Origin of the sequence: Variovorax sp. CCNWLW186 (genome assembly GCF_037203865.1) — a bacterium.
In the GTDB taxonomy this organism is placed as follows: domain Bacteria; phylum Pseudomonadota; class Gammaproteobacteria; order Burkholderiales; family Burkholderiaceae_C; genus Variovorax.
On sequence record NZ_JBBCBO010000013.1, the window covers coordinates 115344 to 161212 of the forward strand.

The 45869-nt window shown below is 65.8% G+C and carries 40 protein-coding genes and 1 pseudogene (1 of these 41 only partly in view); 13 read left to right on the forward strand and 28 right to left on the reverse strand.

The genetic code is table 11. The annotated features are described in order from the left end of the window. From V9K97_RS17060 to V9K97_RS17145, 18 genes are all read right to left on the reverse strand, one after another. Nucleotides 1–121 carry the start of a YeaH/YhbH family protein gene (locus V9K97_RS17060; protein ID WP_258505161.1) on the reverse strand. Its footprint begins 1172 nt before the window's first position, so only the first 121 of its 1293 coding nucleotides appear in the window; the start codon lies at nt 119–121; its stop codon lies beyond the left edge, outside the window. 63 nt (nt 122–184) lie between these two features. Then, on the reverse strand, nt 185–2107 hold the full coding sequence (locus V9K97_RS17065; protein WP_337319491.1) for a PrkA family serine protein kinase: 1923 nt from the start codon (nt 2105–2107) through the stop codon (nt 185–187). A 629-nt stretch (nt 2108–2736) separates the two neighbouring features. After that, complete coding sequence (gene dnaJ, locus V9K97_RS17070) at nt 2737–3873, reverse strand: molecular chaperone DnaJ (protein ID WP_258505162.1); 1137 nt, start codon at nt 3871–3873, stop codon at nt 2737–2739. Nucleotides 3874–3970: 97 nt separating this feature from the next. Further along, nucleotides 3971–5908 (reverse strand): molecular chaperone DnaK, encoded by a 1938-nt coding sequence (gene dnaK / locus V9K97_RS17075; protein ID WP_281149941.1) that lies wholly within the window; start codon nt 5906–5908, stop codon nt 3971–3973. A 117-nt stretch (nt 5909–6025) separates the two neighbouring features. After that, nucleotides 6026–6601 (reverse strand): nucleotide exchange factor GrpE, encoded by a 576-nt coding sequence (gene grpE / locus V9K97_RS17080; protein ID WP_258505164.1) that lies wholly within the window; start codon nt 6599–6601, stop codon nt 6026–6028. A 152-nt stretch (nt 6602–6753) separates the two neighbouring features. After that, entirely contained in the window at nt 6754–7104 is a 351-nt protein-coding gene (locus tag V9K97_RS17085; protein ID WP_012746856.1) for an FKBP-type peptidyl-prolyl cis-trans isomerase, read from the reverse strand. A 93-nt stretch (nt 7105–7197) separates the two neighbouring features. Next, nucleotides 7198–7653 (reverse strand): winged helix-turn-helix transcriptional regulator, encoded by a 456-nt coding sequence (locus V9K97_RS17090; protein ID WP_337295292.1) that lies wholly within the window; start codon nt 7651–7653, stop codon nt 7198–7200. 176 nt (nt 7654–7829) lie between these two features. After that, nucleotides 7830–8681 (reverse strand): archaetidylserine decarboxylase, encoded by an 852-nt coding sequence (asd, locus tag V9K97_RS17095; RefSeq protein WP_258505166.1) that lies wholly within the window; start codon nt 8679–8681, stop codon nt 7830–7832. Between the two features lie 151 nt (nt 8682–8832). Then, nucleotides 8833–9825, reverse strand: a complete 993-nt coding sequence (locus V9K97_RS17100; protein WP_258505168.1) for a Bug family tripartite tricarboxylate transporter substrate binding protein — start codon at nt 9823–9825, stop codon at nt 8833–8835. A gap of 35 nt (nt 9826–9860) precedes the next feature. Continuing rightward, a complete protein-coding gene (locus tag V9K97_RS17105; protein ID WP_337319494.1) occupies nt 9861–10949 on the reverse strand; it encodes a lactonase family protein in 1089 nt (362 codons plus the stop codon). Continuing rightward, nucleotides 10946–11932, reverse strand: coding sequence for a Bug family tripartite tricarboxylate transporter substrate binding protein (locus V9K97_RS17110; protein WP_258505172.1), 987 nt, complete (start codon nt 11930–11932; stop codon nt 10946–10948). The genes V9K97_RS17105 and V9K97_RS17110 overlap by 4 nt, the downstream gene beginning before the upstream one ends. A gap of 67 nt (nt 11933–11999) precedes the next feature. Beyond that, nucleotides 12000–12761, reverse strand: coding sequence for an SDR family NAD(P)-dependent oxidoreductase (locus V9K97_RS17115; RefSeq protein ID WP_337315178.1), 762 nt, complete (start codon nt 12759–12761; stop codon nt 12000–12002). A 30-nt stretch (nt 12762–12791) separates the two neighbouring features. Then, on the reverse strand, nt 12792–14399 hold the full coding sequence (gene garD / locus V9K97_RS17120; protein WP_337295290.1) for a galactarate dehydratase: 1608 nt from the start codon (nt 14397–14399) through the stop codon (nt 12792–12794). Between the two features lie 34 nt (nt 14400–14433). Next, nucleotides 14434–15732 (reverse strand): TRAP transporter large permease, encoded by a 1299-nt coding sequence (locus V9K97_RS17125; protein ID WP_126747414.1) that lies wholly within the window; start codon nt 15730–15732, stop codon nt 14434–14436. Beyond that, nucleotides 15723–16169: a TRAP transporter small permease gene (locus V9K97_RS17130; RefSeq protein WP_260590673.1), complete on the reverse strand. Its 447-nt coding sequence runs from the start codon at nt 16167–16169 to the stop codon at nt 15723–15725. Before V9K97_RS17130 ends, V9K97_RS17125 begins: the two co-directional genes overlap by 10 nt. Before the next feature lie 200 nt (nt 16170–16369). Beyond that, nucleotides 16370–17338, reverse strand: a complete 969-nt coding sequence (locus tag V9K97_RS17135; protein WP_126747413.1) for a TRAP transporter substrate-binding protein — start codon at nt 17336–17338, stop codon at nt 16370–16372. A gap of 35 nt (nt 17339–17373) precedes the next feature. After that, nucleotides 17374–18273 carry an SMP-30/gluconolactonase/LRE family protein gene (locus V9K97_RS17140; protein WP_337319496.1) on the reverse strand — a complete coding sequence of 300 codons (900 nt, stop codon included), beginning with the start codon at nt 18271–18273 and terminating at the stop codon, nt 17374–17376. A gap of 8 nt (nt 18274–18281) precedes the next feature. Then, nucleotides 18282–19115 (reverse strand): NAD-dependent epimerase/dehydratase family protein, encoded by an 834-nt coding sequence (locus tag V9K97_RS17145; protein WP_337319497.1) that lies wholly within the window; start codon nt 19113–19115, stop codon nt 18282–18284. Nucleotides 19116–19303: 188 nt separating this feature from the next. Between V9K97_RS17145 and V9K97_RS17150 the strand changes: the two genes are divergently transcribed. The 6 genes from V9K97_RS17150 to V9K97_RS17175 all read left to right on the forward strand — a co-directional run bounded on the left by V9K97_RS17150 (nt 19304) and on the right by V9K97_RS17175 (nt 25561). After that, nucleotides 19304–20119, forward strand: coding sequence for a FadR/GntR family transcriptional regulator (locus tag V9K97_RS17150; protein ID WP_337295669.1), 816 nt, complete (start codon nt 19304–19306; stop codon nt 20117–20119). 81 nt (nt 20120–20200) lie between these two features. Beyond that, nucleotides 20201–21178 carry a Bug family tripartite tricarboxylate transporter substrate binding protein gene (locus tag V9K97_RS17155; protein WP_337295286.1) on the forward strand — a complete coding sequence of 326 codons (978 nt, stop codon included), beginning with the start codon at nt 20201–20203 and terminating at the stop codon, nt 21176–21178. A gap of 67 nt (nt 21179–21245) precedes the next feature. Beyond that, nucleotides 21246–22157 carry a 5-dehydro-4-deoxyglucarate dehydratase gene (gene kdgD / locus V9K97_RS17160; RefSeq protein ID WP_337295285.1) on the forward strand — a complete coding sequence of 304 codons (912 nt, stop codon included), beginning with the start codon at nt 21246–21248 and terminating at the stop codon, nt 22155–22157. Nucleotides 22158–22207: 50 nt separating this feature from the next. Further along, nucleotides 22208–22657 (forward strand): nuclear transport factor 2 family protein, encoded by a 450-nt coding sequence (locus V9K97_RS17165; protein WP_337319500.1) that lies wholly within the window; start codon nt 22208–22210, stop codon nt 22655–22657. Between the two features lie 28 nt (nt 22658–22685). Further along, on the forward strand, nt 22686–24041 hold the full coding sequence (gudD, locus tag V9K97_RS17170; RefSeq protein WP_337319502.1) for a glucarate dehydratase: 1356 nt from the start codon (nt 22686–22688) through the stop codon (nt 24039–24041). Nucleotides 24042–24124: 83 nt separating this feature from the next. Beyond that, nucleotides 24125–25561 (forward strand): aldehyde dehydrogenase family protein, encoded by a 1437-nt coding sequence (locus tag V9K97_RS17175; protein WP_337319504.1) that lies wholly within the window; start codon nt 24125–24127, stop codon nt 25559–25561. 21 nt (nt 25562–25582) lie between these two features. On the opposite strand, the gene V9K97_RS17180 is transcribed toward V9K97_RS17175, so the two are convergent. Further along, a complete protein-coding gene (locus tag V9K97_RS17180) occupies nt 25583–26824 on the reverse strand; it encodes an MFS transporter (protein ID WP_337319506.1) in 1242 nt (413 codons plus the stop codon). A gap of 100 nt (nt 26825–26924) precedes the next feature. Between V9K97_RS17180 and V9K97_RS17185 the strand changes: the two are divergent. Then, a pseudogene (locus tag V9K97_RS17185) lies at nt 26925–27737 on the forward strand (LysR family transcriptional regulator); the annotation flags it as partial. Between the two features lie 49 nt (nt 27738–27786). Here V9K97_RS17185 and V9K97_RS17190 read toward each other — a convergent pair. After that, complete coding sequence (locus V9K97_RS17190; RefSeq protein ID WP_443303560.1) at nt 27787–29340, reverse strand: ABC transporter permease/substrate-binding protein; 1554 nt, start codon at nt 29338–29340, stop codon at nt 27787–27789. A 113-nt stretch (nt 29341–29453) separates the two neighbouring features. Between V9K97_RS17190 and V9K97_RS17195 the strand changes: the two genes are divergently transcribed. Continuing rightward, a complete protein-coding gene (locus V9K97_RS17195; protein WP_337295280.1) occupies nt 29454–30506 on the forward strand; it encodes an ROK family protein in 1053 nt (350 codons plus the stop codon). Here V9K97_RS17195 and V9K97_RS17200 read toward each other — a convergent pair. The 5 genes from V9K97_RS17200 to V9K97_RS17220 form a co-directional block, all read right to left on the reverse strand. Beyond that, complete coding sequence (locus tag V9K97_RS17200) at nt 30503–32053, reverse strand: efflux transporter outer membrane subunit (protein WP_337319508.1); 1551 nt, start codon at nt 32051–32053, stop codon at nt 30503–30505. The two genes, V9K97_RS17195 and V9K97_RS17200, sit on opposite strands and share 4 nt — an antisense overlap. Before the next feature lie 15 nt (nt 32054–32068). After that, nucleotides 32069–33187 carry an ABC transporter permease gene (locus V9K97_RS17205; RefSeq protein ID WP_337319510.1) on the reverse strand — a complete coding sequence of 373 codons (1119 nt, stop codon included), beginning with the start codon at nt 33185–33187 and terminating at the stop codon, nt 32069–32071. 13 nt (nt 33188–33200) lie between these two features. Next, nucleotides 33201–34337, reverse strand: coding sequence for an ABC transporter permease (locus V9K97_RS17210; protein WP_258505196.1), 1137 nt, complete (start codon nt 34335–34337; stop codon nt 33201–33203). Continuing rightward, nucleotides 34334–36142 carry an ATP-binding cassette domain-containing protein gene (locus V9K97_RS17215; RefSeq protein ID WP_337319512.1) on the reverse strand — a complete coding sequence of 603 codons (1809 nt, stop codon included), beginning with the start codon at nt 36140–36142 and terminating at the stop codon, nt 34334–34336. The genes V9K97_RS17210 and V9K97_RS17215 overlap by 4 nt, the downstream gene beginning before the upstream one ends. A 165-nt stretch (nt 36143–36307) precedes the next feature. Next, nucleotides 36308–37318, reverse strand: coding sequence for an HlyD family efflux transporter periplasmic adaptor subunit (locus V9K97_RS17220; protein ID WP_337319514.1), 1011 nt, complete (start codon nt 37316–37318; stop codon nt 36308–36310). Nucleotides 37319–37415: 97 nt separating this feature from the next. Here V9K97_RS17220 and V9K97_RS17225 point away from each other — a divergent pair, with 97 nt between their 5' ends. Continuing rightward, nucleotides 37416–38138 carry a TetR/AcrR family transcriptional regulator gene (locus V9K97_RS17225; protein ID WP_337319516.1) on the forward strand — a complete coding sequence of 241 codons (723 nt, stop codon included), beginning with the start codon at nt 37416–37418 and terminating at the stop codon, nt 38136–38138. On the opposite strand, the gene V9K97_RS17230 is transcribed toward V9K97_RS17225, so the two are convergent. The 3 genes from V9K97_RS17230 to V9K97_RS17240 are packed head-to-tail and all read right to left on the reverse strand — an operon-like array spanning nt 38116 to nt 41388. Then, on the reverse strand, nt 38116–39495 hold the full coding sequence (locus V9K97_RS17230) for a phospholipase D-like domain-containing protein (RefSeq protein ID WP_337295274.1): 1380 nt from the start codon (nt 39493–39495) through the stop codon (nt 38116–38118). The two genes, V9K97_RS17225 and V9K97_RS17230, sit on opposite strands and share 23 nt — an antisense overlap. 40 nt (nt 39496–39535) lie before the next feature. Further along, a complete protein-coding gene (locus tag V9K97_RS17235; protein ID WP_337319518.1) occupies nt 39536–40210 on the reverse strand; it encodes a glutathione S-transferase family protein in 675 nt (224 codons plus the stop codon). A 56-nt stretch (nt 40211–40266) separates the two neighbouring features. Continuing rightward, entirely contained in the window at nt 40267–41388 is a 1122-nt protein-coding gene (locus V9K97_RS17240) for a 5-methyltetrahydropteroyltriglutamate--homocysteine S-methyltransferase (RefSeq protein ID WP_126747395.1), read from the reverse strand. A gap of 145 nt (nt 41389–41533) precedes the next feature. Between V9K97_RS17240 and V9K97_RS17245 the strand changes: the two genes are divergently transcribed. From V9K97_RS17245 to V9K97_RS17260, 4 genes are all read left to right on the forward strand, one after another. After that, entirely contained in the window at nt 41534–42640 is a 1107-nt protein-coding gene (locus V9K97_RS17245; RefSeq protein WP_337319520.1) for an aromatic ring-hydroxylating dioxygenase subunit alpha, read from the forward strand. Then, the gene (locus V9K97_RS17250) at nt 42637–43419 is read left to right on the forward strand and encodes a GntR family transcriptional regulator (protein ID WP_337319522.1); all 783 of its coding nucleotides are present in this window, start codon (nt 42637–42639) and stop codon (nt 43417–43419) included. Before V9K97_RS17245 ends, V9K97_RS17250 begins: the two co-directional genes overlap by 4 nt. Before the next feature lie 42 nt (nt 43420–43461). Beyond that, nucleotides 43462–44448, forward strand: coding sequence for a PDR/VanB family oxidoreductase (locus tag V9K97_RS17255; RefSeq protein ID WP_337319524.1), 987 nt, complete (start codon nt 43462–43464; stop codon nt 44446–44448). Nucleotides 44449–44602: 154 nt separating this feature from the next. Continuing rightward, nucleotides 44603–45778: an ABC transporter substrate-binding protein gene (locus V9K97_RS17260; protein WP_337319526.1), complete on the forward strand. Its 1176-nt coding sequence runs from the start codon at nt 44603–44605 to the stop codon at nt 45776–45778. Nucleotides 45779–45869: the final 91 nt, after the last annotated feature.

Genomic DNA, 45869 nt, shown 5'->3' on the forward strand with positions numbered 1-45869 from the left:
CCGCGCGCCGCACGGCTTCCTGGATCTGGCCTTTATAGCGCCGGAGGAAGCGCTCCCGGTTGCCGATGGATTTGTTCTTGCCCGAGAGCCGGCGGTCGATGATCTGCTGCAGGATGGCCACGATGATGTCAAAGCTCCTTGCAAAAAGGGGGCGAGGCCCCGGCCTCGCCGCTATGGACTACCGCTATGAACTCTTGCGTACCCGCAGGTACCACTCGCAGAGCAGGCGAACCTGCTTGGCCGTATAGCCCTTTTCGACCATGCGGGTCACGAAGTCTTCGTGCTTCTTCTGTTCGTCGGCACTGCTCTTCGTGTTGAAGCTGATCACCGGCAGGAGTTCCTCGGTGTTGGAGAACATCTTCTTCTCGATGACGGCGCGCAGCTTTTCGTAACTCGTCCATGCGGGGTTGCGCCCGGCGTTGCCGGCCCGCGCACGCAGCACGAAGTTGACGATCTCGTTGCGGAAGTCCTTCGGATTGCCGATGCCCGCGGGCCGCTCGATCTTCTCGAGTTCGGCGTTGAGCGCGGCCCGGTCGAACACCTCGCCGGTGTCCACGTCGCGGAACTCCTGGTCCTGGATCCAGTAGTCGGCATAGGTGACGTAGCGGTCGAAGATGTTCTGGCCGTATTCGCTGTAGCTCTCCAGGTAGGCCGTCTGGATTTCCTTGCCGATGAACTCGGCATAGCGCGGCGCCAGCAGCTCCTTGATGTAGCTGATGTACTTCTGTTCTGTTTCCGGCGGAAACTGCTCACGTTCGATCTGCTGCTCGAGCACATACATCAGGTGCACCGGGTTGGCCGCCACCTCTGAACTGTCGAAGTTGAACACCTTGGAGATGATCTTGAACGCAAAGCGGGTCGATACGCCGCTCATGCCTTCATCAACCCCGGCGTAGTCGCGGTATTCCTGGATCGACTTGGCCTTGGGATCGGTGTCCTTCAGGTTCTCGCCGTCGTACACCTGCATCTTGCTGAAGATGCTGGAGTTCTCGGGCTCCTTCAGCCGCGTGAGCACCGAGAGCTGGGCCATCATGCGCAGCGTGCCGGGAGCGCAGGGCGCCTTTGCCAAGGATGAGTTGCGCACCAGCTTCTCGTAGATCTTGATTTCTTCCGACGCGCGCAGGCAGTAGGGAATCTTGACGATGTAGATCCGGTCGAGAAAAGCCTCGTTGTTCTTGTTGTTGCGAAAGGCCTTCCATTCGCTCTCGTTGCTGTGCGCCAGCACGATGCCGTCGAACGGAATGGCGCCGAAGCCTTCGGTGCCCTTGAAGTTGCCTTCCTGCGTGGCGGTGAGCAGCGGGTGCAGCACCTTGATGGGCGCCTTGAACATTTCCACGAATTCGAGCAGGCCCTGGTTGGCCAGGCACAGGCCGCCGGAATAGGCGTAGGCGTCGGGGTCGTCCTGGGCGTAGGTTTCGAGCTTGCGGATGTCGATCTTGCCGACCAGCGAGGAGATGTCCTGGTTGTTCTCGTCGCCCGGCTCGGTCTTGGCAACGGCAATCTGGCGCAGCACGGAAGGGTAGCGCTTGACCACCTTGAACTGGCGGATGTCGCCGCCGTACTCTTCAAGGCGCTTGACGGCCCACGGCGAGAGGATGCGGTTCAGGTAGCGGCGCGGGATGCCGTATTCCTTTTCAAGGATCTCGCCGTCTTCCACCGCGTCGAAAAGGCCGAGCGGCGTTTCGTTGACCGGCGAACCCTGGATGGCATAGAAGGGCACGTGTTCCATGAGCTGCTTCAGGCGCTCGGCGATCGAGCTCTTGCCGCCGCCGACGGGGCCCAGCAGGTAGAGGATCTGCTTCTTTTCCTCGAGGCCCTGGGCGGCATGCCTGAAGTACGACACCACCTGCTCGATGGCGTCCTCCATGCCGTAGAACTCCTTGAACGCGGGGTAGATCTTGATGACCTTGTTCGCGAAGATCCGCGAAAGCCTGGGATCGTTGCGCGTGTCGACCAGCTCGGGTTCGCCGATTGCCTTGAGCATCCGCTCGGACGCAGTGGCATACGCTGTGGGATCGCGTTTGCAAATATCCAGGTAGTCCTGCAGCGAGAGGACTTCCTCGCGGGTGCGCTCGTAGCGGGCGGCAAAGTTGCTGATCACATCCATGGTCACGCCTCCATCAAGTCTGCGGGTTTTATTAACCCGAAGCCTGCAGCCGCAATGCGTCGCAACTTTTTAAAGGTGTGCCCGCCCCATGGCTGCAAGCCGTGGAAAACTCCCTTAATCACATCTGCACAAACAGCATAAAGCAAAGAGTGCACCCGGAATATTGTTTGTTAAATCAGAACCACAGTGCCGAGTAAAGTTCCCAAGAAAAACCCGCACCATTTCTCAATTCCAGCTAAATTCCAAGGTTCGGCAAACGGACTCGGTGCTATCCCGATGCCCAGTGAAAATACCTATGGCAATCGGTCTATGCACTCATTGCTTCTTTTCCGGGGAAAGCACCTCCTATTGAGCCCCCCACGGCCCAAAAACGGTTACACCACAATAACGCGCCATGTGCTGTTTGGGTTTATTGCTCAAACCAAAAATATATAAAAGCAATCTGCGCGCCATCTTTTGATGGGCAAGTCGCGCATGTCCGCGTGGGAACGCGCGCCAATCGCCGGTCGGCGTGGTTCTGGCGGGAGCCTTCATGGTGCGCGGCACCGAACAAGGTCGGCAGGCACCGTTCGCGTGCATGAACGAAGACAGGGGCCGCATGGCCCCCTGTGTTTGCTACTTCAGCTTCTTCAGCTGAAGAATTCCTTGGCCTTGTCGAGCCAGCCCTTGTCGGTGGGGCTGTGCTTGTCGCCGCCCTTCTTGAGCGACTCATCAAGCTCCTTCAACAGCTTGCGCTGGTGCTCGGTGAGCTTGACCGGCGTTTCGACGCGCACGTGGCAATACAGGTCGCCCGGGTAGCTCGACCGCACGCCCTTGATGCCCTTGCCACGCAGGCGGAACTGCTTGCCGCTTTGCGTGCCGTCGGGAATGTCGATGGCGGCCGGGCCCTTGAGCGTGGGCACGCTGATCTCACCGCCCAGCGCGGCCGTCGTCATGCTGACGGGCACCACGCAGTGCAGGTCGTCGCCGTCGCGTTCGAAGAGCTCGTGCTTCTTGAGGCGGATCTCGATGTACAGGTCGCCTGGCGGCCCGCCATTGGTGCCCGGCTCGCCGTTGCCGGTGCTGCGGATGCGCATGCCGTCGTCGATGCCCGCGGGGATCTTGACCTCGAGCGTCTTGTTGTTCTTGATCTTGCCCTGGCCGTGGCACACCGTGCAGGGCTCGGGAATGATCTTGCCGCTGCCATGGCAGGTGGGGCAGGTCTGCTGCACGCTGAAGAAGCCCTGGCGCATTTGCACGGCGCCGGCGCCGTGGCAGGTGGTGCAGGTGATGGGCTTGGTGCCGGGCTTGGCGCCCGAGCCGTGGCAGGTGCCGCAGTCATCCCAGCTCGGAATGCGGATCTGGGCTTCCTTGCCCTCGGCGGCTTCTTCGAGCGTGACCTCCATGGCGTAGCTGAGGTCGCTGCCGCGGAACACCTGGCGCCCGCCGCTGGTGCGGCCGCGGCCGCCGCCGAACACGTCGCCGAAGATGTCGCCGAACGCTTCCGCGAACCCGCCGAAGCCCTCTGCACCGGGGCCGCCGCGCATGTTGGGGTCGACGCCGGCGTGGCCGTACTGGTCGTAGGCCGCGCGCTTCTGGCTGTCCGACAGCATTTCGTAGGCTTCCTTCACCTCCTTGAACTTCGCCTCGGCGTCCTTGCTGGTGTCGCCGTGGTTGCGGTCAGGGTGGTGCTTCATCGCGAGCTTGCGATAAGCCTTCTTGATTTCTTCCTCGCTCGCATTCTTGGGAACGCCGAGGGTTTCGTAATAGTCGCGTTTTGTGGCCATGGCTGGTTCGGTCGGGGCGGGCGTGAAGCCGTAACTTGAAGCGAGAAAGGCTGGAACACCCGCTCAGGTATTCCAGCCTTGTTCGAAAGACTGAGGATCAGTCCTTCTTGACTTCCTTGACTTCGGCGTCGACCACGTTGTCATCGGCCGGTGCGCTCGCAGCTTCCGGGCCAGCGGCAGCACCCGGGCCGCCGGCGGCGCCTGCCGCGGCCTGCGCCTCGGCATACATCTTTTCGCCGAGCTTCTGGCTTGCGGTCATCAGCGTGTTGGTCTTTTCCTCGATCGAGGCCTTGTCCTCGCCCTTCAGGGCTTCTTCGAGGTCCTTGATCGCGGCTTCGATCTTTTCCTTCTCGCCGGCGTCCAGGCTCGCGCCGTGTTCGCCGAGCGACTTCTTCACACTGTGCACCATGGCCTCGCCCTGGTTGCGCGCCTGCACGATCTCGAGCTTCTTCTTGTCGTCGGCCGCGTTCAGCTCGGCGTCCTTCACCATCTTCTGGATCTCGTCTTCAGAGAGGCCCGAGTTCGCCTTGATGGTGATCTTGTTTTCCTTGCCGGTGCCCTTGTCCTTGGCGCCCACGTGCAGGATGCCGTTGGCGTCGATGTCGAAGCTCACTTCGATCTGCGGCGTGCCGCGCGCTGCCGGCGGAATGCCCTCGAGGTTGAACTCGCCGAGCAGCTTGTTGCCCGCGGCAATGTCGCGCTCGCCCTGGAACACCTTGATGGTCACGGCCGGCTGGTTGTCTTCGGCCGTGGAGAAGGTCTGCGCGAACTTCGTCGGGATCGTGGTGTTCTTCGTGATCATCTTGGTCATCACGCCGCCCATGGTCTCGATGCCCAGCGACAGCGGGGTCACGTCGAGCAGCAGCACGTCCTTGCGGTCACCCGAGAGCACCTGGCCCTGGATGGCGGCGCCGACGGCCACGGCTTCATCGGGGTTCACGTCCTTGCGCGGCTCCTTGCCGAAGAAGGCCTTCACCTTTTCTTGCACCTTGGGCATGCGGGTCATGCCTCCGACCAGGATCACGTCGTTGATGTCCGACACGCTGATGCCGGCGTCCTTGATGGCCAGGCGGCAGGGCGCGATGGTGCGCTCGACCAGCTCGTCGACCAGGCTCTCGAGCTTGGCGCGCGTGAGCTTGATGTTCAGGTGTTTCGGGCCCGAGGCGTCGGCCGTGATGTAGGGCAGGTTGATGTCGGTCTGCGCGCTGTTCGACAGCTCGATCTTGGCCTTTTCGGCCGCTTCCTTCAGGCGCTGCAGGGCCAGCACGTCCTTGCTCAGGTCGACGCCTTGCTCTTTCTTGAACTCGGCAATGATGTAGTCGATGATGCGCTGGTCGAAGTCTTCGCCGCCCAGGAAGGTGTCGCCGTTGGTCGACAGCACTTCGAACTGCTTTTCGCCGTCCACGTCGGCAATTTCGATGATCGACACGTCGAAGGTACCGCCGCCGAGGTCATACACGGCAATCTTGCGGTCGCCCTTGTCCTGCTTGTCCAGGCCGAAGGCCAGGGCCGCGGCGGTGGGCTCGTTGATGATGCGCTTGACGTCCAGGCCCGCGATGCGGCCGGCGTCCTTGGTGGCCTGGCGCTGTGCGTCGTTGAAGTAGGCCGGCACCGTGATCACGGCTTCCGTCACCGCCTCGCCGAGGTAGTCTTCGGCGGTCTTCTTCATCTTGCGAAGGATGTCGGCGCTGACTTGCTGGGGCGCCATCTTCTTGCCGCGCACTTCCACCCATGCGTCGCCGTTGTCGGCCTTGGCAATGGTGTAGGGCATCAGGTCGATGTCCTTCTGGACTTCTTTTTCTTCGAACTTGCGGCCGATCAGGCGCTTGATTGCGTAGAGCGTGTTCTTGGGGTTCGTCACCGCCTGGCGCTTGGCCGAGGCACCGACCAGCACTTCGCCGTCTTCCTGGTAAGCCACGATCGACGGTGTGGTGCGCGCACCTTCCGAGTTCTCGATCACACGCGTGGTGTTGCCTTCCATGATCGACACGCACGAGTTGGTGGTGCCGAGGTCGATGCCGATGATCTTTGCCATGTTCTTTACTCCTGAAAGCCTGAAAAATATGTTGTTATGAACTTGTGGATAACCCGGCGCGATTCAAGGTATGAAGCGGGGATTTCCTGTGGGAATCGTGTGTATCGGTAGAGCGGATTACTTGGGCGCGCTGACCGTGACCAGCGCCGGGCGCAGCACGCGCTCGTTGATGGTGTAGCCCTTCTGCAGCACGCTCACCACGGTGTTGGGCTCCTGCTCGGGCGCGGGCACCACCGAGATGGCCTGGTGCTGGTGCGGGTCGAACTTGGTGCCGGGGGCCGGAGCCACCTCGATCACCTTGTTGCGCTCGAGCGCGCTCTTCAGTTGGCGCAGCGTGGCTTCGGCACCTTCGCGGATCTGTTCGGGCGTGGCGTCCTTGATGGCCAGGCCAGCTTCGAGGCTGTCCGTCACGGGGAGCAGGCTCTCCGCAAAGGCTTCGACCGCAAACTTGCGCGCCTTGGTGATCTCGTCGTCGGCACGGCGGCGGGCGTTCTGCACGTCGGCCTGCGCGCGCAGGTACTGATCGGCCAGTTCGGCATTCTTGGCCTGCAGTGCGGCGAGCTCGCCCTGGGCCGCGACGAGGGCGTCTTGCGCCTCGGCTTCGTTGGCAGCCTGTGCGGCCTCCAGTTCTTCGGGGCTTGGCTCGCCTTGCAGCATTTGAGAATTCTGTGCGGATTGTTGCGGGTCAGACATTTTTCAAAGAACCGGCGTGTGCCGGGAAACAAACGATAGCCAGCCACTTGGGGCTGGTCAGGGGCATTTCAAGCGAAAAAATGCGGCCTAAGTGGCCGCGGAGGCATGAAAAAGGCCCGGAACCGGGCCTTCGTGCCAAGGGCAGGCTGCGATCAATGGGCGTCGAGCAGCTCGACGTCGAACTTCAGCGTGGCGTTCGGGGGAATCACGCCGCCGGCGCCGCGTGCGCCATAGCCCAGCGATGCGGGAATGATCAGCGTGCGCTTGCCGCCGATCTTCATGCCGGCAACGCCTTCGTCCCAGCCCTTGATGACCTGGCCGGCACCCAGCGAAAACGCGAAGGGGTCGTTTCGGTCGCGGCTCGAATCGAACTTGGCGCCTTGCACGCCGTCGTTGTAGAGCCAGCCGGTGTAGTGCACGTGCACGTGTTGGCCGGCCTTGGCTTCGGCGCCGTCGCCCACGGTGGTGTCTTCGTATTGCAGGCCGGAGGGAGTGGTAGGCATGTGAACGCTCCTTGCGTCAATTTGGATGATGAATGGATAGACCAGCGAAGGCCAGAAGTTTACCGATGCCCCGCGGCGGCCCTGCCGAGCTGCTCAATTGGCAGGGTCGGCGGGCGGGGTAGATGATGAGGAGGGCGGGGCGGACGGTGCCGGCGCCGAAGACTCCGCGGAGCCGGAAGCAGCGGGTGCCGCAGGCACGGCAGGAGCCGGCGATGAAGCAGGCGCGGCAGGCGCCGGTGCCGCGGCCTTCTTGACCTGCCCCAGCTGCCACTTGCCCGCAAAGGCCTGCAGGTCGGACAGCCGCTTGAGCAGGTCTTGTCCGCTCACCGTGAGGCTGTAGCCGTCGCCGCCATGGCTGACGAGACCGGCCTCGCGCAATTCCTTGATGCGCGTATTGAGCGTGTTGGGAGTGATGCCGCCGACGCTGTCCTGCAGCAGCCTGAAGGTTTGCGCATGCCCGTCGCGCAACGCCCAGAGCACGCGCAGTGCATAGCGTGCTTCGAGCAGTGCGAGCAGCTGGCTGATGGCTGCGTTTTCCTTGGTACTCATCGACATCATCTCCTCGGGGCTGGGCGGGCCATCGGTCCTGGCGGCAGGGCCGGTGCCTCGCGTTCTTGTTGGCTTGCTATGGCCGCTCGTTGGTCGGCGACTATAGCGCAAGGATCACGATGCTACTAGTTTTATAGCTACGGGTGCATGCTGCATGCGGGCCCTGAGACAAAGCCTCACAAATTGACAAAATCGGCCATGGCTTCACCCAGGCGAACGGCACGGGTCGGCGACCAATCGGGGTTGAACACCAGCGCAGGCGCCGGGAACAGCATGACCACGGTGGAGCCGAGCAAGAAGCGGCCCATCTCGTCACCTTTCTTGAGCACGATCTCCTGGTCGGCGTAGTTCCATTCGCGCAGCTCGCCGCCGCGCGGCGGATTGACCACGCCGTGCCACACGGTGGCCATGCTGCCGACGATGGTGGCACCCACCAGCACCAGCACGAAGGGGCCGCGCCCGGTTTCGAAAACGCACACCACGCGCTCATTACGCGCAAACAGGCCGGGCACGCCGCGCGCCGTGGCGGGGTTGACCGAGAACAGGTCGCCGGGCACGTAGATCATGCGCAGCAGCCGGCCGTCGCATGGCATGTGAATGCGGTGGTAGTCCCTGGGGCTCAGGTAAAGCGTGGCAAAGCTGCCGTGCGCGAAGCGGGCGGCCAGCGTCGAGTCGCCGCCGACCAGCGCGGTGGTTGTGTAGTTGTGGCCCTTGGCCTGGAAGATCTGGTCGCCCTCGATGGCGCCGAACTGGCTGATTGCGCCGTCCACCGGGCACACCAGATCGGCATCGGCCAGCGGCCGCACGCCCGGCTTGAGCGCGCGCGTGAAAAACTGGTTGAAGCTCTTGTAGTGGTTGATGTCCGACTCGAGCGCTTCGCCCATGTCGACACCGTACTTGGCAACGAAGCGCCGGATGATCCACGTGGTGACGGCGCCGCGTTCCTTGCCTGCGACCCAGCCGGCAAAATTTGTCAGTGCCTGCTTGGGAAACAGGTATTGGTGCAGTACGGCTGAGCGGTCGGACACGTGTGAATGGCCGGGCAGGCCTGGAATGCAAATCGGAGGGGCATTCTATAAAGGCCCCCGGCGTCCGGACGTAGGAAGCTTCCCTTGTATCGCGCACCCGGGCAACCGGGCGCGCAAGCGGGCAGGGGGCTCGCCGGCCCCCCGGGCGAAATCAATCCGCCTTGATGCCCGCCGCCTTGATCACTTGGGCCCACTTCTCGACTTCGGATTTCTGGAAGGCCGCGATCTTTGCCGTGCTCAGGTCCGCGGGCTCCATGCCGAAGCCCTTGAGCTTCTCCTGCATTTCGGGCGTTGCAAGAATCTTGCGGATCTCGGTGTGCAGTCGGTCGACGATGGGCGCCGGCGTGCCCGCGGGCACGAAGATCGCCTGCCACGACAGCACCTCGAAATCCTGCAGGCCCGCAATGCCGGATTCCGCAACCGTCGGCACGTCGGGCATCGAAGCCAGGCGCTTGGCCGAGGTCACGGCAATGGCACGCAGCTTGCCGCTCTGCACATGCGGGCCCGCCACCACGCTGGTGTCGAACATCATGTCGACCTGGCCGCCGATCACGTCCTGGATGGCCGGACCGCTGCCCTTGTACGGAATGTGCGTGAACTTGACGCCGGACTTGAACGCCAGCAGCTCGAGCGACAGGTGCTGCGACGTGCCCGTGCCGGCCGATGCCGACGAAAGCCCGCCCGACTTGGTCTTGCTGGCTTCCAGCACGTCCTTCAACGTCTTGTAGGGGCTCGCCTGGTTCACCACCAGCACCAGCGGGTTGGTGCCGATGAGCGTGACGGGCGCAAACGACTTCTGCGGGTCGTAGCCGAGCTTCGGATACAGGCTGATGTTGATGGCATGCGAGCTGATCGTGCCGCCCACCATCGTGAAGCCGTCGGGTGCCGCGCGCGCGCCGATTTCGGAGCCCACGCTGCCGCCGGCGCCGCCCTTGTTGTCGATGATCACGCTCGTGCCCAGCACCGTGCCCAGCTTCTGCCCGATCAGGCGAGCCAGCACGTCGGTGGTGCCGCCCGCGGGAAACGGCACGAGATAGGTGATGGCCTTGCCCGTGGGCCAATTGCCGGTGCCCTGCGCAAAGGCGGGCAGGCCCACGGCAATCGAAGAGGCGAGGGCGGTGCGGATGAGTGTGCGGCGTTGCATGGCGAGGTCTCCTTTGATGATGTTGCAGGTCGTCGTCACGGCGTGTCGACGATTTCGATCCAGTTCGGGTTCTTGCCCACGCTGATGCGCGAGGGCTTGCCCAGCGCGCCCGTGGCCGGGTCGATGGCGTACAGCGCAACGCTGTGTGACTCCTGCCCGGCGGCAATCAGGTAGCGGCCGCTCGAATCGATGGCAAAGCCGCGCGGCGTTTTCTCGGTCGGTGTCTGGCCGAGCGGTTTCAGCTGTCCGGTGGACGGGTCCACCCTGAAGGCCGAGAGCGTGCTCGACGTGCGTTCCGATGCATACAGATAGCGCCCGTCGGGTGTCAGGTGCAGATCGGCCGCCCAGGGCTTGCCGGTGAATCCGGCCGGCAGCGTGGTCGTGCTCTGCTCGAGCTTGAGCGTGCCGCGCGCGGCGTCCCAGGCGTACACGTGCAAGCTCGCGTCGAGTTCGTTCAGCAGGTAGACGCGGCGCTGTGCCTTGTCCCAGACGAAGTGGCGCGGGCCCGACTTCGCGGTGGACATGGTCAACGGCGGATCGTTGGCCGAGAGCAGGCCCTTGTCCGCATCGAAGCGCCAGGTCGACACGTTGTCGCCGCCCAGGCTGGTGGCAAGCACGAAGCGGTTGCTCGCGTCCGCGTGGATCGCGTGCGCGTTCGGCCCCGTTTGCACCAGCTGCTGGATTGCGCCCGCGGCGCCGTCCTTGCCGATGGCGTTGACCGAGATCTTGCCGCCCTGGTAAGAGGCCGCGAAGAGCCATTTGCCGCTTGCATCGAGATCGATGTTGGCCATGCTGTCGGCCAGGGGCGCTTCGCCGATTTTCTGCAGCTTGCCGGTGGCCGGGTCGATCGACATGCTGACCACGCGGAACGGCTGCGAGCGCAGCGCTGCATGCAGCACGCGCTTGTCGGGGCTCACCGCCATCGGCATCACGGTGCCGCCGACATTCAGCGCCTGCACCGGCTTGAGCACGCCGAGCGAGCGGTCCAGCTCGAGCACCGAAACCTCCTGGCTGTCGGCATTGGACACATAGACCCAGGTGCCCGCCGAGGCGTGCCCCGCGGCAGCCAGCGACAGCAGTGCAACCGCGCCGCGAAGCGCGCGAAAGATGGGCGTGCGGTTCATGGCTTGATATTGAGTTTGGCGATCAGCGCCTTGAAGTACGCGTTGTCCTTGGCCAGCGTTTCCTTGAACACCGCGCCGTCGGTGTAGACGTAGCCGAGGTTCTGCTTGTCCATCACTTCATGCATGAGCGGCTCGGCCGCCGTCTTGGCCGTGATCTCGCGCAGCTTTGCCATCACTTCGGGCGGCGTGTTCTTGGGCGCGCCCAGGCCGCGCCACGTGCCGATCGACAGGTCGATCCCGCGCTCCTTGGCGGTGGGCACCTTGTCGAAGCCCTTCACGCGCTTGTCGGCCATGACCATCAGCACCTTGAGCTTGCCGGACTGCACATGCGTAGTGACCTCGGCCGGGCTCACCGCCACTGCCTCGATGTGTCCGCCCAAGAGGGCCAGCACCGCGGGCGCCGCGCCCTGGAACGGAATGTGGCCGAACTTGGTGCCGGTCTTGTCTTCGAGCGCCGCCGCGGCCAGGTGCCAGATCGAGCCGTTGCCCGAGTTGCCGACGCGAACGCTTTCGGGCGACTTCTTCGCCGCGGCCAGGAATTCCTCGATGGTGTTCCAAGGTGCGTCGGCCTTGACGGTGATCGCGGCCGGGTCGGCGTTGAGCTGCGCAATCGGCTGGAAGTCGTCGTAGTTGAACTTGGCCAGGCCCAGGTGCGGCAGCGTGAGCAGCTCCACCGTCAGCACCGCGAGCTTGTAGCCGTCGGGCCGGGAGTTGATCACCTCGGTCCAGCCGATGGCGCCGCCGGCGCCGGGGCGGTTGACGATCACGATGCTCTGCGAGGTGTGCTTGCGGCTCGCTTCGGAGAACGCGCGCGCCAGGCCGTCCGTGCCGCCGCCCGGCTGGTAGGGCACCAGCAGCTCGATGGCGTGGTTCGGAAAGTTGCTGCTGTTGCTCTGGGCCGTGGCCAGTGCCGCGTAGCCGAGCGAGAGGCTTGCCGTCGCCGAAAGGGCGGCCAGGCCGCGCAGGAATCTGCTTCTTCTCATTGGTTGTTGTCTCCGTTATTGATCTTGATTCCGCAAGCCTCAGAAAAGGCTGAAATTCGTCTGGCCGTCAGGGCATGTATTGCCCGCCGTTCACCTCGATCACCTGGCCCGTCACATAGCCCGAAAGCTGCTCGGAGGCCAGGTAGAGGAAAGCACCCACGCATTCGTCAGGCGTGCCGATGCGTCCCATCGGAATGCCGGCGCGGAACGACTCGAGCATGGCGGGCGTGGAGAAGCGGTCCTGGAACGGTGTCTGGATGACGCCGGGCGCCACCGCGTTCACGCGGATCTTGTCGCCGACGAGCTCCCGTGCGAGACCGTGCGTGGCCGTGCTCACAAAGCCCTTCGAGCCCGCATACAGGTAGGCGCCGGGGCCGCCGCCGGTGCGTGCCGCCACCGAAGTCACGTTGATGATGTTGCCGCCACCGTGGGTGCGCATGAGCGGCACCACCTCGCGCGCAAACGCAAGCACCGAGCGTGCGTTGATGTGCATCACTTCGTCGAACAGCGCATCGTCGAACTCCGCAATGGGCACGCGCTTCACAAGGCTGCCCGCGTTGTTCACCAGCACGTCGATGCGGCCGAAGCGCGTGGCCGTCTGCTTCACGCATTCGCGGATGGCGGCGGTGTCGAGCACGTCGCCCTGCAGCGCGAAGGCGTCGCCGCCGGCCTTGCGGATGGTCTCGACGACCTGGTTGGCGGCATCGGCCGAGCTGTTGTAGTGCACCGCCACGCGCATGCCGCGCGCCGCGAATGCAACGGCCACGGCCGCGCCGATGCCGGTGCTGGCACCGGTGATGAGCGCTGTCTTGCCTTTGAGGTCTTCCATGGTGTTTCCTTTCGAGGTCGTCGAATGAAGTCAGGTCACGGGAGCGGGGTTGAACAGCACCAGCGCGTTGTGCAGCTTCCACTGTTCGGCCCAGGTTTTCTTCCTGCCGCTGGCCACGTCGAGCATCAGGCGGAACATTTCCCAGCCGACGTCTTCGATGGTGGCGTCGCCGTCGGCAATGCGGCCTGCGTTCACGTCCATCAGGTCGTGCCAGCGGCGCGCAAGATCGCTGCGCGTGGCCACCTTGATCACCGGCACTTCGGCCAGGCCGTACGGCGTGCCGCGGCCCGTGGTGAACACGTGCAGGTTCATGCCGGCGGCCAGCTGCAGCGTGCCGCAGATGAAGTCGCTGGCGGGTGTTGCGGCGTAGAGCAGGCCCTTCTGCCTGGCTTTCTCGCCCGGCGACACAACGCCGGAGATCGGCGCGCTGCCGCTCTTCACGATCGAGCCCATGGCCTTTTCGACGATGTTCGAGAGCCCGCCCTTCTTGTTGCCGGGCGTGGTGTTGGCGCTGCGGTCGACGCGGCCGCGGTCCAGGTAGGCGTCGTACCACGCCATCTCACGGATCATGGCTTCGGCCACTTCGGGCGTGGTTGCGCGCGAGGTGAGCTGGTCGATGCCGTCGCGCACCTCCGTCACTTCCGAGAACATCACGGTGGCGCCGGCGCGCACCAGCAGGTCGGTGCAAAAGCCCACGGCCGGGTTGGCCGTGACGCCCGAGAAGGCATCGCTGCCGCCGCACTGCACGCCCACCACCAGCTCGCTGGCCGGCACGGTTTCGCGCCTGCGGGCGTTCAGCCGCTCCAGGTGTTCCTCGGCCTGCCGCATGATCGAATCGATCATCGACATGAATCCCACGTGGGCGTCGTCCTGCAGGCACACCACGTCGAGCTTGGCATTGGCCGTCTCACCGATGTCGGCCACGTTGCGCTCATCCACCAGCGCAATGCTGCCGGGCGGCAGCAGGCGCTCGGGCTGCAGCTTTTCGCAGCCCAGGCTGATGACCATCACCTCGCCGCCGAAGTTCGGGTTGAGGCTGATGTTGCGCAGCGTGCGAATCGGAATGACCGCGTCGGGCGCATCGATGGCCACGCCGCAGCCGTAGCTGTGCGAAAGGCCCACCACGTCGTCGACGTTGGGGTACTTCGGCAGCAGCTCGGCCTTGATGCGCTGCACCGCGAAGTCGACCACGCCCGCCACGCATTGCACGGTCTGCGTAATGGCGAGGATGTTGCGCGTGCCCACCGAACCGTCCAGGTTGCGGTAGCCCTCGAAGGTGTAGCCCTCGAGCGGCGGTGGCGCAGGCGGCTTGACGGTGGCGATCGGCAGGCCCTCGAGCTCGCGCGCGGCGGGCATCCTGAGCAGCCGCTCGTGCACCCAGCTGCCGCGCGGAATGGCCTTGAGCGCGTAGCCGATCGGCACGTTGTAGCGCACGACGGCGTCGCCTTCGGCCAGGTCGGTCAGCGAGACCTTGTGGCCCTGCGGCACGTTGTCGACCAGCACCAGCCCGTCGGCGAACGTGGCGCCGGCCTTCAGCCCGCCGTCGTTGGCAACAATGGCGACGTTGTCCGCCGCGTGCATGTGGATGCGGTGCGGCGGGCGCGCCGCCGCGGAAGAGGGGAGGGGTGAGTCGGCCATCGGGAAACGAGCGTTGCGTTGCGGGTCTTTGCTGTTACTTCACCGCGTTGACGAGGTCGGGGAGCCACATCGAGAACGCCGGCACGTAGGTCACGAGCATCAGGCAGATCAAGAGGGCACCATAGAACGGCCAGATCGACCGCATCACCTGCCCAACCGATACCCCTCCGATCGCACAGCCTATGAACTGCGTGGTGCCCACCGGCGGCGTATTGAGGCCCAACGCGCAGTTGATCAGCATGACGATGCCGAACTGCACCGGGCTCATGCCGAACTGCATGGCAATGGGCAGGAAGATGGGCGTGCAGATCAGGATCGTGGCCGCCATGTCGAGGAAGGTGCCCAGCACGAACAGCAGCACGTTGATCATCAGGAAGATGACCCACGGATCGCTCGAGACGCTGGTCATGAGCTCGCCGGTCTTCTGCGGCACTTCGTACAGCGCCATGAAGTAGCCGAACGCGGAAGAAATGCCGATCAGCAGCAGCACCACGCCGGTCGTCTTGCATGCCTTGGCGCAAGCCTTGAGAAAGTCCTTGCGGCTGAGCGAGCGGTAGACGAGCACCGTGACGCCGAGCGCCCACAGCACGGCCGTTGCGGCCGATTCGGTGGCGGTGAACACGCCCGACAGAATGCCCACCAGGATGATCACCACGATCATCAAACCGGGCAGCGCGCCGATGAACGCCGCCAGCACCTCGCCCCAGCCGGGGAAGGCGCCGCGAATCGGATAGCCGCGGCGGATCGCCACGTAGTAGGCGGCGGCCAGGTTGCACACCGTGAGCAGCAGCGCCGGAATGAGGCCCGCCAGAATCAGGCTCAGCACGCTGACCGACGCAATGCCGGTGGTCGCGAGCGTGAAGATGATCAGGTTGTGCGACGTGGGCATCAGCGCACCCACCAGGGCCGCGTGCGTCGTCACGTTGACGGCGTAGTCGGCGTCGTAGCCTTCCTTCTTCATGAGCGGAATCATCACCGAGCCCATGGCCGAGACGTCGGCCACCGGCGAGCCGGCAACGCCGCCGAACAGCGTGCAGCCGATCACGTTGCTCATGCCCAGGCCGCCGCGCACGTGGCCCACCAGGCTGTTCGCAAAGCGCACGATGCGCTGCGCGATGCCGCCGTAAAGCATGAGTTCACCGGCAAACACAAAGAACGGAATCGCCAGGAAAGAGAAGATCTGCATGCCGCCGACCATCTTCTGGAACACCACGGCAACGGGCAGGCCCGCATAGAGCACCGTTGCAACGGAGGCCAGGCCGATCGAGAACGCGACCGGTACGCCCAGCACCAGCAGCACCAGGAAAACGAGAGAGAGGACAGTCAGTTCCACGCGGGCACCACTTCTTCATCGCGCAGCAGGGCGACGATATGTTCAATCGAAAAAAGCACGATCAGGAGGCCCGCGATCACGAGCGCCAGATAGTCCAGACCCACCGGAATGCCCATCATGGGCTTGATGTCGGTCCACTTGAGCGAGGTCCAGATCCAGCCGCTCCACGCCATGATTCCGCCGAAGAGCGCAACCAGCGCATGAATCAGCACTTCGATCTTTAGGCGCAGCGATTCGGGCAGCAGCACCACCAGCGAGTCGAGCCCGATGTGGCCGGCATCGCGCACGCCCACGGCAACGCCGAGAGCGGTGACATACAGCACGAGTTGAAGTGCGAGGCCTTCGGCCCAGGTGGGCGTGTCGTTGAAAACATAGCGGCCGACCACCTGGTACTGAACGCACACGATGATGGTGATGAGCATCGCCACGGCGAGCATCAGGCTGGCCTTGGAGAGAAACGCGCAGAAGCGGGAATAGGCGTGGTTGGACGGCGGGCGTCCGTTCGGATTGACCAGGTCTTCGAGCTCGACGGGCACTCCGGTCGCCATCGTGTCTACCGCGGGAACGGTAAGTGTCATGGGAATTTCCCTGAATATGGGTGGGGCCCTCCCCGCAGAACGGGAAGGGCCGGGGCGCGCTACTTGTTGTCTTGCACGGCCTTGACCAGGCGCTGCAGGTCAGGCGTCGAGATGAACTTCGTGTAGACCGGCGTCATGGCCGAGCGGAACGAGGCCTTGTCCACGTCGGCAACGATCTGGGCGCCGCCCTTGGTCACGACTTCGAGCGACTTGGCTTCCTGCTCGTCCCACTTCTTGCGCTGGAACGCCACCGATTCCTTGGCCGTGGCGCGGAACAGGTCCTGGTCGGCCTTGGGCAGCTTGTCGTAGATGGCCTTGGACATCACGAGCATTTCAGGTGCCATGGAGTGTTCGGTGCGCGAATAGAACTTCACTGCTTCGTAGTGCTTGAAACCGTCGTACGAAGGAATGTTGTTTTCAGCAGCGTCGATGAGGCCGGTCTTGAGCGCGGTGAACACCTCGCCGGCGGGCATTGGTGTGGCGTTGGCGCCCATGGCGCTCACCAGTGCAACCCACAGGTCGGACTGCTGCACGCGGATCTTCAGGCCCTTGGCGTCGGCCAGCGTCTTCACCGGCTTCTTGGCGTAGATGGAGCGCGCGCCGCTGTCGTAGAAGGCCAGGCCGACCAGGCCTTCGTGCTCGCAGCCCTTCAGGATTTCTTCGCCGATGGGGCCGTCGAGCGACTTGCGCATGTGGGCGATCGAGTCGAAGAGAAAGGGCATCGTCGGCACCAGCGTCTTGGGGCAGATCGAATTCAGCGCGCTGATGTTCACGCGGTTCATTTCGAGCGCGCCGATCTTGACCTGGTCGAGCGTTTCCTTCTCGCTGCCCAGTGCGCTCTTGTTGAACACCTTGATCTTGTATTTGCCGTTGCTGCGCTTGTCGAGCAGTTCGCTCATGTGCTTGACGGCCGCGACGGTGGGGTAGTCGTCGCTGTTGTGCACGTCGGCCGAGCGGAACTCGACGGCGCCTGCAGCCATGGCGCACAGGCCGGCGGCCAGCGCAATCAGGTGGCGGTTGTATTTCATTTGTCTTCCTCTTCGGGTTGGTGGTTAAAAAGCAATCAGAAACGGCATTCGGGTTCCGGCAGACCCTTGATGCCCGGGCGCAGTGCAAAAACGCCGCCCGCCAGCGGTTGATCGGACAGGTCGCCGCCGGGGCGGATCGATGTCACGTAGAGCGTGTCGAGTTGCGGGCCGCCGAAGGCGCACATTGCGGGCTTCTTGACAGGCACTTCGAGCGAGCGGTCGAGCTTTCCGTCGGGCGTGAAGCGGTGCACCAGGCCTGCGTCGTTGCCGCAGATCCAGTAGCAGCCGTCGGCGTCGACCGCGGCGCCGTCGGGGCGGCCCGGCAGCGGCTTCATGTCGACGAACACGCGGCGGCCATGCGGCGTGCCGGTGTCGGTGTCGTAGTCGAAAGCCCAGATGGTTTGAATCGACGGATGCGAGTCCGAGAGGTACATGGTCTTGCCGTCGGGGCTGAAGGCGAGGCCGTTCGGAACAATCATGCGATCGAACTGCGGGCGCAGCGCGGCGCCCGCATTCACGTCGGCCTGGTAGCGGTAGACGCGGCCGACCTCGTGGGCCGCCGCCATGTCCATCTGCATGGTGCCGGCCCAGAAGCGGCCCTGCCGGTCGCAGCGGCCGTCGTTGAAGCGCATGCCGTGCTCGGCATGGGCCGCACTGGCGATGGGGCTCGCAGCCAGCGTGCCGTCGGCGCGCGGCGCAATGGCGAACAGTCCGCTTTCCATGCCGGCGATCCACTCGCCCGGATGGCCCGCGCGCGGCGCGATGCAGGCGAGCATCTCGTCGCCGGTCCATCGGCTGTGTTCACCCGTTGCGGCGTGCCAGCGGTGCAGGTGCCTCGCCGGAATGTCGACCCAATAGAGCGCCTGTTCGTCCGCGCGCCAGACTGGGCTTTCGCCGGTCGCGCACTGCACATCGAGAACGAGTTCGGCCTTCATGCCGGCAGTCATTGGGTGTCGCCGAACGGGCCTTGCGCCGTGAAAGCGCCGCCCTGGTAGATGGCATTGGGGTCGGTCGGCGCGACGGGAGGCTGGGCCTCGACCTTGTCGCGGAACACTTCGGAGGTGTCCTGCGGCACGAAGCCCAGGTGCGCCGCCGCGCTGTTGTCCCACCACACGTCGCGGTTGGCCGACATGCCGTAGACCACCGTGTGCTTCACGTCGGGCGTGAAGAGCGATTTTTCGATCAGCGTGGTGAGGTCGCGGTAGCTGAGCCAGGTGCTCATCATGCGGCGGTTGAGCGGCTCGGGGAAAGACGAGCCGATGCGAATGCTCACGGTCTCGATGCCGTAGCGGTCGAAGTAGAACTGCGCCACGTCTTCGCCGAACGATTTGGAAAGGCCGTAGTAACCATCGGGCCGGCGCGCAACGCCGGCGTCGAGCCGTTCGCTCTGCTTGTAGAAGCCGATCACGTGGTTCGAGCTCGCGAACACCACGCGCTTCACCCCGTGGCGGCGGGCGGCTTCATAGATATGGAACACGCCCTTGATGTTGGCCTCGAGAATCTCCTCGAACGGACGCTCGACCGAAACGCCGCCAAGGTGCACGATGGCGTCGCAGCCCTCGACCAGCGCATGGACCGCGGCTTTGTCCGAAAGGTCGCAAGGCACGGTTTCTTCGTGTGCCCCCTCGGAAGGCGCGAGGGCTGCGATGTCGGAAAGGCGCAGGATCTCGGCATAGGGGCGCAGGCGTTCGCGCAGTACCTTGCCCAGACCGCCGGCCGCACCGGTGAGCAGAATCCGGTGGAGCTTGTTGTTTGAAACTTGTGAGGACGTCGACATGTTTATTGGCGCGTGAATGGGTGGGTTCCTGTGGGCCGTGAATCCAGGCGGCCTAATCAGGCGGCAAACTTCATCCGGATATCGAGTCAGTCCAAATAACCGGCCGATGGATAGAGCGGCACTTACGAAGGATTGGAGTGATAAGTTATCTGTTGTCGTACAACTAATAGGGGATTATTATCTTGACCATGGTCCAAACGGCTACGGGTAATCCCTCAATTTCGGATGCGGCGACGGAAGTCGCCGGCGGCGGCTCCTTTGTGGGGCGCGCGCGCCCGCGCGGCCTGGCCCACGGGCTGGTCGAAGACCTGGGCGAAAAAATTCGCAACCAGTCGCTGCGCCCCGGTGACAAGCTGCCCACCGAATCGGCCATCATGAAGTCGTTCGGCGTGAGCCGCACCGTGGTGCGCGAAGCGCTGTCGAAGCTGCAGGCTGCCGGACTGGTGGAAACGCATCACGGCGTCGGCACCTTCGTGCTGCAGCCACGCGCGGCGGGTATGTTCCGGCTCGATTCGACCGACATTGCCAACTCGGTCGACGTGCTGGCGGTGCTCGAGCTTCGCATCAGCCTCGAGACCGAATCCGCAGGGCTGGCCGCCTCGCGCCGCACGGAAGAACACCTGTTGGCCATGCGCCAGGCGCTCGACGATTTCGAGCGCAACGTGGCGGTGGCAGGGGACACGGTGGCGCCGGACTTCCGCTTTCACTTGCAGATCGCCCAAGCCACGGGCAATCCGTACTTCGCGGACATCATGAGCCACCTTGGCACCACGATCATTCCGCGCACGCGCATCACCGCCATTCGCAACTACGACCGGCGCGGCGAATACCTGAGCCGCGTGAACCGCGAGCATGAAGAGATCTATGCAGCGATTGCACGCCGCGATCCTGAATCGGCCCGCGCGGCCATGCGCATCCACCTGACCAACAGCCGCGAGCGGTTGCGCGTGGCGCAGGAAGCGGCCCAGCAGACGGCCGCCACCACACCGCCGACGTCGTCTTGAGCGAAATTTCCAGCAATACGCTGGACAATCGTTGTTTGTAGTTGTACGATGACTGACAACACAAACCAGCTGGAGACTTGAATGAGTTTGAAAAGACGCGATCTGATGCTCGGCGCCCTCGGCGGCGGTGTACTTGCAGCCAGCGGCGCTGCGCATGCAGCCGACAACTGGCCATCGAAGCCGATTCGTATTGTGGTGCCTTACCCGCCGGGCGGTTCGTCCGACATCATTGCCCGCTCCATCAGCCAGCCGCTGTCGGAAGCACTCGGCCAGCCGGTCATCGTCGAGAACAAGCCGGGCGCCAACGGCAACCTCGGTGCCGACTACGTCGCCAAATCCAAGCCCGATGGCTACACGCTGCTGCTGTGCGACGTGGGTGCGCTGGCCATCAGCCCATCCGTCTATACAAAGCTGCCGTTCGATCCTTCGAAGGACCTGCGTGGCGTGACCATGCTGGCCTACTCGCCGCACTTGCTCGTGGTGCACCCGTCGGTGCAGGCCAACAGCCTGAAAGAGCTGATTGCGCTGTCGAAAAAGTCGGACATCAATTTTGCCGTGACCGCCACGGGCAGCGCGCCGCACCTTGCTGGCGTGGCGCTCGAGCGTGCCAGCGGCGCGCGCTGGCAGTACGTGCCTTACAAGGGCGGCGTGCAGGCGGTGCAAGACACCGTGGCCGGCCAGACGCAGATCCTGATGAACGGCATGCTCGCCACCTTGCCTCACGTGCAGAGCGGCAAGCTCAAGGTGCTCGGCGTTTCCAAGTCGACGCGCATGCCGCTCATCGGCGAAGTGCCCACGATTGCGGAGCAGGGAGTGTCCGGCTTCGAGTCCGGCACGTGGCAGGGCGTGCGGGTTGCCAAGGGCACCCCGGACGCCATCGTGCAGCGCCTCAACAAGGAGTTGATCACCGTCATCCGCTCGGCCGACATCCGCTCGCGCCTCGCAGGGCAGGGCGCCGAGGTCGTGACCATGGCACCGGCCGAAGAAGAGCAGTTCTTCGGCAAGGAGCGCGTGCGCTGGGCCAAGGTGGTTGCCGACGCCGGCATCAAACTCGACTGATCGCGCTGCGAGCGCGGCACCTTTTTTCTTTGATCTTTTCTTCCATCCTCACGTTTTCTTCATTCCTATGAACCCGCAAGAACTCAAAACCATCATGGGCTCCGGCCTGCTCTCGTTCCCGTTGACCGACTTCGACGCGAACGGGGACTTCAACAAGAGCAGCTACGAGAAGCGTCTCGAGTGGCTTGCTCCCTACGGCGCAAGCGCGCTGTTCGCAGCCGGCGGCACGGGTGAGTTCTTCTCGCTGACGGGCGACGAGTACCCCGGCATCATCAAGACCGCGGTCGACACCTGCCGCGGCGTGGTGCCGATCATCGCGGGCGCCGGCGGCCCGACCCGCTTTGCCATCCAGTGCGCGCAAGAAGCCGAGAAGGCCGGCGCCCATGGCATCCTGCTGCTGCCGCACTACCTGACCGAAGCCGGCCAGGAAGGCCTGGCCGCGCACGTCGAGGCGGTTTGCAAAAGCGTGAAGTTCGGCGTGATCGTCTACAACCGCGCCACCAGCCGCCTCAAGCCCGACACGCTGGCTGGCCTGGCCGAGCGCAACCCGAACCTCGTCGGTTTCAAGGACGGCATCGGCGACATCGAAGCCATGGTTGCCATCTACCAGAAGATGGGCGACCGCTTCGCCTACCTGGGCGGCCTGCCCACGGCCGAGGTGTATGCCGCGGCCTACAAGGCCATGGGCACGCCGGTGTATTCGTCGGCTGTCTTCAACTTCATTCCGAAGACCGCCGTGCAGTTCTACGAAGCCGTGCGCGACGACGACATGGCCACCCAGCATCGCCTGCTGAAGAACTTCTTCATGCCCTACCTGGAGCTGCGCAACCGCACGCCCGGCTACGCAGTGAGCATCGTCAAGGCCGGTGCCAAGATCGTCGGCCACGACGCAGGCCCGGTGCGCGCACCGCTCACCGACCTGAAGCCCGCCGAGATGGAGCAACTGAAGGCGCTCATCGACGCGCTCGGCCCGCAGTAAGCAGAACGAACAGCCGAATCAATCAACAACAACAACGGAGACAACGACACATGTTCATCAAGAAGCTTTTTCTGGTCGCCGCATCGGCCATGGTGTTCACGGGCTGCGCGATGATGCCCGCGGGCGGCGGCGCATCGGCGGAGCCGGCGGTGGCCGCGGCCGCCGAGCGTCTGCGCGTGGCAATGATCGATCCGACCCCGGCCGCCCTTGGCGCGCTGGTGGCCGACGACCTGAGCTACGGCCATTCGGGCGGCAGGGTCGACACCAAGGACAGCTTCATCGGCGACCTGGTCGCCGGCAAGTCGGACTTCGTCAGCATCACCATCACCGAGCAGACCATCAAGGTGGTGGGCGGCGACACGGCCATCGTGCGCCACACGCTGGCGGCCGATACACTGGATTCGGGCAAGCCCGGCAAGGTGGCGCTGAAGATCCTCGGCATCTGGAAGAAGCAGGGCAACGACTGGAAGTTGCTGGCCCGCCAAGCCGTGCGCATCTAGCATTCGCTCTCCACCAGGTTTCGCGCAAATGACAAATCCAGCTTCCATCTCTTCCGTTTCCGGCGCGCCTGTGGTCACCGGCATGCGCGTGGTGCCCGTCGCGGGCCACGACAGCATGCTGATGAACCTGAGCGGTGCGCACGGCCCGTTCTTCACGCGCAACCTGCTGATCCTGACCGACAGCGCCGGCAACACCGGTGTCGGCGAAGTGCCCGGCGGCGAGAAAATCCGCCAGACGCTCGAAGATGCGCGCGGCCTCATCGTGGGCCAGCCCATCGGGCGCCACAACGGGGTGCTCAACAGCATGCGCAGCGCCTTCGCCAACCGCGACAGCGCGGGGCGCGGGCAGCAGACCTTCGACTTGCGCGTGACCATTCATGCGGTGACCGCCGTCGAAGCGGCGCTGCTCGACCTGCTGGGCCAGCACCTCGGAGTGCCGGTGGCCGCACTGCTTGGCGAAGGCCAGCAGCGCGACGCCGTGCAGATGCTCGGCTACCTGTTCTACGTGGGCGACCGCAAGAAGACCGACCTGCCGTACGAGAGCGACCCCCGCGCCGACAACGACTGGTTCCGCCTGCGCCACGAAGAAGCAATGACACCCGAAGCCATCGTGCGCCTGGCCGAAGCCACGCATGCGCGCTACGGCTTTACCGACTTCAAGCTCAAGGGCGGCGTGCTGCGCGGCGAAGAAGAGGTGGAAGCCATTCGCGCTCTGCACGAGCGCTTTCCGCAAGCGCGCGTCACGCTCGACCCCAACGGCGGCTGGCTGCTGCAAGACGCCATTCGCCTCTGCCGCGACTTGCACGGCGTCATGGCCTATGCCGAAGACCCATGCGGTGCCGAAGGCGTTTTTTCAGGCCGCGAGGTCATGGCCGAGTTCCGCCGTGCCACCGGCCTGCCGACCGCCACCAACATGGTGGCGACCGACTGGCGCGAAATGGTGCACAGCCTTTCTCTGCAGTCGGTGGACATTCCGTTGGCCGACCCGCACTTCTGGACCCTGCAGGGCTCCGTGCGCGTCGCGCAGTTGTGCCAGGCCTGGGGCCTGACCTGGGGCTCGCATTCGAACAACCACTTCGATGTGTCGCTTGCCATGTTCACGCATGTGGCGGCGGCAGCGCCGGGCAAGGTCACGGCCATCGACACGCACTGGATCTGGCAGGACGGCCAGCACCTGACCAAGGCGCCGCTGCAAATCGAGGGCGGCTTCGTGAAGGTGCCGACCCGCGGCGGGCTTGGCATCGAGCTCGACATGGACGAGGTCGAGAAGGCGCACCAGCTCTACCTGAAGCACGGGCTGGGTGCGCGCAACGATGCGCAGGCCATGCAATACCTGATCCCCGGGTGGACTTTCGACAATAAAAAACCATGTCTGGTCCGCTGAAGGTTTAGTCTCCCGTTTCCATTTCCGCAGCCGGACACCCAGTGCCCGGCTTCTTTCTTTTCATCGAGCAGCAAGGAAAACACATGCAAAACTTCGACAACCTGATCGGCGGCGAATGGCGCGCGGGCAGCAGCTACAGCCCCAACGTGAACCCCAGCAACCTGGCCGACGTGCTGGGCCAGTACACCCAGGGCGATGCATCGCACGTGGAAGCCGCCGTGGCCGCCGCCACCGCCGCATTCCCCGCCTGGGCCACCGGCAGCGTGCAGGCACGCTCCGACGCGCTGGACAAGATCGGCACCGAAATCCTCGCGCGCAAGGAAGAGCTCGGCACGCTGCTCGCCCGTGAAGAGGGCAAGACCAAGTCCGAAGGCATCGGCGAGGCCACCCGTGCCGGCCAGATCTTCAAGTTCTTCGCCGGCGAATGCCTGCGCCTTTCGGGCGAGGTGCTGCCCTCGGTGCGCCCCAACATCGGCGTCGAAATCACCCGCGAGCCCGTCGGCGTGGTCGGCCTCATCACCCCCTGGAACTTCCCCATCGCCATTCCGGCCTGGAAGATCGCCCCGGCGCTTGCCTTCGGCAACTGCGTGGTGCTGAAGCCCGCCGACCTGGTGCCCGGCAGCGCCTGGGCCCTGTCCGAAATCATCCACCGCTCTGGCATTCCCGCGGGCGTGTTCAACCTGGTGATGGGCCGCGGCAGCGTCATCGGCAACGCGCTGGTCAACCACCCGGGCATCCATGCCATCAGCTTCACCGGCTCGGTGGGGGTGGGCCGCAACATCGCCATCCAGTGCGTGACCAACCACAAGAAGGTGCAGCTGGAGATGGGCGGCAAGAACCCGCAAGTCATCCTGGACGACGCCGACCTGGCCCAGGCCGTGGAACTGAGCGTGCAAAGCGCCTTCTATTCCACCGGCCAGCGTTGCACGGCCTCCAGCCGCCTGATCGTCACCGAAGGCATCTACCCCAAGTTCATCGAGGCGATGAAGGCCCGCATGGCCAAGATCAAGGTGGGCGATGCACTGGCGCAGGGCACCGACATCGGCCCCGTCTCGTCCAAGTCGCAGCTCGACCAGGACATGGAATACGTGGCCATCGGCAAGGGCGAAGGCGCCACGCTGGCCGCGGGCGGCGAGCTGCTCAAGCTGGAGACCGACGGCTACTACATGTCGCCCACGCTGTTCAGCGAAACGGCGGCCGCCATGCGCATCAACAAGGAAGAAATCTTCGGCCCGGTGGCGAGCGTGATCCGCGTCAAGAACTACGAAGAGGCGCTGGCCACGGCCAACGACACGGAGTTCGGCTTGTCGGCCGGCATTGCGACCACGAGCCTGAAGTACGCCACGCACTTCAAGCGCCACAGCCAGGCCGGCATGGTGATGGTGAACCTGCCGACGGCGGGGGTGGACTACCACGTGCCGTTCGGCGGCCGCAAGGGCTCGAGCTACGGCCCGCGTGAGCAGGGCAAGTACGCGCAGGAGTTCTTCACCACCGTGAAGACGGCCTACACGCTGGCTTGATGTTCCCCCGGCCACCCGCCTTCAAAGCGGGTGGCCGCTGCGCGCCATCGAGCGCCGCAGCCCCAGTGCAAGCAGCACGCCCATCGCGCCCGCCAGGGCGACGATGACGGCCGCCGCCGGCCAGCCCATTGAGTCCACCGCACCGCCCACGATCACGGGGCCGATCATCTGGCCCAGATTGCTTCCCAGCATGAGCAAGCCCATCGACATCGGTATCAGCCGCGCGCTCGGTGACACGATGGGAGAGGTGCCGATCAGCGTTGCAGGGAGCAGGCCGCCCGCGCCCGAAAAAGCCAGGCACAGCAAGAAGGCTGGCAACGCACCGAGCACCGGCAGGAAGATGCCGATGGCCGAGAGGCCCATCGACGCGCTGGCCACGGCCGCCAGCAGCCAGCGCGCCACGCCGCGTTTCAGCAGCACGCCGGCTGCAAGATTGCCCGCCACATTGACGCAGCAGGCCACCGCGCTCAGCGCCCCTGCCGCGGCCATGCCCACGCCCATGCGCTCGATCAGCAGCACCGGCAGAAAGCTGAAGAGCGCGAAGAACTGCAGGCTGTAGATCACGAACGAGGCCGCGATCAGCGCCGGCGCGCCGGCCTTGGCGGTGGCGGCCGCATCGCGCGCCATGCTGTGCCATGACACTGGCGCGGCGCTGGCGGTGGCGCTGCGCGAAACGCCAAGCAGCAGCAACAACGCGAGCAAGGCCGCAAGCACGGCATTGCCCAGCCAGAAGCCGCGCCAGCCATCGAGCAGCGAGCCGCTGAACAGCGCAATTGCAATGCCGGTCGGCATGAAGCAGCTCCAGATTGCAAAGGCCAGGTCCTTGCCGCCGGGCGCAACCATGCGTTGCAGCACCGAGGGCCCGGCAATGGTGATCAGCACGAACCCAAGGCCTTCGACGATGCGGCCGGCCAGCAGCATTGCCACGCTGTTTGCCAGCGCACCCGCCGTGCTGCCGGCGGCAATGGCCAGCAGCCCGGCGAGCACCAGGCGCCTGTCGCCGGCGCGCGCGACCCAGGCGCCGACCGGCACGGCACCGGCCACGCCCAGCAGCGAGAACATCGCCATCAGCCAGCCGACCATCGAGAGGTCGAGCCCGAAATCCGCGCGCAACTGCGGCACCGCAATGGCGACCTTGCCGACCTGGAGCGAGGCCGCCACACCGGCGGCCACCACCAGCGCCACGCCGCGCCAGTGTGTTGAAGAAGAAGAGAGGGGAAGGGCGGCAGGCGGTGCGCCGGCCATTTCGAATTGCTTCTGCATGCCGCCACTTTGCGGCGAATGCATGATCAATGAAAGCGAATAATATCGGCCAAGTCAATCGATTGAAAAGATCATGCTGGACATCCTCACGCTCAGCCAGATGCAGATGTTCGTCGCCGTGGCGGACGCCGGGAGCTTTCGCGCCGGTGCCGCGCGGCTGCACCGCGTGCAGTCGGCCGTGAGCCATGCCATTGCCAATCTTGAAGAGCAGCTGCAGGTGCGGCTCTTCGACCGCTCGGGCCACAAGCCTGTGCTCACGCCCACGGGCAAAGCGCTGCTTGGCGACGTGAGGGTCATCCTGTCGAAGGTCGAGGCGCTGCGCTCGCGTGCGCAGGGGCTCGAGCAAGGCATCGAGCTGGGCCTGGCGATAGCGGTCGACACGCTTTTTCCGCCCGATCTCCTGGCCAGCGCGCTGCGCGGCATGCATGCGGTCTACCCGAGCATTGCCATCCGCGTGGAATACAGCTCGATGGGCGGCACCATCGATGCATTGAGTTCGGGACGGTGCGATCTGGCCATTGCGGCCTTCGGCCATGCCGAAGAAAAAATCAGCCGCGAGTTCCTGATGGTGCTGCATACGCTGGCGGTTGCGGCGCCTTCCCATGCGCTGGCCGTCCATGCGCGGCAACGCGGCGCCAAAGGCCTGGACACCGCCGCGGCGGAGCACGTGCAGATCGTGGTGGAAGACCCGAGCACGCTCAGCCAGGGCTACGACATCGACGTGCTTTCGCCTTCGACCTGGCGCGTGACCGACATGTACGCCAAGCTTGCGCTGCTGCGCGCCGGCCTGGGGTGGGGAAAGATGCCCTCATGGCTCGTGGCGGACGACCTGGCCGCCGGAACGCTGGTGCAATTGCCGGTAAGCCGCATCGGCCCTGAAGGCGCAACCAGCCAGCAGTGCCACTTTTGCCACCGTGCCGACAAGACACTGGGCGCAGGCGCCGCGCTGCTGCGCGAATGCCTCATGGCGGAAGCGAAAGCGGCGGCGCCCGGCGGCGGCGGCGCATCAGCATTTCCACGAGCTCGAAAATCCCCTCGCTCAGCAGTGCCAGCGCCGCGGCCGGCAGCGCCCCGGCCAAGAGCAGCTCGCGGTCGTTGAGCGCGAGACCGGTCACGATGCGCTCGCCGAAGCCGCCCGCGCCGATGAACGCCGCAATGGTCGCCGTGCCGATGGCAATGGCCGTGGCTGTTCGAATGCCCGCCAGCAGGGTAGGCAATGCAAGCGGCAGCAGCACCAGCCGCAGGCTCTGCGGCGGCGTCATGCCAAGCGCGGTGCCCGCCATGCGCAGGCCGTTCGGCACTTCGGCAAGGCCTGTGACCGTATTGCGCATGATCGGCAGCAACGAATAGAGCGTGAGCGCAATCAACGCCGGCAATGCACCGATGGCGCCGAGCAGTGAAATGAGCACCGCGAGCAATGCGAGCGACGGCACGGTCTGCAAGATGCTCGCAATACCGAGCACAGCCGCGCGCAGCCGCACATGCGAAAACACCAGGATCGCGAGCGGCACGCCGATCAGGATCGCCACGCCCACCGACACTGCCACCAGCATCAGGTGCTGCCGCGTGAGCTGCCAGAGGTCGGGCCCGAACAGCTTGGCGGTGAAGCCGCGCTTGGCTTCCCTTGGCTGGGCCTTGCCGCCGTTGCCCGTGCCGGCCAGGAAGTCGCGCGCAATCGCATCGAAGGGCACGCTCTGCAGCTCGGCGCGCGCGTTCATCGCGATCATCGCGCGCTCGTCGATGCGGCCTTCGAGCGCCTGCAGCGCGGCCCACGCCTTGGGCAGCCGCGCAGGCAGGTCGAGCCGGTACAGCAGCACGGCGTCGTAGCGGGGAAAGTATTTCTTGTCATCTTCGAGCACGCGCAGGCCGAGGTGGTCGATCTTGGCATCGGTGGTGTAGATGTCGATCGCATCGATCTGCTTCGCGGCCACGGCTTCATAAGCCAGGCCGTGGTCGAGGCCGGTCGGCGTCTGCGTGAAGCCGTAGCGCGCGGCAAGGCCCTTCCAGCCGTCGGCGCGGCCGATGAACTCGTTCGACAGGCCGAGCTTGAGCTCGGGGTGGCGCGCCAGGTCGCTCAGCGTGCGCAGGCCCAGCCGTTCGGCATCGGCCGCGCGCACCGCGAGCGCATAGCCGTCGTTGAAGCCCAGCGGAACGGCCACGCCCAGGCCCAGCGGTGCCAGTGCCGCATTCATGGCTTCGCGCGTGTCGGCCGGCGAGCCCTTCAGGATTTCCAAAGCAATGGTGCCGGTGTATTCGGCGTACACATCGATGGCACCCGAACGCAGCGCCTCGTAGACGATGGCGGTGTTGCCAAGGCCTTGGCGCACCACGGGCGGCGATGCGGTGTGCGGCGCCGCCGTCTGCGCCAGCAGCTCGGCAAGGATGTACGACTCCGTGAAGCGCTTGGAGCCGACGCGCAGCGTGCCGTCGGCCGGCTGCGCCGATGCGGTGGCGCCGAGCCAGGCCATGACGAACAAGAGCCAGGTGGTGCGCAGGATGCGGTGGGGCAGGTGCATCGGGGGCCAGTGTATAGAGATCGAGGGCCGTCGGGTGCACCCGCCAATCTCCTACAAACCTTAGTGCGGGCAACCGATGCTTTGTAGAAGCGGACTCATCCATATTGGCTGCCATGAACAAGAAAACCCATCTCCTGCCCGGCCCTGACGTTCACGGCCTGCGCGAACTCCCGGGGCTGCGGGTGGAGGGCTACAGCCTGCAGCTGCGCGACAAGGACGGCTTTGTGGGCGATCAGGCCAGCCAGACCGCGTTCAGGGAACTGCTCGAGCGCTGGCGCAAGCGCCGCCGCAAGGCCGGCACCGACCCGCTCGGCAAGGAACACTCGCGCGATCTCAGCAAGAAGCAGCTCGACCGCATGCTGCAGAAGACCTCGGCCGCCGGCGACCTGATGCACGGTGCCATCGAGGAATTTGCCGAGGAGCTGGCCTTCGTGATCCAGCGCTTCACCCGGCAGCCTTCATGGAAGAAGGTCGAGCGCATCGTGGTGGGCGGCGGCTTCATCGAAAGCGACGTGGGCGAGCGCGCCATTCTGCAAACCGCAGCCATTCTTGAAGACATGGGCGTGCACGTTCAGCTCGGCCGGCTGTCGCACGATGTGGATGACGGCGGGCTGATCGGCTGGGTGCACCTGACCCCGCGCGCCATGCTGAAGAAGCACGACGCCATCCTGGCGGTGGACATCGGCGGCACCAACGTGCGCTGCGGCATCGTGAAGACGCGCCAGAGCAAGGCCTCGGACCTGTCGCTGGCCAAGGTGGTGAAGCGGGAGAAGTGGCGCCATGCGGACGACGGGCCGAACCGCACCGACATGGTCGAGCGCATCGCACTCATGCTCGAGGACATGGTTCGCTATTGCGAGCGCAAGGACATCCGCCTTGCGCCCTTCATCGGCATTGCGTGCCCGGGCTTGATTCGCAAGGACGGTTCGATCGAGCGCGGAACGCAGAACCTGCCGGGGGATTGGCAGAGCCGCGCGTTCCACCTGCCCAGCGCGCTGTGGCGGCGCATGCCGATGATCGGCTCCGGCCCCACGCTCATCCTGATGCACAACGACGCAGTGGTGCAGGGCTTGAGCGAACTGCCTTTCATGCGGGATGTGTGCCACTGGGGCGTGCTGACCATCGGCACCGGCCTCGGCAACGCGAGCTTCACCAATACCTTCTAGCCCGGTGCGCCCGGTGCGCCCGGTGCACTCGAAGTGGGCGGAACATTGCCGCCGAGGGCCTTGTAGACGGCCACCAGCCCCACCGCCAACCGACTCGTGCTTTGCGCCTGGTCGCGCCGTGCCTGCAGCAGCGTGCGGCGGGCGTCGAGCTCGACGCCGAAATCCGTGAGCCCGTTGGCATAGCGCGCATGGGCCAGCGTGAGCGCGTCGCGGCTGTGGCGCTCGCGCTCGGCCAGCTCGGCGTGGCGCTGGCGTTCGGCGGCATAGGCATTCAGCGCGGAATCGATCTCGTGCCACGCCTTGAGCACGGTCTGCTGAAAGGCCACAGCGGCTTCCTGCTGCTGCAGCTCGCGCAGCGTGACCGCGCTCCGGCGCCGGCCGTTGTCGAAAAGGGGCAGGCTGATCGAAGGCCCGACGTGCCATTGCCGGCTGCCCCATTCGCCAAAACGTTCGCTGCCCACCGATTCGAAGCCGAAGCCTGCTCCCAGTGTCACGCGCGGGTAGAGGTCCGCCACGGCCACGCCGATGCGCGCGGTGGCGGCATGCAGCTGCGCCTCCGCCGCGGCGATGTCGGGCCGGCGGCGCGCCAAGTCGGAGGGCAGGCCGAGGGCAAGCTCGGGCAGCGGCGGTGCCTCGGGCATATCGCTTGCGCGGCCGGCCTCCGGCGCCGCAAGCTCGGCGTTCAGCGTACCGGGCATGGCGCCGGTCAGCAGCGTGATCTGGTTCATCGCCTGCGCCTCCTGCTGCAGCAGCGCCGGAACGCGCGCCTTCAGTTCGGCCAGTTGCGTGCGCTGCCGCGTCGGATCCAGGTCGGTGACCAGGCCGCCATTCGCACGCGCCTGCACCAGTTCGAGCGATTCGGCGGCGGCTTCGATGTCGGCGCGCGCCAGGCGCAACTCGCGCTGTGCACCGCGCAGTTCGAAGTAGTTGCGCGCCACCTCGGCCTGCACGCTCAGCTGCACCTGGCGCAGCAGCGCCGTCGATGCGCCCGTGTCCGCATCGGCGGCTTCGATGCTGCGGCGCACGCGGCCCCACAGGTCGATTTCCCACGATGCGTCGAAGCCCGCCTGGTAGAGGTTGTAGGGCTCGCTGAGCGTGCGTATCAACTGGTCGCGGTTGGACACCGACGAACCCAGTGCGTCGATCATCCGCGTGGCGGCGCCGGTTTCGCTTTGCCGCTGTCGGTTGACGCCGCCGCTGGCATTGAGTTGCGGACCCTGCTGCGCAGCCGCCGCCGTGCGTTGGACGCGGCTTTGCGCGAAGCGCAGGGCGGCGGTCTGCAGGTCGTGATTGGCCGCGAGCGCAAGCGCCTGCAGACGATCGAGCAGCGGATCGTTGAAGGCTTTCCAGTCGCCGGACGCAACGGCCTTGGGCGCTGCATTCCGCTCGGCACCGAGGAGCGCTGGCGAGCCGCCGTGCCATGCGGACCAATCCGCGGGCGCCTGCGCCTGCGCGGGCCGGTGGTCGGGCCCCCCGGCGCACCCCGCAAGAAGAAGCGCGATCGCGGAACAGGAGAAAGAAAAGAAGAGGGTTCGTGGTGCGGACATGCAAGGCTCCCGGGTTCAGGCCAGGCGATGGCGAAACAGCCAGGCTGCCAGCGGCAGCGTGACAAGGGCGATGATCGAAAGCGGAATCAGGTTGTGCCACACGGTGGCCAGGCCCACGCCCTCCAGGTACACGCGCTGCACCAGGTCGATCGCAAAGCGCAGCGGGTTGGCCATGGTGATGACCTGCAGCACGTGCGGCATGTTGCGCACCGGCGTGGTCAGGCCCGACAGCAGCATCATCGGCATCAGCAGCACGAAGGTGTAGAGCATGGCCTGCTGCATGTTGGCCGACACCGCCGAGATCGACAGGCCGATGCCCACGCTGGCCACGGTGAAGAAGACCAGCCCGGTATAGAGCGTGGCCAGCGAGCCCGCCATCGGAATGCCGAACCAGAACAGCGCCACCAGCAGAATGAGCGTCGACTGCGCAAGGCCGACCAGCACCGGCGGCAGCGCCTTGCCGATCATGATTTCGAGGGGCGACATCGGCGTGACCAGCAATTGGTCGAAGGTGCCTTGCTCACGCTCGCGTGCCACCGAAAGCGCGGTGAGCAGCAGCGTCTGCAGCATGCTGAGCGCGGCGATCAGGCCGGGCAGCAGGTTCCACCGCGTCTCGAGGTTCGGGTTGAACCAAGCGCGCGATTCGATGGTGAGCGGGGCCATTGGCGCGCCGGCACGCGTGCGCAACTCGGCGTTGTAGCGCTCGACCACCGAGCCCACATAGCCGGCCGCCGAACCCGCGGTGTTCGAGTTGCGCGCATCCAATATCAGCTGGATGGCCGCGGGCTGGCCGGCGCTCAGCCGCTGCTCGAAGTCGGGTGCGATCTGGATCACCATCAGCGCCTTTTCGGTGTCGATCACCTCGCGGATATCGGCCTGCGTGCGCAGCGTGGCCACACGATGAAAGACGCCGGTGCTGTCCAGGTGCGCAATCAGTTCCGTCGAGGCACCCGTGCGGCTCTGGTCGAGCAGCGCATAGGGCACGTTCGAAAGGTCGTACGTGGCGCCGTACCCGAAGATGAGGCTTTGCATGATGGCTGGAACGAACAGGATCACGCGGCTTGCCGGATCCTTGAGGATCGCGAGCAGCTCCTTGCGGCAGAGGTTGGCGATGCGCAGCAGAAAATCGGTCATGGGGCGCCTTCCTTCAGTCGAGGCTCTTGCGCGTGACAGCGCGGGCAAGCAGCAGCAGCCCGACCGCATAGGCCACGAGGATTGCGCAGTTGCGCCAGATCAGCGGCCAGACGTCGCCCGCGAGAAACAGCGTCTTGATCAGGTCCATGAAGTAGGTGGCCGGCAGCACATGCCCGATGGCGCGCACCACCGCGGGCACATTGCGCAGGTCAAACAAAAAGCCCGACAGCATCATCGAAGGCATGAAGGTCGCGATCAGCGCTACCTGGCTTGCAAGAAACTGGTTGCGCGTGACGGACGAGATCACGAGGCCCAGGCTCACCGCCACGATCAGGTAGAGCATCGAGCTGAGCACCACCGCGAACAGCGAGCCGACCATGGGCACCGCGAACAGGAAGCGCGCGGCCAGCAGGCACAGCGCCAGGCCCAGCATGCCCACTGCAAAGTACGGAATGATCTTGGCCACCAGTATTTCCACCGGCCGCACCGGCGTGACGAACAGCGCCTCGAGCGTGCCGCGCTCCCATTCGCGCGCCATCACCAGGGCAGTGAGAAATGCGCCGACCAGCGTCATGATGAGCACGATGAGGCCGGGCACCAGGTACCAGGTGCTGGTGTTCGCGGTGTTGAACCACATGCGCTGCTCGACGGTTACGCGGCCGATGACGGGGGCGTCTGCGCCGGTGGTGCGCCCGCCGCGGTCGGCCTGCCGCACGGCCGTTTGCGCGAGAGCGCCGCTCACATAGGCCAGGATGATGGTCGCGCGCCCCGCGTCCGCGCCGTGCACGATGAGCTGCACGCGCGCGTTGCCCGCGGCCAGCGAGCGCGAAAAGTCGGCCGGCACGCGCACGATGCCGTCGATCTTGCGCTCGCGCATCAATGCCTCGGCGTCGTGCATGGAGCCGAGCAGCACGGGCGCGATGGTGGGCGAAAGCTGCAGGCCGGCAATGGCTTCATGCGCCGTGGGCGAGGCGTCCTCGAGCACCACGCCCACCGGTGCGTTCTTCACGTCGAGCGACATGCCGTAGCCGAAGATCAGGATCAGCACCATCGGCAGCAGGATGCCGATGGCCAGGTTGCTGCGGTCGCGCAGCAGCTGGCGAAACTCCTTGCGCGTGAGCGAGATGAGCCGGGTCCAGAAGCCGCTCATGCCGCCACCTTCTCGCTTTCCTTCTCGCTTTTCTTCTGGCGCTCTTGCCGACGCGCTTTCTCGACGATGCCGATGAACGCCTGTTCCATGTCGATGCGCTGTTCGCCTTGCTCGCCGTCCATCGCCTGCGCGCGCACCTCCCGCGGGGTGCCGATGGCCAGCACCTTGCCCGCGTCCTGGATCACGATGCGGTCGCAGTATTCCGCCTCTTCCATGAAGTGGGTCGTGATGACGACGGTGGTGCCGCCTTCGGCCAGGGCGGTGATGCGGCGCCAGAACTCGCGGCGCGCGAGCGGGTCGGCGCCGCTGGTGGGTTCGTCCAGAAAGAGAATCTCGGGTTCGTGCAGCAGGCCCGTTGCCATGGCAAGGCGCTGCTTGTAGCCGCCGGGCAGCTGTCCGCTGGGCGCGTCGAGTTCGCGCTCCAGGTCGAACTGGCGCAGCACGGTGTCCATGCGCGCCTGCAGCTTCTGTCCGCGCAGGCCGTAGGCGCCGCCGAAGAACGAAAGGTTCTCGCGCACGGTAAGGTTGCCGTAGAGCGCGAATTTCTGCGACACGTAGCCGATGCGCTGCCGGGCCTGCGCGCGCGCATGGCGCAGGTCGACACCGGCCACGCGCAGCTGGCCGCCGCTTGCGGGCAGCAGGCCGCAGAGCATGCGAAAGGTGGTGGTCTTGCCCGCGCCGTTGGGCCCGAGCAGACCGAAGATTTCGCCGCGCCGCACGGAGAAGCTGGTGCTTGCCACGGCCACGAAGTCGCCGAAGCGGCGCACCAGGTCTTTCACTTCGATGACCACTTCGCCGGGCTCGCCCTCAGCCGGGGCAAGGCTATCGGCCACCGCTGGCTGCGCTACTGCAGCGGGCGCCTGCTGCGTGCGCAGCAGCGTCATGAAGCCGTCTTCAAGCCGGGGCGACACCGGCTCGGCACGGGCGCCGGCCAGCAGCGCCGCAAGCGCGGCGTCGCTGGTGCCGGGCCGGCGGATGAAGCGCACCTCACCGCCGTGCGGCACGGCATCGACGATGTCTTGCTGCGCATCGAGCAGGCGGGCCTGCATCAGGCGCGGTGCCTCGCCCGGCGGCGGCGTGGCGACGAAGCACAGGCCCTCGGCGCGGTCGCGGATCTCGGCCGGCGTGCCTTCTGCGACGAGCTGGCCTTCGCGCAGCACGAACACATGGCTGCAGCGCTCGGCCTCGTCGAGGTACGCGGTGCTCACGATGACGGAAAGTTTTTCTTCATCGACCAGCTGCTGAACGATCTGCCAGAGCTCGCGCCGCGAGAGCGGATCGACGCCCACCGTGGGTTCGTCCAGCAGCAGCAGGTCGGGCGAGCGCACCAGCGTGCAGGCCAGGCCGAGCTTCTGCTTCATGCCGCCCGAGAGCTTGCCCGCGGGGCGGTCGGTAAAGCGGCCGAGGTCCGTCATTTCCATCAGCCGCGCATAGCGTTCGCGCCGCTGCGCAGACGGCACGCCGTGCAAGTCGGCGTAGAGGTCCAGGTTCTCCTGCACGCTCAGGTCTTCGTAGAGGCCGAAGCGCTGGGGCATGTAGCTGATGCGGTCCTGCACCGCTTGCGGGTCGGCGGATACATCGATGCCCAGCACGCGCAGTTCGCCTTCGTCGGCGCGCATCAGGCCGGCCATGAGCCGCAGCAGCGTCGTCTTGCCCGCGCCGTCGGGCCCGACCAGCGCGGTGAGCGTGCCGGCGGGAATTTCGAGCGATACGCCGTCGAGCGCGTGCACGGCTGTCTTCGACGCCTTGACCGTGAAGCGCTTGTGCAGCGAGCGTCCGCTGATGGCCGGCTCAGCGCGCAGCATTCAACGTCCCTCCGGGCATGCGGTCTTGCTCCTTCCCCTCCCCCCGGGGGAAGGTTGGGATGGGGGCAGGGCAGAGCGCCCGATGGACACGCCGCTTGCCCCCACCCCGGCCCTCCCCCGGAAGGGGAGGGAGCAATGCGCAACGCCGGTCGATGAGGCCCGTCATCATGGCTTGCCGTTCGACGAAAGCTGCAGCCGCACGGTCGCCGGCATGCCGAGCCGCAGCCGGTCTTCCTTGTCGTCGACCATCACGCGTATTTCATACACGAGACTGCTGCGCAGCTCTTCGGTCTGCACCGTCTTGGGCGTGAACTCGGCCACCGACGAGATGTAGCCCACCTTGCCCGCCACCGACCGGTCGGGATGGCTGTCGGTGGTCACGCTGGCCTCCTGGCCGGGGCGCACGCGGCCGAGGTCGGGTTCGGCCACATAGGCGCGCACCCACTTGGGATCGGCGATGGCCAGCGTGAAGGCCGGGCGCTGCGGCGAGGCCATGTCGCCGGGTTCGAGCAGGCGGGCGCGCACCACGGCATCGATGGGGGACTTGAGCTCGGCTTCGGCCAGCTGGTGGTTCATGAGCGCGAGGTCGGCGCGGGCCGATTCGAGTTGCGCCTGCGCCTGTGCGATGTCTTCCTTGCGCGGACCGGCCACCGCCAGCTGCTGCGCCTTGCGGGCGTTGTCCAGCTGCGCCAGCGCCACCTTGCGGCGGGCCTGCGCGCTGTCGAGGTCCTGCTGGCTCACGGCGCGTCCGGCCGTGGTCTGGCCGATGGCCTGCAGCCGCGCGAGCTGCTGCTGGGCCAGGTCGGCATCGGCCTGGGCGGCGGCCACTTGCGCGCCGGCCTGCGCCAGTTCTTCGGGGCGGCTGCCGGTCTTCAGGCGCAGAAGGGCCTGCTCCTGCACGCCGATGCGCGCCTGCGACTGCGCCACGCGCAGCGCGAGCGAGCGGGTGTCGAGCTTGCCGAGCAACTGCCCGGCGCGCACACGGTCGCCTTCGCGCACCGCGAGTTCCGCCACGCGCTCGTTGGCGTTGAAGGCCAGCGAGACCTGGCGCACATCGACATTGCCATACAGCACGAGCGTGTCGGACGGCGGGGCCGAGCGATGGACGTACCACCAGCCGCCCGCCGCGGCAGCGAGCGCCACGAGGGCAACGGCGATGAGAGGTTTCTTGTTCATGAGCGGTTCCTGCCGGGTTTCAGACTTGGAGTGGCCGCATATTATCAAATTGAAATTTGAATTTGAAGTATTTTTTCAATTCGTTTAACCTAGGGCCATGGCTTCCCGCTCTTCCAGCACCCGTTCTCCCGCTCCACGCTCCACTGCCGCGCGCACCCCCCGCACCGACGGCAACGCCACCCGACTGCACATCCTCGAGACGGCAGGCCAGCTGTTCGCGGAACGCGGCTTCGCCGAAAGCACCAGCAAGGAAATCTGCACCCGCGCCGGCACCAACATGGCGGCGGTCAATTACCACTTCGGCAGCAGGGACGGCCTGTACGAGGCCGTGCTCATCGAGGCGCACCGCCAACTCGTGAGCATGGACGAGCTGGTCAGCCTGGCCAGCGTGCAGGCCGACCCCCGGCTCAAGCTGCGCACCTTTCTCACGCACCTGATGGAGATGGGCAGCCAGCCCAAGGCGCCGTGGGGATTCCGGGTGGTGCTGCGCGAGGCGCTGTCGCCTTCGCCGGCGCTGCCGGTGATGGTGCGCCAGGCGGTGCTTCCCAAGGCCAAGCTGATCCGCGGCCTGATCGGCGGCATCATGGGCCTGCCGGACGATCATCCCTCGGTGCAGCGGGCCATGCTCTTCGTGGTGCTGCCGTGCATCGTGATGACGGTGGCCCCCAAGGACCTGCGCAACGAAGTGCTGCCGGCCCTGAAGAACACCGAAGGCCTGGCGGACGACCTGATGCGCTATGTCTTCGCCGGCCTCGATGCCGTCGCGAAGGAGGCCAAGGCCGGGGCGCCCACCGCTGTTACAGCTGGAAAGCGACGGTAAGCAGCAGCCCTTCGGCCACGTCGCGCAAGAGGCCCGGTCGCCGCGCGCGATAGGGCTCGCCGGCCGAAGCCGTGGTTTCGATCCACTCGGCCAGCCAGTCGATTTCATGCAGGCCGTAGAACACCACGGCCGCCTCGTGGTTGAGCAGCAGGCTGCGCAGGTCGAGGTTGATCGATCCGCACATGGCCAGTTCGTTGTCGACCACCACCGCCTTGGCATGCGCCATGAAGGGCAGCATGCGAAAGCTCACGCCCGCGCGGGCCAGGTCGCGCATGGCGCGTGCGCGCACGAAGTCGGCCAGGCGGTGGTTCGACTGCGCGGGCATGGCGATGGTGACCTGCACGCCGCGCCGGGCGGCCAGCCGCAAGGCATCGCGCAGGCCGTCGCCGGGAACGAAGTAGGGCGTGATGGCAAGCACGCGGTGCTCGGCCCGAAAGCAGGCATCGATCAGCAGCGCGTGGGCGGTGTCCTCGGTCTGGTCGGGGCCGCTCGGCAGGAACTGCGCCATGGCGCAGCCCGGGCCTTCCTGCACGTCGTCGGCCGTGATGGCGCGCGCCTTGCGGCCGCGCACCGAGCTCCAGTCATGGTCGAACTGCCGGGCCGCCGCCGCAGCCACGCTGCCGCGCAGGTCGAACGAAAGATCGTGCCAGGCCTGGGGGTATGTCTCGCTGCCGGTGAAGTATTCGCCCGCCAGGTTGCGCCCGCCCGACCACAGCCAGCTGTCGTCGGCAATGGTGAACTTGCGGTGGTTGCGCAGGTTGCGCGGCCCGATGCGGCGCAGGCTGAAAAAGGGGCGGAACACCGCGACCTCGCCGCCTGCCGAACGCAGCACTTCGAAGTGGCGGCGCGGCAGGGTCAGCGCGCCGAAGCCGTCGAGCAGCACGCGCACCTTGATGCCTTCGCGCGCGCGCCGCGCCAGCCGCTCGATGACGGCGCGGCCCATGGCGTCGTCGCCGATGATGAAGGTGCACACGTCGATGCGCTCCCGCGCGCCGTCGATCACCTGCCACAGCGCCTCGCGCGCGGCTTCGCCGTCGGCATGCAGGCGGATCGCGCAGCGCCCCGGCGGCGCTAGGCCGAAGCTCTCGATCAGGTCGGCCGCCCAGTGCCCCGGCGGCACCGAGCGCGGCGGCCGCGGCGAGCCCGCCGGGCGCAGCTTGCGCTGGCCGAACAGCAGGTAGGCCGGCAGGATCAGGTAGGGCATGAGCACCAGCCCCATGACCCAGGCAATAGCGGTGGTGGGCGCACGCTGTTCGCGGCGCGCGCGGGTGGTCAGTATGTAGACCAGCAGCGCGAAGGTGACGACAAGAAAATGCTGTGAGGGTGAGGGCAGCCAGTCGAAGCTCGTGTTCGGCATGCGGCAATGATGCCTGAGGACCGGGTGGCGCCGCCAGCGATCAGCGGGGCATCAGGAACGAGGCCACGTCGCGCCCCTCCGAGGCGAGAAAGCGCATCATCGGCTCGACCACCGTTCGCACCGCAGGCCGTTCGCCCATGCGGCTGCGCCAGGCCAGGAGCCGCGGCGTGGCCTCGGTCATGCGGGCACCCTTGCGATCGGCAAAGATGCAGGCCATGTAGAAGGCGATGTCGGCAAAGGAATAGGGGCCGGCAAGGTATGCGCGCGTGGCCAGCAGGCCTTCCATCTCGTCGTAGAAGCGCGCGCAGGCGGCGCAGGCCGCAACGGCCGGGGCGCTTTGCATGTCGTGCTGCAGGCCGAAGAGCCTGATCACGTTGGGAAAGAAGACCTCGTCGGACTTCTGCTCCAGTTGCCGCGCGCGGGCCCGGTCGGCAATGCCCTGGGGCCACAGCGCGAGGTGCGCGGGGCCCGGGTAGCGGTCTTCCAGGTATTCGAAGATCTGCGTCGAGTCGAACAGCTCGACCTGGTCGTCGATGAGCACCGGCACCTGCTGCTTGACGGGGTTCACGCGCAGCACCTCGGGATGCTTGGGCTCGTAGGCGTCGTCCTTGGTGAAGGGCACCATCACCAGTTCGAAGTCGATGCCTTTTTCGAGCGCGGCGATCTGCACCTTCGCGCCGAACATGCTGAGGGGGCCTGAGTAGATGGTCGTCATGTTGCCAATTTGACCAGAAGAGGCGCCCGGGCCCCCGCCGAGAGGGCCGCGTTATTTCAGGTCGAGCCCCACACCTCTTGCGCCGTCTCCACCACCAGGCGCAGCTTGTTGCGTTGCGCTTCCACCGCAATGTTGTTGCCGTGCACCGTGCTCGAGAAGCCGCACTGCGGCGACAGCGCGAGCTGCTCGAGCGGCGCGTACTTGGCGGCGTCCTCGATGCGGCGCTTGAGCTCGTCCTTGTCTTCCATCTCGCCGAACTTGGTGGTCACGAGGCCCAGCACCACGGTCTTGCCCTTGGGCAGGTAGCGCAGCGGCTTGAAGTCGCCCGAACGCGCGTCGTCGTATTCCATGAAGTAGGCGTCCAGGTCCATCTCCTTCAGCAGCGCCTCGGCCACGGGCTCGTAGTTGCCGGCCGCGGCGTGCGTGCTCTTGAAGTTGCCGCGGCACAGGTGCATGGCCAGCAGCATGCCCGGCGGCTTCTGCGCCACCACCTTGTTGATGAAGGCGGCGTAGCGGTGCGGCAGCTCGTTCGGGTCGTCGCCGCGCTTGCGGGCGGCTTCGCGCATGTGCTCGTCGCACAGGTAGGCCAGGTTGGTGTCGTCCATCTGCACGTAGGTGCAGCCCGCCGCGGCCAGCGAGCGCAGCTCGTCGCCATAGGCCTTGGCCACGTCGTCGTAGAACACGGGGTCGAGCTCTGGATACGCGTCCTTGCTGATGCCGGCGCGGCCGCCGCGGAAGTGCAGCATGGTGGGCGAGGGAATGGTCACCTTCGGCGTGCGGCCCGCGGACACCTGGCTCTTGAGGTACTGGAAGTCGGCCAGCTGTATGTCCTTGACGTGGCGCACCTTGTCGATCACGCGCATTGCGGGCGGCGCGAGTTCCTCGGTGCCGTCGGGCTTGCGGATGGTGACCGGGATGTCGGTCTTCACGCCGCCGAGCTGGTCGAGAAAGTCGATGTGGAAGTACGTGCGGCGGAACTCGCCGTCGGTAATGCTCTTCAGGCCGATGTCTTCCTGGAACCGGACGATCTCGGTGATGGCCTTGTCTTCGACCTTGCGGAGCTGCTCGGGCGTGATCTCGCCCTTGGCGTTCTGCTCGCGTGCTTCGAGCAGGTATTTGGGACGCAGAAAACTGCCGACGTGGTCATAGCGGGCGGGCAGGGCGGCGTGCTGGGACATTGAATATCTCCGTCGTGGCTGTAAACGAATCGAGCATCGTATCGCCTTGGAAACTTGCTCGCCTGTATACATCAATCTCGGTAATTACCCTGAGTTCAGCGATTTTCTGTGGCTTTTTCCTGATTTCTGTATACATTGAGTATTCATGAAGACGCCAAAGCCCACTTTCCCGCTGAACGCCTGGTATGCCGCCGCCTACGACGTCGAAGTGCGTCACGCGCTGCTGCCGCGCACCATCTGCAATGAAAAACTGGTGCTGTTCCGCCGCACCGACGGCCAGGTCGCCGCGCTCGAAGATGCCTGCTGGCACCGGTTGATGCCGCTGTCGCTCGGCAAGCTCGAAGGCGACGAGGTGGTGTGCGGCTACCACGGCCTGGTCTACAACAGCCAGGGCCGCTGCACCCACATGCCCAGCCAGGAAACGCTCAATCCCTCGGCCTGCGTGCGCAGCTTTCCAGTGGTGGAGAAGCACCGCTTCGTCTGGATCTGGCCCGGCGATCCGGCCAAGGCCGACCCGGCGCTGGTGCCCGACATGCACTGGAACGACGACCCGGCCTGGGCCGGCGACGGCAAGATGATTCGCGTGGCCTGCGACTACCGCCTGGTGGTCGACAACCTCATGGACCTGACGCACGAGACCTTCGTGCACGGCTCTTCCATCGGCAACCGCGAAGTGGCCGAGGCGCCCTTCGTTGCCACGCACGGCGACCGTTCGGCCACCGTCACGCGCTGGATGGAGAACATCGACGCACCGCCGTTCTGGGGCGGGCAGATTCGCCATGCGCGCGGCTACACCGGCAAGGTCGACCGCTGGCAGATCATCCGCTTCGAGGGGCCATGCACCGTGAACATCGACGTGGGCGTGGCCGAGGCGGGCAGCGGTGCGGTGCCGAAGGACGGCAACCCCGGCGACCGCAGCAAGGGCGTGAACGGCTATGTGCTGAACACCATCACGCCCGAGACGGACAAGACCTGCCTCTACTTCTGGGCCTTTGCGCGCAACTACTGCCTGGGAGAACAGCGTCTTACGCATGAGCTGCGCGAAGGCGTGGCCAGCATCTTCCGCGAGGACGAGATCGTGCTCGAGGCGCAGCAGAAGGCGATGGACGAGCGCCCGGACCACCAGTTCTACAACCTGAACATCGACGCCGGCTCAATGTGGGCGCGCCGCCTGATCGACCGCATGATCGAGAAGGAAAAGCCCGCGCGCGCCGCGATTCCGATCCGCCCCGCCGAGAAGCAGGCCGCATGAAGGCCGCAGCCACCTCCGCCGTATCGCCGATCGAAGCCGGCGACGGCGGCAGCTCGCAGGCCGTGAAGGCGCAGTTGCGCCTGCGCGAAATGATCCTGGCCGGCGAACTGCCGGGCGGCGCGCGCATTGCCGAAGTGGCCATCTCCGAGCAGCTCGGCGTCTCGCGCACGCCGGTGCGCAGCGCGCTCATGCGGTTGGAGCAAGAGGGCCTGCTCGAGGCGCTGCCCAACGGCGGCTATGCGGTGCGCACGTTTTCCGAACGCGACGTGGCCGACGCCATCGAATTGCGCGGCACGCTCGAAGGCCTGGTGGCGCGGCTCGCGGCCGAGCGCGGCGCGGCGCCCGTGGTGCTGCGCGAGGCGCGTGCCTGCCTGGCACGCATCGACGAACTGCTGCGCGAACCCGCGCTCGACGATGCGGCTTTTTCGCGCTACGTCACGCACAACGAAAAGTTCCATGCGCTGCTGTGCGAAATGGCGGCCAGCCCGGTCATTGCGCAGCAGCTCGAGCGCGTGATCAACCTGCCGTTTGCATCGCCCTCGGGCTTTGTTGTCGTGCAGGCCAATTCGCCCGCCGCGCGCGACATGCTCGTCATTGCGCAAGACCAGCACCTGCAGGTGCTCGACGCCATCGAGGCCGGCGAGGGTTCGCGCGCCGAGGCGCTGATGCGCGAGCACAGCCGCATTGCGCGCCGCAACCTGCGCGAGGCGCTGCACGGCACGCCCGGCGCCGAGCGGCGTGCGCTGCCCGGCGTGCAACTGATCCGCCGGCGCGGCTGAGCGAGCGGCCTTTCTCTTTCTTTTTTCTGTTGGTGTCCCCCGATGAAAAGCGATCTTCAATGGATGCAGGCGCAGGTCGTTGCGCTGCGCGACGTTACGCCCACGGTGCGTGAGTTCGAACTGCGGCCGGAGCCGGGCTTTGCCACCACCTACGAGCCCGGTTCGCACCTGCAGGTGCAGGTGATGACGACGCAGGGCAAGCTGCAGACACGCTCTTACTCGCTGGTGGGCGAAGGCAACGGCCAGTGCTGGCGCATTGCCGTGAGGCGGCTCGACGACGGCCGCGGCGGCTCGCTCGCAATGTGGCGCCTGGCCGTGGGCGACCGGCTGCAGGTGAGCGCCCCGCAGAACCACTTTTTGCTCGACACCAGCGCACCGGGCTACCTGCTGGTGGCCGGCGGCATCGGCATTACGCCGCTGGTGCTGATGGCCGAGCGCCTGGGCGAGCATGCGCGGCGCACCGGCGTGCCCGTGAGGATGCTCTATGGCGCGCGCCATGCCGGAGAGTTCGCTTATCTCGAGCGACTGCGCGAGGCGCTGGGCGACGGCGTTGCGGCACATGAGGGCGCAGCGCCCATCGACTTTGCAGCGGCCATCGCCGCGTTGCCGCAAGGCGGCCAGCTCTACACCTGCGGGCCGGTGCCCATGCTCGAAGCCGTCAAGCGCGCCTGGCAAGCCGCGGGCCGCGCCCCGGCAGACCTGCGCTTCGAAACCTTCGGCAGCAGCGGGCGGCTCGCAACGCAGGCTTTCACGGTACTCATTCCGCGGCACGACCTGGCGATTACCGTGCCGGCCGATTGCACCTTGCTAGAGGCGCTGGACGCCGCCGGCGTGGAAACGCTGTGGGATTGCAAGCGCGGCGAGTGCGGCCTGTGCGCCATGGACGTGCTCGCCGTCGACGGAGAAGTCGACCACCGCGACGTGTTCCTGAGCGAACACGAGAAGCAGGCGACCACTCGCATCTGCGCCTGCGTGTCGCGCGCCGTGGGCACCCTCACGCTGGACTCTTCGTACCGGCCCGACAGCTGAAAACCCGCTGCGCGATCATCGCGCAGTTCATTTGTTCATCGCGCAACAAAGCCCCGGCTCGGGGGCGGAGTAGGTGATTGCCTGCTCCGCCGCATGTTGCAAAGTGTTGAAAAATGGCCCCTGGTTCGCATTCCGTCTCTCCAAGGAAAACTTCATGCAAAGACGACAACTCATCCAGACCGCAGGCCTCACGGCGCTCGCGCTTTCCATGTCGCTTGCCAGCGCGCAAGACAGCAGCAAGTTCAAGATCGGCCTCATCCTGCCCATGACTGGCCAGCAGGCCTCCACCGGCCGGCAGATCGAAGCAGCGGCGCGGCTGTACATGGCGCAGAACGGCGACACCGTGGCGGGCAAGAAGATCGAGCTGATCGTCAAGGACGACGTGGCCACGCCGGACGTGACCAAGCGCCTGGCGCAGGAACTCATCGTGAACGACAAGGTGAACGTGATCGCCGGCTTCGGCGTCACGCCGGCCGCGCTGGCCGCAGCGCCGCTGGCCACCCAATCGAAGACGCCGCAGGTCGTGATGGCCGCGGCCACCTCCAGCATTACCGAAGCCTCGCCCTACATCGTGCGCAGCAGCTTCACGTTGCCGCAGGTGTCGGTCGCCATGGGCGACTGGGCACCCAAGAACGGCGTGAAGTCAGTCGTCACGCTGGTGGCCGACTACGGCCCGGGCAACGACGCAGAAAAGTTCTTTACCGAGCGCTTCCAGCTCAATGGCGGCAAGGTGGTTGAGAAGCTGCGCGTGCCGCTGCGCAACCCTGACTTCGCGCCTTTCTTGCAGAAGGTGCGCGATCTCAAGCCCGATGCGCTGTTCGTCTTCGTGCCCTCGGGCGCAGGCGCGGCGGTAATGAAGCAGTTTCTCGAGCGCGGCATGGACAAGGCCGGCATCCGCATGATTGCAACCGGCGACGTGACCGATGACGATCAGCTCAACGACATGGGCGATGGCGCGCTGGGCGTGGTCACCTCGCACCACTACTCGGCTGCACATCCTTCGCCCACCAACAAGAAGTTTGTCGAAGCCTTCCAGAAGGCCAACCCGAAAATGCGCCCCAATTTCATGGCCGTGGGCGGCTATGACGGCATGCGCGTGATCTACGAAGCGCTCAAGGCCACCAAGGGGCAGGGCGGGGGCGATGCGCTGCTTGCGGCCATGAAGGGCCAGATCTTCGAGAGCCCGCGCGGTCCGGTCTACATCGATGCGCAGACGCGCGACATCGTGCAGGACGTGTACCTGCGCAAGGTCGAGAAGAAGGACGGGCAGCTCTATAACGTCGAGTTCGACGTGATCAAGGGTGTGAGGGATCCGGGCAAGGCGAAGTAATTGCCTTCAGGGCGGCGCTCCCGCCGACGGGGTACCTTTCTCCGCGAATGTCCCCCGGCCTGCGGCCTCCTCCTTTATTTCGCTGCGCAAG

Excerpts from the sequence above, each read along its gene's own strand:
- grpE (WP_258505164.1), bottom strand. The coding sequence starts at position 6,601 with ATGTCTGACCCGCAACAATCCGCACAGAATTCTCAAATGCTGCAAGGC.
- V9K97_RS17220 (WP_337319514.1), bottom strand. The coding sequence starts at position 37,318 with ATGAACAAGAAACCTCTCATCGCCGTTGCCCTCGTGGCGCTCGCTGCC.
- V9K97_RS17230 (WP_337295274.1), bottom strand. The coding sequence starts at position 39,495 with ATGCCGAACACGAGCTTCGACTGGCTGCCCTCACCCTCACAGCATTTT.
- V9K97_RS17225 (WP_337319516.1), top strand. The coding sequence starts at position 37,416 with ATGGCTTCCCGCTCTTCCAGCACCCGTTCTCCCGCTCCACGCTCCACT.
- V9K97_RS17235 (WP_337319518.1), bottom strand. The coding sequence starts at position 40,210 with ATGACGACCATCTACTCAGGCCCCCTCAGCATGTTCGGCGCGAAGGTG.
- V9K97_RS17190 (WP_443303560.1), bottom strand. The coding sequence starts at position 29,340 with ATGCACCTGCCCCACCGCATCCTGCGCACCACCTGGCTCTTGTTCGTC.
- V9K97_RS17150 (WP_337295669.1), top strand. The coding sequence starts at position 19,304 with ATGGTCCAAACGGCTACGGGTAATCCCTCAATTTCGGATGCGGCGACG.
- V9K97_RS17210 (WP_258505196.1), bottom strand. The coding sequence starts at position 34,337 with ATGAGCGGCTTCTGGACCCGGCTCATCTCGCTCACGCGCAAGGAGTTT.
- gudD (WP_337319502.1), top strand. The coding sequence starts at position 22,686 with ATGACAAATCCAGCTTCCATCTCTTCCGTTTCCGGCGCGCCTGTGGTC.
- garD (WP_337295290.1), bottom strand. The coding sequence starts at position 14,399 with ATGGCCGACTCACCCCTCCCCTCTTCCGCGGCGGCGCGCCCGCCGCAC.
- V9K97_RS17130 (WP_260590673.1), bottom strand. The coding sequence starts at position 16,169 with ATGCTCGCCGTGGCGATGCTCATCACCATCATCGTGTGCGTTCAGTAC.
- V9K97_RS17200 (WP_337319508.1), bottom strand. The coding sequence starts at position 32,053 with ATGTCCGCACCACGAACCCTCTTCTTTTCTTTCTCCTGTTCCGCGATC.
- V9K97_RS17195 (WP_337295280.1), top strand. The coding sequence starts at position 29,454 with ATGAACAAGAAAACCCATCTCCTGCCCGGCCCTGACGTTCACGGCCTG.
- V9K97_RS17175 (WP_337319504.1), top strand. The coding sequence starts at position 24,125 with ATGCAAAACTTCGACAACCTGATCGGCGGCGAATGGCGCGCGGGCAGC.
- kdgD (WP_337295285.1), top strand. The coding sequence starts at position 21,246 with ATGAACCCGCAAGAACTCAAAACCATCATGGGCTCCGGCCTGCTCTCG.
- V9K97_RS17140 (WP_337319496.1), bottom strand. The coding sequence starts at position 18,273 with ATGAAGGCCGAACTCGTTCTCGATGTGCAGTGCGCGACCGGCGAAAGC.
- V9K97_RS17115 (WP_337315178.1), bottom strand. The coding sequence starts at position 12,761 with ATGGAAGACCTCAAAGGCAAGACAGCGCTCATCACCGGTGCCAGCACC.
- V9K97_RS17260 (WP_337319526.1), top strand. The coding sequence starts at position 44,603 with ATGCAAAGACGACAACTCATCCAGACCGCAGGCCTCACGGCGCTCGCG.
- V9K97_RS17215 (WP_337319512.1), bottom strand. The coding sequence starts at position 36,142 with ATGCTGCGCGCTGAGCCGGCCATCAGCGGACGCTCGCTGCACAAGCGC.
- V9K97_RS17085 (WP_012746856.1), bottom strand. The coding sequence starts at position 7,104 with ATGCCTACCACTCCCTCCGGCCTGCAATACGAAGACACCACCGTGGGC.
- V9K97_RS17100 (WP_258505168.1), bottom strand. The coding sequence starts at position 9,825 with ATGCAACGCCGCACACTCATCCGCACCGCCCTCGCCTCTTCGATTGCC.
- V9K97_RS17110 (WP_258505172.1), bottom strand. The coding sequence starts at position 11,932 with ATGAGAAGAAGCAGATTCCTGCGCGGCCTGGCCGCCCTTTCGGCGACG.
- V9K97_RS17135 (WP_126747413.1), bottom strand. The coding sequence starts at position 17,338 with ATGAAATACAACCGCCACCTGATTGCGCTGGCCGCCGGCCTGTGCGCC.
- V9K97_RS17240 (WP_126747395.1), bottom strand. The coding sequence starts at position 41,388 with ATGTCCCAGCACGCCGCCCTGCCCGCCCGCTATGACCACGTCGGCAGT.
- dnaJ (WP_258505162.1), bottom strand. The coding sequence starts at position 3,873 with ATGGCCACAAAACGCGACTATTACGAAACCCTCGGCGTTCCCAAGAAT.
- V9K97_RS17205 (WP_337319510.1), bottom strand. The coding sequence starts at position 33,187 with ATGACCGATTTTCTGCTGCGCATCGCCAACCTCTGCCGCAAGGAGCTG.
- V9K97_RS17255 (WP_337319524.1), top strand. The coding sequence starts at position 43,462 with ATGAAAAGCGATCTTCAATGGATGCAGGCGCAGGTCGTTGCGCTGCGC.
- V9K97_RS17165 (WP_337319500.1), top strand. The coding sequence starts at position 22,208 with ATGTTCATCAAGAAGCTTTTTCTGGTCGCCGCATCGGCCATGGTGTTC.
- V9K97_RS17180 (WP_337319506.1), bottom strand. The coding sequence starts at position 26,824 with ATGCAGAAGCAATTCGAAATGGCCGGCGCACCGCCTGCCGCCCTTCCC.
- dnaK (WP_281149941.1), bottom strand. The coding sequence starts at position 5,908 with ATGGCAAAGATCATCGGCATCGACCTCGGCACCACCAACTCGTGCGTG.
- V9K97_RS17105 (WP_337319494.1), bottom strand. The coding sequence starts at position 10,949 with ATGAACCGCACGCCCATCTTTCGCGCGCTTCGCGGCGCGGTTGCACTG.
- V9K97_RS17155 (WP_337295286.1), top strand. The coding sequence starts at position 20,201 with ATGAGTTTGAAAAGACGCGATCTGATGCTCGGCGCCCTCGGCGGCGGT.
- V9K97_RS17145 (WP_337319497.1), bottom strand. The coding sequence starts at position 19,115 with ATGTCGACGTCCTCACAAGTTTCAAACAACAAGCTCCACCGGATTCTG.
- V9K97_RS17065 (WP_337319491.1), bottom strand. The coding sequence starts at position 2,107 with ATGGATGTGATCAGCAACTTTGCCGCCCGCTACGAGCGCACCCGCGAG.
- V9K97_RS17090 (WP_337295292.1), bottom strand. The coding sequence starts at position 7,653 with ATGAGTACCAAGGAAAACGCAGCCATCAGCCAGCTGCTCGCACTGCTC.
- V9K97_RS17250 (WP_337319522.1), top strand. The coding sequence starts at position 42,637 with ATGAAGGCCGCAGCCACCTCCGCCGTATCGCCGATCGAAGCCGGCGAC.
- V9K97_RS17245 (WP_337319520.1), top strand. The coding sequence starts at position 41,534 with ATGAAGACGCCAAAGCCCACTTTCCCGCTGAACGCCTGGTATGCCGCC.